At 64.2% G+C, this 55,576-nt stretch carries 57 protein-coding genes and 4 pseudogenes (1 of these 61 cut by a window edge); 45 read left to right on the top strand and 16 right to left on the bottom strand.

Annotated features, from left to right (window positions below; genetic code table 11):
- The 3 genes in view from PSA7680_RS13315 to PSA7680_RS18570 are tightly spaced (at most 56 nt apart) and all read right to left on the bottom strand, a layout consistent with a single transcriptional unit that may run on beyond the window.
- Window positions 1-827, bottom strand: partial view of a recombinase family protein gene (locus PSA7680_RS13315; protein ID WP_085869211.1) — the 5' portion only. The gene continues 493 nt to the left of window position 1, outside the view; 827 of the gene's 1,320 nt are visible here — the first part of the coding sequence; its start codon is at window positions 825-827; its stop codon lies beyond the left edge, outside the window.
- Window positions 824-1,240, bottom strand: coding sequence for a DUF2924 domain-containing protein (locus PSA7680_RS13310; RefSeq protein WP_245824633.1), 417 nt, complete (start codon window positions 1,238-1,240; stop codon window positions 824-826). Before PSA7680_RS13310 ends, PSA7680_RS13315 begins: the two co-directional genes overlap by 4 nt.
- Window positions 1,241-1,296: 56 nt before the next feature.
- Window positions 1,297-1,515, bottom strand: coding sequence for a hypothetical protein (locus PSA7680_RS18570; protein WP_139838650.1), 219 nt, complete (start codon window positions 1,513-1,515; stop codon window positions 1,297-1,299).
- Window positions 1,516-1,747: 232 nt separating this feature from the next.
- Here PSA7680_RS18570 and PSA7680_RS13305 point away from each other — a divergent pair, with 232 nt between their 5' ends.
- Both PSA7680_RS13305 and PSA7680_RS13300 read left to right on the top strand, forming a co-directional pair.
- Entirely contained in the window at window positions 1,748-2,146 is a 399-nt protein-coding gene (locus PSA7680_RS13305) for a TIR domain-containing protein (RefSeq protein WP_085869209.1), read from the top strand.
- Entirely contained in the window at window positions 2,143-3,015 is an 873-nt protein-coding gene (locus PSA7680_RS13300) for a DUF4231 domain-containing protein (RefSeq protein WP_085869208.1), read from the top strand. The genes PSA7680_RS13305 and PSA7680_RS13300 overlap by 4 nt, the downstream gene beginning before the upstream one ends.
- 71 nt (window positions 3,016-3,086) lie before the next feature.
- On the opposite strand, the gene PSA7680_RS13295 is transcribed toward PSA7680_RS13300, so the two are convergent.
- Together PSA7680_RS13295 and PSA7680_RS13290 are read right to left on the bottom strand one after the other, a co-directional pair.
- Window positions 3,087-3,818 (bottom strand): hypothetical protein, encoded by a 732-nt coding sequence (locus tag PSA7680_RS13295; protein ID WP_085869207.1) that lies wholly within the window; start codon window positions 3,816-3,818, stop codon window positions 3,087-3,089.
- Window position 3,819: 1 nt separating this feature from the next.
- Entirely contained in the window at window positions 3,820-4,497 is a 678-nt protein-coding gene (locus tag PSA7680_RS13290) for an XRE family transcriptional regulator (RefSeq protein ID WP_085869206.1), read from the bottom strand.
- A gap of 104 nt (window positions 4,498-4,601) precedes the next feature.
- Here PSA7680_RS13290 and PSA7680_RS18730 point away from each other — a divergent pair, with 104 nt between their 5' ends.
- From PSA7680_RS18730 to PSA7680_RS13220, 15 genes and pseudogenes are all read left to right on the top strand, one after another.
- Window positions 4,602-5,291, top strand: coding sequence for a hypothetical protein (locus PSA7680_RS18730; RefSeq protein WP_085869205.1), 690 nt, complete (start codon window positions 4,602-4,604; stop codon window positions 5,289-5,291).
- A gap of 211 nt (window positions 5,292-5,502) precedes the next feature.
- A complete protein-coding gene (locus PSA7680_RS13280; RefSeq protein WP_085869204.1) occupies window positions 5,503-5,709 on the top strand; it encodes a helix-turn-helix transcriptional regulator in 207 nt (68 codons plus the stop codon).
- On the top strand, window positions 5,709-6,071 hold the full coding sequence (locus tag PSA7680_RS13275) for a hypothetical protein (RefSeq protein ID WP_245824632.1): 363 nt from the start codon (window positions 5,709-5,711) through the stop codon (window positions 6,069-6,071). The genes PSA7680_RS13280 and PSA7680_RS13275 overlap by 1 nt, the downstream gene beginning before the upstream one ends.
- Window positions 6,072-6,098: 27 nt before the next feature.
- Window positions 6,099-6,587, top strand: coding sequence for a hypothetical protein (locus tag PSA7680_RS13270; RefSeq protein ID WP_085869203.1), 489 nt, complete (start codon window positions 6,099-6,101; stop codon window positions 6,585-6,587).
- Window positions 6,584-7,462, top strand: coding sequence for an ATP-binding protein (locus PSA7680_RS13265; RefSeq protein ID WP_085869202.1), 879 nt, complete (start codon window positions 6,584-6,586; stop codon window positions 7,460-7,462). Before PSA7680_RS13270 ends, PSA7680_RS13265 begins: the two co-directional genes overlap by 4 nt.
- A 13-nt stretch (window positions 7,463-7,475) precedes the next feature.
- Entirely contained in the window at window positions 7,476-8,090 is a 615-nt protein-coding gene (locus tag PSA7680_RS13260) for a hypothetical protein (RefSeq protein ID WP_085869201.1), read from the top strand.
- A 10-nt stretch (window positions 8,091-8,100) separates the two neighbouring features.
- Window positions 8,101-8,658: pseudogene (locus PSA7680_RS18970) on the top strand (DEAD/DEAH box helicase); the annotation flags it as partial.
- A gap of 199 nt (window positions 8,659-8,857) precedes the next feature.
- Window positions 8,858-9,784, top strand: a complete 927-nt coding sequence (locus PSA7680_RS18965; protein WP_245824630.1) for a DEAD/DEAH box helicase — start codon at window positions 8,858-8,860, stop codon at window positions 9,782-9,784.
- Between the two features lie 221 nt (window positions 9,785-10,005).
- Window positions 10,006-10,206, top strand: coding sequence for a DUF6511 domain-containing protein (locus PSA7680_RS13250; protein WP_085869200.1), 201 nt, complete (start codon window positions 10,006-10,008; stop codon window positions 10,204-10,206).
- 80 nt (window positions 10,207-10,286) lie between these two features.
- Entirely contained in the window at window positions 10,287-11,018 is a 732-nt protein-coding gene (locus tag PSA7680_RS13245; protein WP_245824628.1) for a PD-(D/E)XK nuclease family protein, read from the top strand.
- Window positions 11,015-13,417, top strand: coding sequence for an AAA family ATPase (locus PSA7680_RS13240; RefSeq protein ID WP_085869198.1), 2,403 nt, complete (start codon window positions 11,015-11,017; stop codon window positions 13,415-13,417). Before PSA7680_RS13245 ends, PSA7680_RS13240 begins: the two co-directional genes overlap by 4 nt.
- Window positions 13,418-13,752: 335 nt before the next feature.
- Window positions 13,753-14,274: a crossover junction endodeoxyribonuclease RuvC gene (locus PSA7680_RS13235; protein ID WP_085869197.1), complete on the top strand. Its 522-nt coding sequence runs from the start codon at window positions 13,753-13,755 to the stop codon at window positions 14,272-14,274.
- Complete coding sequence (locus tag PSA7680_RS13230) at window positions 14,271-14,477, top strand: hypothetical protein (RefSeq protein ID WP_442439566.1); 207 nt, start codon at window positions 14,271-14,273, stop codon at window positions 14,475-14,477. Before PSA7680_RS13235 ends, PSA7680_RS13230 begins: the two co-directional genes overlap by 4 nt.
- Window positions 14,474-14,902: a DUF6362 family protein gene (locus PSA7680_RS13225; protein ID WP_085869196.1), complete on the top strand. Its 429-nt coding sequence runs from the start codon at window positions 14,474-14,476 to the stop codon at window positions 14,900-14,902. The genes PSA7680_RS13230 and PSA7680_RS13225 overlap by 4 nt, the downstream gene beginning before the upstream one ends.
- 411 nt (window positions 14,903-15,313) lie before the next feature.
- Entirely contained in the window at window positions 15,314-16,648 is a 1,335-nt protein-coding gene (locus PSA7680_RS13220) for a site-specific DNA-methyltransferase (protein ID WP_085869195.1), read from the top strand.
- Window positions 16,649-16,750: 102 nt separating this feature from the next.
- On the opposite strand, the gene PSA7680_RS18560 is transcribed toward PSA7680_RS13220, so the two are convergent.
- Window positions 16,751-17,527, bottom strand: coding sequence for a hypothetical protein (locus tag PSA7680_RS18560; protein ID WP_139838648.1), 777 nt, complete (start codon window positions 17,525-17,527; stop codon window positions 16,751-16,753).
- A gap of 218 nt (window positions 17,528-17,745) precedes the next feature.
- Between PSA7680_RS18560 and PSA7680_RS13210 the strand changes: the two genes are divergently transcribed.
- Both PSA7680_RS13210 and PSA7680_RS18555 read left to right on the top strand, forming a co-directional pair.
- Window positions 17,746-17,970: a DUF7220 family protein gene (locus PSA7680_RS13210; RefSeq protein ID WP_085869193.1), complete on the top strand. Its 225-nt coding sequence runs from the start codon at window positions 17,746-17,748 to the stop codon at window positions 17,968-17,970.
- A gap of 176 nt (window positions 17,971-18,146) precedes the next feature.
- Entirely contained in the window at window positions 18,147-18,755 is a 609-nt protein-coding gene (locus tag PSA7680_RS18555; protein ID WP_139838647.1) for a hypothetical protein, read from the top strand.
- A 97-nt stretch (window positions 18,756-18,852) separates the two neighbouring features.
- Here the strand turns inward: PSA7680_RS18555 and PSA7680_RS13205 are convergent, their stop codons facing one another.
- Together PSA7680_RS13205 and PSA7680_RS13200 are read right to left on the bottom strand one after the other, a co-directional pair.
- On the bottom strand, window positions 18,853-19,377 hold the full coding sequence (locus PSA7680_RS13205; protein ID WP_085869192.1) for a DUF3489 domain-containing protein: 525 nt from the start codon (window positions 19,375-19,377) through the stop codon (window positions 18,853-18,855).
- A gap of 93 nt (window positions 19,378-19,470) precedes the next feature.
- Window positions 19,471-19,743: pseudogene (locus PSA7680_RS13200) on the bottom strand (hypothetical protein).
- Window positions 19,744-19,855: 112 nt separating this feature from the next.
- On the opposite strand from PSA7680_RS13200, the gene PSA7680_RS13195 reads away from it, so the two are divergent.
- From PSA7680_RS13195 to PSA7680_RS13160, 8 genes are all read left to right on the top strand, one after another.
- Window positions 19,856-20,416, top strand: a complete 561-nt coding sequence (locus PSA7680_RS13195) for a hypothetical protein (RefSeq protein ID WP_085869191.1) — start codon at window positions 19,856-19,858, stop codon at window positions 20,414-20,416.
- Complete coding sequence (locus PSA7680_RS13190) at window positions 20,364-22,355, top strand: phage terminase large subunit family protein (RefSeq protein WP_085869190.1); 1,992 nt, start codon at window positions 20,364-20,366, stop codon at window positions 22,353-22,355. The genes PSA7680_RS13195 and PSA7680_RS13190 overlap by 53 nt, the downstream gene beginning before the upstream one ends.
- A complete protein-coding gene (locus PSA7680_RS13185) occupies window positions 22,355-22,564 on the top strand; it encodes a phage head-tail joining protein (protein ID WP_085869189.1) in 210 nt (69 codons plus the stop codon). The genes PSA7680_RS13190 and PSA7680_RS13185 overlap by 1 nt, the downstream gene beginning before the upstream one ends.
- Window positions 22,565-22,619: 55 nt before the next feature.
- A complete protein-coding gene (locus PSA7680_RS13180) occupies window positions 22,620-24,146 on the top strand; it encodes a phage portal protein (RefSeq protein ID WP_085869188.1) in 1,527 nt (508 codons plus the stop codon).
- A gap of 5 nt (window positions 24,147-24,151) precedes the next feature.
- Window positions 24,152-26,218 (top strand): prohead protease/major capsid protein fusion protein, encoded by a 2,067-nt coding sequence (locus PSA7680_RS13175; protein WP_085869187.1) that lies wholly within the window; start codon window positions 24,152-24,154, stop codon window positions 26,216-26,218.
- Between the two features lie 83 nt (window positions 26,219-26,301).
- Window positions 26,302-26,637 carry a DUF2190 family protein gene (locus PSA7680_RS13170; RefSeq protein ID WP_085869186.1) on the top strand — a complete coding sequence of 112 codons (336 nt, stop codon included), beginning with the start codon at window positions 26,302-26,304 and terminating at the stop codon, window positions 26,635-26,637.
- Window positions 26,637-26,948, top strand: coding sequence for a head-tail joining protein (locus tag PSA7680_RS13165; protein ID WP_085869185.1), 312 nt, complete (start codon window positions 26,637-26,639; stop codon window positions 26,946-26,948). The genes PSA7680_RS13170 and PSA7680_RS13165 overlap by 1 nt, the downstream gene beginning before the upstream one ends.
- Window positions 26,945-27,577 (top strand): DUF6441 family protein, encoded by a 633-nt coding sequence (locus PSA7680_RS13160; RefSeq protein WP_085869184.1) that lies wholly within the window; start codon window positions 26,945-26,947, stop codon window positions 27,575-27,577. The genes PSA7680_RS13165 and PSA7680_RS13160 overlap by 4 nt, the downstream gene beginning before the upstream one ends.
- 5 nt (window positions 27,578-27,582) lie before the next feature.
- Here PSA7680_RS13160 and PSA7680_RS18550 read toward each other — a convergent pair whose 3' ends face one another.
- Window positions 27,583-28,365, bottom strand: coding sequence for a hypothetical protein (locus PSA7680_RS18550; RefSeq protein ID WP_139838646.1), 783 nt, complete (start codon window positions 28,363-28,365; stop codon window positions 27,583-27,585).
- 39 nt (window positions 28,366-28,404) lie between these two features.
- Here PSA7680_RS18550 and PSA7680_RS13150 point away from each other — a divergent pair, with 39 nt between their 5' ends.
- The 16 genes and pseudogenes from PSA7680_RS13150 (at window position 28,405) to PSA7680_RS13080 (ending at window position 41,999) form a co-directional block, all read left to right on the top strand.
- The gene (locus PSA7680_RS13150; protein WP_085869182.1) at window positions 28,405-28,878 is read left to right on the top strand and encodes an acyl-CoA transferase; all 474 of its coding nucleotides are present in this window, start codon (window positions 28,405-28,407) and stop codon (window positions 28,876-28,878) included.
- Between the two features lie 23 nt (window positions 28,879-28,901).
- Window positions 28,902-29,840 (top strand): phage tail tube protein, encoded by a 939-nt coding sequence (locus PSA7680_RS13145; protein ID WP_085869181.1) that lies wholly within the window; start codon window positions 28,902-28,904, stop codon window positions 29,838-29,840.
- Window position 29,841: 1 nt separating this feature from the next.
- Window positions 29,842-30,297, top strand: coding sequence for a phage-derived protein YdaY family protein (locus tag PSA7680_RS13140; RefSeq protein ID WP_085869180.1), 456 nt, complete (start codon window positions 29,842-29,844; stop codon window positions 30,295-30,297).
- A gap of 41 nt (window positions 30,298-30,338) precedes the next feature.
- The gene (locus tag PSA7680_RS13135) at window positions 30,339-30,536 is read left to right on the top strand and encodes a DUF7697 family protein (protein WP_245824635.1); all 198 of its coding nucleotides are present in this window, start codon (window positions 30,339-30,341) and stop codon (window positions 30,534-30,536) included.
- Window positions 30,517-32,661 carry a phage tail tape measure C-terminal domain-containing protein gene (locus PSA7680_RS13130; RefSeq protein ID WP_085869178.1) on the top strand — a complete coding sequence of 715 codons (2,145 nt, stop codon included), beginning with the start codon at window positions 30,517-30,519 and terminating at the stop codon, window positions 32,659-32,661. Before PSA7680_RS13135 ends, PSA7680_RS13130 begins: the two co-directional genes overlap by 20 nt.
- A complete protein-coding gene (locus tag PSA7680_RS13125; protein WP_085869177.1) occupies window positions 32,661-33,287 on the top strand; it encodes a DUF2460 domain-containing protein in 627 nt (208 codons plus the stop codon). The genes PSA7680_RS13130 and PSA7680_RS13125 overlap by 1 nt, the downstream gene beginning before the upstream one ends.
- The gene (locus tag PSA7680_RS13120; protein ID WP_085869176.1) at window positions 33,284-33,631 is read left to right on the top strand and encodes a Clp protease/crotonase-like domain-containing protein; all 348 of its coding nucleotides are present in this window, start codon (window positions 33,284-33,286) and stop codon (window positions 33,629-33,631) included. Before PSA7680_RS13125 ends, PSA7680_RS13120 begins: the two co-directional genes overlap by 4 nt.
- Window positions 33,624-33,755, top strand: coding sequence for a hypothetical protein (locus PSA7680_RS19090; RefSeq protein ID WP_275936535.1), 132 nt, complete (start codon window positions 33,624-33,626; stop codon window positions 33,753-33,755). The genes PSA7680_RS13120 and PSA7680_RS19090 overlap by 8 nt, the downstream gene beginning before the upstream one ends.
- Window positions 33,756-33,759: 4 nt before the next feature.
- Window positions 33,760-34,407, top strand: coding sequence for a lysozyme (locus PSA7680_RS13115; RefSeq protein ID WP_085869175.1), 648 nt, complete (start codon window positions 33,760-33,762; stop codon window positions 34,405-34,407).
- Window positions 34,408-34,410: 3 nt separating this feature from the next.
- Entirely contained in the window at window positions 34,411-34,641 is a 231-nt protein-coding gene (locus tag PSA7680_RS13110; protein WP_085869174.1) for a hypothetical protein, read from the top strand.
- 86 nt (window positions 34,642-34,727) lie between these two features.
- Window positions 34,728-34,958, top strand: a complete 231-nt coding sequence (locus tag PSA7680_RS18540) for a hypothetical protein (protein WP_139838644.1) — start codon at window positions 34,728-34,730, stop codon at window positions 34,956-34,958.
- Window positions 34,959-35,084: 126 nt separating this feature from the next.
- The gene (locus PSA7680_RS13100) at window positions 35,085-35,969 is read left to right on the top strand and encodes a phage/gene transfer agent baseplate hub protein (RefSeq protein WP_085869172.1); all 885 of its coding nucleotides are present in this window, start codon (window positions 35,085-35,087) and stop codon (window positions 35,967-35,969) included.
- A gap of 38 nt (window positions 35,970-36,007) precedes the next feature.
- Entirely contained in the window at window positions 36,008-36,460 is a 453-nt protein-coding gene (locus PSA7680_RS13095; RefSeq protein WP_085869230.1) for an NlpC/P60 family protein, read from the top strand.
- A 9-nt stretch (window positions 36,461-36,469) separates the two neighbouring features.
- Window positions 36,470-38,455: pseudogene (locus tag PSA7680_RS19195) on the top strand (baseplate multidomain protein megatron); the annotation flags it as partial.
- A gap of 423 nt (window positions 38,456-38,878) precedes the next feature.
- Window positions 38,879-40,915 (top strand): annotated as a pseudogene (locus tag PSA7680_RS19190) (phage tail protein); the annotation flags it as partial.
- 7 nt (window positions 40,916-40,922) lie between these two features.
- Window positions 40,923-41,999: a DUF2793 domain-containing protein gene (locus tag PSA7680_RS13080; protein WP_085869171.1), complete on the top strand. Its 1,077-nt coding sequence runs from the start codon at window positions 40,923-40,925 to the stop codon at window positions 41,997-41,999.
- A gap of 170 nt (window positions 42,000-42,169) precedes the next feature.
- Here the strand turns inward: PSA7680_RS13080 and PSA7680_RS13075 are convergent, their stop codons facing one another.
- Window positions 42,170-43,084, bottom strand: a complete 915-nt coding sequence (locus PSA7680_RS13075; protein ID WP_085869170.1) for an HNH endonuclease — start codon at window positions 43,082-43,084, stop codon at window positions 42,170-42,172.
- A gap of 797 nt (window positions 43,085-43,881) precedes the next feature.
- Here PSA7680_RS13075 and PSA7680_RS13065 point away from each other — a divergent pair.
- Both PSA7680_RS13065 and PSA7680_RS18535 read left to right on the top strand, forming a co-directional pair.
- Complete coding sequence (locus PSA7680_RS13065; RefSeq protein WP_139838643.1) at window positions 43,882-44,685, top strand: hypothetical protein; 804 nt, start codon at window positions 43,882-43,884, stop codon at window positions 44,683-44,685.
- 23 nt (window positions 44,686-44,708) lie between these two features.
- Complete coding sequence (locus tag PSA7680_RS18535) at window positions 44,709-45,311, top strand: hypothetical protein (protein ID WP_139838642.1); 603 nt, start codon at window positions 44,709-44,711, stop codon at window positions 45,309-45,311.
- Here the strand turns inward: PSA7680_RS18535 and PSA7680_RS13060 are convergent.
- The 6 genes from PSA7680_RS13060 to PSA7680_RS13035 all read right to left on the bottom strand — a co-directional run.
- The gene (locus tag PSA7680_RS13060; RefSeq protein ID WP_085869168.1) at window positions 45,262-45,951 is read right to left on the bottom strand and encodes an HhH-GPD family protein; all 690 of its coding nucleotides are present in this window, start codon (window positions 45,949-45,951) and stop codon (window positions 45,262-45,264) included. The genes PSA7680_RS18535 and PSA7680_RS13060 overlap by 50 nt on opposite strands.
- The gene (locus tag PSA7680_RS13055; RefSeq protein ID WP_085869167.1) at window positions 45,938-47,131 is read right to left on the bottom strand and encodes an MvaI/BcnI family restriction endonuclease; all 1,194 of its coding nucleotides are present in this window, start codon (window positions 47,129-47,131) and stop codon (window positions 45,938-45,940) included. The genes PSA7680_RS13060 and PSA7680_RS13055 overlap by 14 nt, the downstream gene beginning before the upstream one ends.
- Window positions 47,124-48,572 carry a DNA cytosine methyltransferase gene (locus PSA7680_RS13050; protein WP_085869166.1) on the bottom strand — a complete coding sequence of 483 codons (1,449 nt, stop codon included), beginning with the start codon at window positions 48,570-48,572 and terminating at the stop codon, window positions 47,124-47,126. Before PSA7680_RS13050 ends, PSA7680_RS13055 begins: the two co-directional genes overlap by 8 nt.
- Window positions 48,573-48,700: 128 nt before the next feature.
- Complete coding sequence (locus PSA7680_RS13045; RefSeq protein WP_085869165.1) at window positions 48,701-50,659, bottom strand: DEAD/DEAH box helicase; 1,959 nt, start codon at window positions 50,657-50,659, stop codon at window positions 48,701-48,703.
- On the bottom strand, window positions 50,659-55,401 hold the full coding sequence (locus PSA7680_RS13040) for a DEAD/DEAH box helicase family protein (protein WP_085869164.1): 4,743 nt from the start codon (window positions 55,399-55,401) through the stop codon (window positions 50,659-50,661). Before PSA7680_RS13040 ends, PSA7680_RS13045 begins: the two co-directional genes overlap by 1 nt.
- Window positions 55,385-55,576, bottom strand: a 192-nt coding sequence (locus tag PSA7680_RS13035; protein ID WP_217808310.1) for a transposase, incomplete at its 5' end; no start/stop codon positions are given. The genes PSA7680_RS13040 and PSA7680_RS13035, both read right to left, overlap by 17 nt.

The following is a 55,576-nucleotide window of genomic DNA, read 5'->3' as shown; positions in this document are numbered from 1 at the left end:
GCATGGGTATTCCCCTTGAGAACGGCATGGGCGGCATCCCACAGCTCCGGGCTGATGATCGCCTCATGCGCGCCGGGATAGACTGCGCCCTTGTGGGTGATCTCGCCGCGATAGATGCGGTTGTGCAGCAGCTTGTAGAGCGCGCCGCGGTCGATGGGGCGGCCGCGCTTGGAGCGGATGCCGCGCGCGTCCAGTTCCCGCACGACCGAGGCGGTGGTCTCGGACCGCGCGAAAAGCTCGAAGATGGTGCGCACGTTCTCGGCCTCGGCCGGGTTGATGACCAGCTTGCGGTCGATGGCATCATAGCCGAGCGGGACGAAGCCGCCCATCCACATGCCCTTCTTCTTCGAGGCCGCCACCTTGTCGCGGATCCGCTCGCCAATCACCTCGCGCTCGAACTGGGCGAAGCTGAGCAGGATATTCAGCGTCAGCCGGCCCATGGAGGTGGTGGTGTTGAAGGATTGGGTGACGGAGACGAAGGTCACGCCATGGCGGTCGAAGATCTCCACGAGTTTCGAGAAATCCATCAGCGCGCGGCTGAGCCGGTCGATCTTGTAGACCACCACCACGTCCACCAGCCCGTCCTCGATATCGGCGATCAGCTGCTGCAGCGCCGGCCGGTCGAGCGTGCCGCCGGAGAATCCGCCGTCATCGTAACGCTCGCGCAGGCAGGCCCAGCCTTCGGCGCGCTGGCTGGCGATATAGGCCTCGCAGGCTTCGCGTTGCGCCTCGAGGCTGTTGAACTCCATGTCGAGCCCTTCCTCGGTGGACTTGCGGGTGTAGATGGCGCAGCGCAGGCGGCGCGTGGGCGTTTGTCGCGCGGTCATTTCACCCCTCCCGTCCGATCAAGGCCGAAGAAGCGCCAGCCGTTCCAGTTCACGCCGGTGATGGCGCGCACGGCGGCCGAGAGCGATTTGAAGCGCCGTCCCTGCCATTCGAACCCGTCCGCCAGCACGGTGACGACATGCTCCTCGCCCTCCCATTCGCGCATCAGCTTGGTGCCGGGGGCGGGTTTGCGCGGGTCCGAGACCAGGCCGCCCAGCTTGCCGGCGGCGACCTCCTCGGCCAGCACGTCGAGCGTGCGCCGGGTCTCGCGCCCCAGACCGCCAAGGGCCAGTTCCTGGATGCGGTAGCCCAGCCGAAGCTCGAGGTTGCCGCGGCTGCCATTCGGCGCGGGCGCGTCGAACAGCGCCTCCCATTTCTCGCGCAGCTGCGCCACGCTCATTTCCTGCAGGGCCATCAACTCGGCCAGGACGTCGGGCCGTCCTGCCGTGCTTCCATTCGATCGAGAGTTCCTCATTCCTCGCCTCCAACTCGGTTTCGCAACTGCCTCCGAAGACGGCGTCTGAGGGCGAGAATGTCCAGCGAACTGTCTGGATTGGTGGGAGAATTCTCGTTAGGTTTCGGCGGGTTGGCGCGCGAAACGGCGCCGGCGAGGATATCGGCCAGCTCAGCGAGCCGCTGGCTTGCGGTGAGCGTCTCGGCGGGCGGCGCGAAGGACAAATCGTCGGGCATGGGGAGCGAACCTCCTGAGGCAGTTTGCTCCGTGTTCGCCGCGCGCGTGGGAGGATTTCAAGGGAAATCAAAGGGTTGTCGTAGGGATGCGAAAGCGAAGGAAATCAATCGGACGAGATGGCTTTGCGCCACGCTCAGGAGGAAAAAGTAGAGCGGTGGCCCGAGTGGTATTCCCGCGCAAGTGCTACGTATGATAGCGATATCTAGCGGAGGTCGAAGTACGGAGCACAAGATGCATTACCAGCTGTTCATCAGTCATTCTTGGTCCTATAGCGAGAGATACTCAGCTATGGTCAACCTTCTCAACAACAGGCCATACTTCAATTGGAAGAACTATTCAGTTCCGGAGTCCAAAGCATTTGGACTAATGGCCGACTATAGGATGAAGGAAGAACTCCGCCAACAAATCCGGCCGGCGCACTGTGTGATTATCATCGGCGGAATGTGGACAAACCACAGCGACTGGATCCAGTTCGAGATGGATTTTGCGAAGAGCATTGGCAAGCCTATTCTTGGGGTTCGCCCTCGCTCTGCACGCGTCATGCCGACCGCAGTAGTTGCGGCCGCGGATAAGGTGGTCAACTGGAACGCTGACTCGATAGTGTCGGGCATTCGGGAGATCGTCAGATGAACGTAGGGCTTGAATTTCCTGCCCTCTACATCAGTGCGGATGAAGCCTCAGCATCGGCGCAAAGGGCTTTTCTTTGGACTATTCGGGTCGAATATTTCCTGCTGTTTTCTGTATCAGCATTGAGTTCTACCCGGGACATGTCTGGCCTAAATCCTCTGGCCCTGACCCTGTTACTCGTGTTTTTGGCAGGTCTCTTTGTGCTCAAGGTATACCGCAAGCTTGATCAGGATTGGTACAGATCGAGGGCCTTAGCTGAGTCGGTGAAAACGTCAACTTGGCGCTTTGTGATGAGAGCGCACCCATTTCAAGATGCTGCCAGCGTCGAGCAACCTCGGGCGGAGTTTCGCGACCTTCTGCGTGACATACTGAGGGCGAACCAGCATCTTTCGCGGAACCTCTATCATTCTGATGCGGATCAGGTAACTGCTTCAATGATGGATATTCGCGGCCTCACCTTGAGTGAAAGGAAGGATTATTATGTCAGGAATCGTATTGACGAGCAGCGCCACTGGTACTCGAGAAAATCAAAGGAGAATCGGCGCGCTTTTCGAGCTTGGGTAGTGGTGACGATAGCCGTCTACATTGTGGCTGCCATTTCAATCAATGCTGAGCAATTAGGCCTTGGCTATGCTATGCTTGCTTTTGATCCTTTAATTGTCGTTGTTACATCCATCATCGGTTGGATTCAGATTAAGCGCCATAGTGAGCTAACAGCCAGCTACAACCTCACTGCCCACGAAATCGGAATCATTAGGTCCAATGCAGATTATGTCAAAAGCGAGGATGATTTTTCTGATTTTGTGAACGAGGCGGAATTGGCATTTTCGCGAGAACATACTCAGTGGGTTGCTCGCAGAGACGCAAGCTGATTACGAGTGCATGCCTCCTTTTGAAGACAATGCAAGGGTAGACGGATAGTGACCGTAGGATGAGAGGTCGCTCAATGCCACGTCGTCCCTCGCACCATCCCATCCGTTTCCAGCCGCAGTGCCGCCCGCCACAGCGGCGTCTTCATGAACACCGCCTCCTCGGAACGGTAACCGGCAGCGCCGCGCTCTTGCTGCAGCAATCCCGCCCAGCACAGCGGACGCAGAACCTGGATGTAGAACTGGCCCATTACCTCGTCGTAGCGCGGCTGCGACCCCGCATCAGGCTCGCCGAAGAGGACGCGGCGGAGGTGGCCGCCGGTGGCGCCGCCCTCGGTCTCGACGTTCAGCACGTTCAGAAACACATCCCAGTTGCCGAGGATCGGCGCGTCTTCGAAGCGCGACAGGCTGGCGTGGTTGATGCGGAACAGGAAGAACGGGACGACGGTGCCGAAGATGCGCCCGGGATGTCCGACCAGCACCTGACCGGCTTTGGTCAGCCGGAACGCGCCCTTGTAGTGCCGCCCGAGCTTCATCGTGATCATCAGGTCGTGCAGAATTTCAAGCGGCGGAAAATCCCCTTCGTTCAGCACCTTGTTGACCGCGAAGAGATCCGCCTCGGTATGGCCGGGCCAGTCGAACTCGGCCGCCGCCCAATGCACGAAGACCCGCTTGAATGCCTTGGACGGCGTCAAGGGGATGCCGCCATGCTCGCCGATCCAGACAAAGGTCTTCTCGATCCCGCGCACCAGCGGCGAGTGCGCCAGCGCCGGGTCGGCATCGTCGATCTCCCGAAACGCCACCACCTCAAATCTCCCGCGCGAACCAACGAATGCGGCCGACGATGTGGATTTCGTCGGCCGTTCGTTCATAGGGGCTGTAGACGGGATTGTCGGAGATGACGCGCACTGCGGGCGGGTCGCTGTTGGGGATGTGCTCGAGCCGCTTGGCGACCAGCCCCATGCCGTCGTCCAGCACGAAGATGCCGGGCGGATTGGGCGCGCGGCGGGCCATGTCGACCAGCACCGTGTCGCCGCTCAGAAGCGTCGGCGCCATGCTGTCGCCTTCTACATGCATGATGCGCAGCTGCGAGGGGCTGGCGCCGAGGCTGCCCTTTATCCAGGAGCGGCGGAAGTGATAGGCGCGGCCGGCGCTGTCCTCGTGATCCTGCACCACCGCGCCGCCGCCCATGGACGGGCGCGGGCTTGCGTGGGCGATGGAGACGAAGGCCTCGTCGGGGTTCTCGATGAAGGGGGGCGTGCCCTCGACATCGCCGATGCCGTGGATCAGCCAGTCACGCTCCACCTTCAACACCTGCGCGACGGCGCCGAGGCGTTCGACGTTCGGACGGGTCGAACGGCCCCGCAGGATGTCGTAGACGAAGGAGCGGTTGACCCCGGCCATCTCGGCCACATGCGCGGGGCTGAGCCCGAGCTGATGCGCGCGGGCCCTGAGCCGATCGGCCAGTGTGTGATGCAAGGTCATGTTGTCCCCAGCGAGTTGTGGATCAAATAGGATAAAACAGGATTGATCGTGCGGCGTCAAGCGAATAGGAACAAAGGGTAAACAATCTGGGCGGGATTCGGAGGGTGCGCGTGCATATCGAGAAGCTGTATTTCACGCTGCCCGAGATCCTGGAGCGCTGGTCGATCAGCGAGGATGACCTCATCTATCTCGCCGAGAACGACAGGCTGCGGCTTTCGGTGCGGGTGTTCGGCGTGCCGATCGAGTTCGGCGATTTCGAAGAGACGCCGGAAGGGGAACGCTTCCCGGTGCCGTGGGAGCAAACCCGCTACAATGGCCTGCTGGATTTGCACGCGCAGGACGTCTTTCAGCTGTTTCGCAGTGGCCAGATCCATGTGACCGCGTTCCGCACCGACCGAGCCGGCTACGCGGTCGTGCAGGACGGCGCGGAACCGGTTCTGGTGATGATCGGGGATCTTCTGTTGCGGCGGGATGAGCGAGATCGCTTTGAAATACAATCCGGATTCTCCGGTCGTTCGGGAGCAGGCGAAGAGAACACTTTCATCGCTTCCGCCGACTACCAGGACGTGCGCTGTAACGGCTACCGCTTCAAGCTCGGCCCGATCCAGGCCGAGGTGGTGCGCGCCCTGCACGCGGCTGCGCAGGCCGGCGAGCCCTGGCAGAACGGCAAGGCGATCCTCAGCATGGCGGGCTCGAAGAGCCTGCGCATGGCCGACGTGTTCAAATCGAAGAAGAACTGGCGACAGCTGATCCGCTCAGACCGCAAGGGCGGCTATCGCCTGAACGTCGACTGAGTCGCCTCTTTCCCTCACGATCCGACTCGCGGATCGCGCCAAAGGGGGATCGGCTGGGGGATGGTGGGGGATCACCCATCCCCCACCTGGCCGGAAACCCCGCTCCCGCAAGGCGCTAGTGATCCCCCTCCGCATCCCCCGCTGATCCTGACGACATCCCCTTGCGGGATTTGGCATCACTTCCCCGAAGCCATCAACGAGGGGAAGCACGATGCGGAAACCACATTGTCTCAACCAGAAGGAACTCGCCCGGCGCTGGACCATTTCCCACCGAACGCTGGAACGCTGGCGGTGGGCGGGTGAAGGCCCGGCCTACATGAAGATCGGCGGCCGGGTGGTCTACCGGCTCGAGGACATCATCGCCTTCGAGCAGGGCCAGCTGCAACAAACCGCCGACACCGCGCCGGGAACGGCGTGATGGGACGCCTGCCGCCCATCACCGAGGCCGAGGTGGTGCCGATCCACGGGCTGAATGGCCCCGGGCTCGACGAGGTCGGGCTCTGCGCCTGGATCGCGCAGGCCGAGCCCGGCGAGACGCTGGTCTATCACCGGGGCTTTCTCGCGGTGGACGCGACCTCGGTCGTCTCGCGGCTCTCAACCGAGCAGCAGCGCAGCCTGCAACAGGTGGCGGCCGCGGCCATGCGCGCCGCGGACCAGGGGCTCGTGCATCTCGTGCAGACCCGGCTCGGCCCCGACGAATTCGCCTACATCGCCATCGCCCGCCCTAGGCCGGGCCCGCCCGGCGCGCCGCTCTCCATGCGGCTGCTCGAAGCCGCCTGACACCCAATCCCCCAACAGGAGATCAACATGCCATACCCCGAGAACACCCCGAGCATCGACGGATTGCTCAACCTGCCCACCGGCGAGATTGCCCAGCTGCCGGTCGAATTGCTCGCCGTCCTGCAGCGCGAGATCGCCGAGGCCGCCCGCCAGATGCGCGCCGTCAGCGCCCGGTTCAACGCCGCGCTGGATGTCCGCTACGGCTCTCGCGCCGCCGAGGCCCGCCGTGCCTGCGGCAAGGACACCGGGACGGTCCGCATCGCTGATGGCGATTTCACCGTGGTCGCCGACCTGCCCAAGCGGGTGGATTGGGACCAGGAGCGGCTTGCCGCCATGGTCGAACGGATCCGCGCCGCGGGCGACGATCCTGCCCAATATGTCGACGTCACCTACAAGGTGCCCGAGCGCAAATACGCCGCCTGGCCCGAGGCGATCCGCGCCGGCTTCGAGCCCGCCCGCACCCTGCGGCCCGGCGCGCTGAAGGTCGAGATCAAGCCGGAAGGGGCGGATCAATGAGCCTCCCCATCATCACCGCCGATCAGCGGCTCGCGGAGATGCGTGGCGTGAAGGCCGCAATCTTCGGAGCCAGCGGCGCGGGCAAGACCACGCTTTTGCGCACGCTCAAGGCAAGCACCACGCTGTTTTTCGATCTCGAGGCGGGCGATCTCGCTGTCGAGGGGCTGGCCATCGACACGATCCGCCCGCGCACCTGGACCGAATGCCGCGACTTCGCGGTGTTCATCGGCGGCGCCAACCCGGCGCTGCGCGACGACCAGCCCTACAGCCGGGCGCATTACGACGCGGTCTGCAAGAAGTTCGGCGATCCCGCCGCGCTCGACAAGTACGACACGATCTTCGTCGACTCGATCACCGTCGCCGGCCGGCTGTGTTTCCAGTGGTGCAAGGGCCAGCCGGAGGCACATTCGGACAAGACCGGCAAGCCCGACGTGCGCGGCGCCTACGGGCTGCACGGGCGCGAGATGATCGGCTGGCTCACGCACCTCCAGCACACGCGGGCGAAGAACGTGATCTTCGTCGGCATCCTCGACGAGAAGCTCGATGACTTCAACCGCAAGCACTTCGTGCCGCAGATCGAGGGCTCCAAGACCGGGCTGGAACTGCCCGGCATCGTCGACGAGGTGCTGACCCTGACCTCGCTACCCGATGAGCAGGGCGAGCTTCGGCGGGTCTTCGTCTGCCAGACCCAGAACCCCTGGGGCTATCCGGCCAAGGACCGCTCCGGTCGGCTGGAGATGCTCGAGCCCCCCGATCTCGGCCGCCTGATCGACAAGATCCACCAGCCGCTGCCGCTCGATGCCCGCCCGCTGGTGATCGATCCGCCGGCGATCCCGGCGCCCGCCGCCAACTCTCAAACCGATCCCTCCAACTGAAAGGACCAATGCCATGTCTGGCCTCTGGAACGACTTCAACGACGCGCAATCCAACGCCAACCTCATCCCCAAGGGCACGCTCGCCAAGGTGCGGCTGACGATCCGCCCTGGCGGGTTCGACGACCCGTCGCAGGGCTGGACCGGGGGCTATGCCACCCGCGGCACCACCGGCGCGGTGTATCTGAACGGCGAGTTCACCGTGCTCGAAGGCCCCTATGCCCGGCGCAAGATCTTCACGCTGATCGGGCTTTACAGCCCCAAGGGTCCGGACTGGGCCAACATGGGCCGCAGCCTCATTCGCGGCATGCTGAACTCGGCGCGGGGAATCTCCGACAAGGACCAGTCGCCCCAGGCGCAGGCGGCGCGGCGGATCGGCGGCTTTGCCGATCTCGACGGGCTTGAGTTCGTGGCCCGGATCGATATCGGCACCGACGCCATGGGCGAGGAGAAGAACGAGATCCGCTCGGCCGTGACGCCGGACCATCGCGATTACGCCCGGATCATAGGAACGACGCCTGCGCCGATGACGCCCACGGCTCCGGCGGCCCCGGTCATCGCCACGCAGACTGCCGCCGCCCAGACCCCCACCGCGCCGTCCATGCCGGGCCGCCCGTCCTGGGCCGAGTGAGGGCACGCCCATGCGCCTTCGTCCCCGCCAGAAACTCTTCGTGGAGCGCAGCCTCGCTGCGCTCTCGACCCACGGCAATACGCTCGGGATTGCTCCGACCGGATCGGGCAAGACCATCATGTTGTCCGCCGTCGCGGGCAAGATGGCCGGCGACGGCGCCAAGGCCTGCGTGCTGGCCCATCGCGATGAACTGACGGCCCAGAACCGGGAGAAGTTCGGCCGGGTCAACCCGGACGTGACCACCTCGGTGGTCGATGCCGCCACCAAGTCCTGGGATGGCCAGGTCACCTTCGCCATGGCGCCGACCTTGAGCCGCGACCGCAATCTCCGCACCATGCCGAAGCTCGACCTGCTGGTGATCGACGAGGCGCATCACGCCATTGCCGACAGTTACCGGCGGATCGTCGACCGGGTGCGGGACGCCAATCCCGAGGCGCGCATCTTCGGCGTCACCGCCACGCCCAACCGGGGCGACCGGAAGGGGTTGCGCCAGGTCTTCGACAATGTGGCCGACCAGGTCCGGCTCGGTGAGTTGATCGCCTCGGGCCACCTGGTGCCGCCGCGCACCTTCGTGATCGACGTGGGCGTGCGCGAGCAACTGCAAAAGGTGCGCAAGACGGCTCTCGACTTCGACATGACCGAGGTTGCCGGCATCATGGACCGCACGCCCGTCACCGACGAGGTGATCCGCCACTGGCGCGACAAGGCCGCCGGTCGCCCCACCATCCACCATCGTCTTCTGCTCGACCATTGCCCATGCCGCCCACGTGGCCGAGGCTTTCAACGCGGCCGGCATCCCGGCGGGGCTGATCCACGGCGAGCTTTCCGCCGACGAGCGCCGCAACATCCTTGGGGCTTATGCCTCGGGCGAGATCGCCGTGCTGGTCAACGTCGCGGTGCTCACCGAGGGGTTCGATCATCCGCCCACGTCCTGCGTGATCCTGCTGCGGCCCTCATCCTGCAAATCCACCATGATCCAGATGGTCGGGCGCGGCCTGCGCACGGTCGACCCCGAGGAGCATCCCGGCGTCGTCAAGACCGACTGCGTGGTGCTGGATTTCGGGACGTCGAGCCTGATGCACGGCACGCTGGAACAGGACGTGGACCTCGACGACCGCTCCGCCAGCGGCAGCGCGCCCACGAAGACCTGTCCTGACTGCGATGCCGAGATCCCGCTTGGTGCGCGGGAATGCCCGCTCTGCGGCGCGCTGCTGGTCGAGCAGAAGGACGAGGGCGGTGCCGAGGCGCTCGAGGGCTTCGTGATGACCGAGATCGACCTGCTGAAGCGGTCGAGCTTCCAGTGGGTCGATCTCTTCGGCGACGAGGCGGCACTGATGGCGACGGGCTTCACCGCCTGGGGCGGCATCTTCTGGATGGACGGGCTCTGGTATGCGGTCGGTGGCCGGCGCGGGGCGCAACTCCGGCTTCTCGGCATCGGCGAACGCGCCGTCTGCCTCGCGCAGGCCGATGACTGGCTGAACACCCATGAGAGCGACGAGAGCGCCTTCAAGACCCGGGGCTGGCTGGGCCAGGCCCCAACTGAGAAGCAGCTGCAATACCTGCCCCCGAGCGCGCGGCAGGATTACGGGCTCACCCGCTATCACGCCTCGGCGCTGATCTCCTTCCGGTTCAACAAGCGCGCGATCCGGCAACTCATTCAGGCCGCCGCCACGCCGGAACGGAGGGCCGCGTGAACCATGTCGCGCAAGTCTCATCCCCGCCCGCAGAGGCTCCGGATCGACCGGGTCGTGATCGCCTCTGGCATCCGCGTTTCCACCTTTGTGCCGTCTGCCTGCGCCCGGCGCAGGGCTTTGGCTTCTCCGACCCCGACAAACCGCGACCGCGCAAACACCGCTGGTTCTGCTCGATGCCCTGCCAGCGGTGGTTCGCAGCCCGTCACAGGAAAGGACTGACCATGATCGGAACGACCGATGAAGAACGCCTCGCCATCGCACTGGTGATGAAGCGGCTGGGCCGCTTGATGGGCGATATCGGCTGGCAGAAGCGCCTCTGTGACCTTTCCGAGACCGAGGTCGCGGCCCTGATCGAGGAGGTGCTGGAAGGCTACGGCGCCGAGATGTCCCACATCGCCAGGAAGGCGGAGGTGCCGTTTTGACGCTGGATTTCAACCATAGGCCCGGCATCGCCGAACGGATCAACTCGGCCGTCGACGCCTCCCTCGAGGCGGAGCGCGCCGTGACCCCGCCGCGTAACTATCTCGGCGCCTCGCGACTGGGGCAGTCCTGCGAGCGGGCTCTGCAGTTTGAGTTTGCCCATGCTCCCAAGGACGAGGGCCAGGAGTTCTCCGGCCGCTCGCTCCGGATCTTCGCCATAGGCCACGCGCTCGAGGATCTCGCCATCCGCTGGCTGCGCGCCGCCGGGCTCGATCTCGCCACCCGGAAGCGCGACGGCGGCCAGTTCGGCTTTTCGGTCGCCGGCGGGCGTATTCGCGGCCATGTGGACGGGATCGTCATGGACGCCCCCACAGCCATGGGTCTGCGCACACCCGTCCTCTGGGAATGCAAGACGATGAACGCGAAGAACTGGCGCGAGACGGTGTCCAAGGGCGTAACCGTCGCCAAGCCCGTCTACGCCGCGCAGATCGCGCTCTACCAGGCCTACATGGAGGCGAGCGTGCCGGGCATTTCCGAAAACCCGGCGCTCTTCACCGCGATCAACAAGGACACGGCCGAGCTGCACCACGAGCTCGTGCCCTTCGACGCCGAACTCGCGCAACGTATGTCGGATCGCGGCGTGCGGATCCTGCGGGCCACCGACGCGGGCGAGTTGCTGCCGCGCGTGGCCCAGAACCGCGACTTCTTCGAATGCCGCTTCTGCCCCTGGGCCGAACGTTGCTGGGTGAGCGGCGTCTCCGGAAACGCTCCAGTGGAGCGTTTCAGCCGCGAACGGGCGGAGCCCTCCGGATGAGCGACGCCCCCAAGGACCCGCCCGAACCACCCGAGGACACCGACATGCGCGACGACAGCACGACCGACCAATCCGAGGCCAACCTCGTCCATTTCAACCCCTGGCGCGATTTCAACGACGCGGCGCCGCAGCTCGACCCGTTCGGCGACGAGCCGGATCCCGAGCAGATCGCCTCATTCATGGAGGTGGTGTTCGGCTATTGCGACGGGCTGATCCCGGTGCGCAGCTTCATCGACAAGGGCCAGGGGATCGACGGACGGCCGCACAACATCTGGATCGCGGCCGACGAGACGGCGCCCGAAAAGATGGGGACCTTCGCGGGCTGGGCCGCGCGCGAGGGAGCCGCGGTCTACGTCATTCCCGGCACGGTCGCGGAAACCGGCCAGGCCAAGGCCGCCGACGTGGCTCAGATGCAGGCCGTGGTCGTGGATATCGACAGCGGCGACATTGCATCCAAGCGCGCCCATCTCGAACGCCATCTCGGCCCGCCCACCATGGTGGTGGAAAGCGGCGGCATCACGCCTGAGGGCCAGCACAAGGCGCATGTGTGGTGGAAGCTCACCGAGTCGGCCGAGGGCGACGATATCCGGCGTCTCTGCCGTCTGCGCGGCGACATCGCCGCCAAGGTCGGCGGCGACATGCATTTCCGCTCGGCGCATCAGCCGATCCGGGTGGCGGGCTCGGTCTACTACAAGAACGGCCTGAAGACGCTCGTGCGCATCGTCGAACTGAACGCTGGCGTAGAGCGCGATCTCGACGAGTTCGCCGAGGCCGTGGCCGACATGCCGCCCTCGCCGGGCGTGAGCCTGACGCCGGATTTCGCCACGCCCGACAAACCTGCCGTAAACGACGTTCTGGTCACCCCGGTGCGCGAGGGCGGCAATGACGACTGGTCGCGCTTCGAGGGCGCCTCCGCCGCCATCGGCTATTTCATCCGGCTGGTCCACGAGGGGCGCCTCTCGAAGACCGAGGGCTGGGAGGCGATCTGCGGCTACAACGCGGCCATGCTGCGGCCCCAGTGGCCGGTGGAGCGGCTCAAGCGCGAATCCGAACGCCTCTGGGCGCACCATGTCGAGCGCCACGGGCCGCCGCTGGTCCGGCTCGACAGCGCCGCACCGGCGCCTGACGAGATGCCGACCTTCACGCTGGGGCAGCTGCTCGACGACACGAGCCCTATGCCCGCCGACCTGATCGGCCCGCGTGTGCTGACCCCGGGCGGGCTCCTGGTGCTGGGCGGCGCGCCCAAGGTCGGCAAGAGCGATCTGCTCATTGCCTGGCTCGTGCACATGGCAGCCGGCGTGCCCTTCCTGGGCTTCACCCCGCCACGGCCCTTGCGGATCTTCTACCTGCAGGCCGAGATCCAGTATCACTACCTGCGCGAGCGGATGCAGCAGATCGGCCTGCCAGCGGACCTGATCGCCGCCGCGCGCGACAACCTCGTCGTCACCCCGAAGCTGAAGATGCTGCTCGATGCCGAGGGCAGCGCCCGCGTGGCCGCGGCGATCAGGGCGTCGTTCCCCGACGATCCGCTCGACATTGTCTGCATCGACCCGATCCGCAACCTCTTCGACGGTGGCCCGGATGGCGGCGGCGAGAACGACAACGCCGCGATGATGTTCTTCCTCAATGACCGCGTCGAGGTGCTACGCGATCACGTCAACCCCGACTGCGGCGTGATCCTCGTCCACCACACCAAGAAGCTCTCCAAGCACCAGGTGAAGGAGGATCCGTTCCTCGCGCTCTCCGGCGCCAGTGCGCTGCGCGGCTTCTACACGACGGGCCTGATCCTGCACCGGCCGGATGAAGACGCCAGCGAACGCCGGCTGGAGATCGAGCTCAGGAACGGCCCCGCGCTGCCGGCCAAGCTCGTCGACAAGGTCAAGGGCCAGTGGGTGGAGGTCAACCCGATGAACGAACGGCTCGTGCGCGCCGAACAGGGCGCCAAGTTCGACGCGGAGCGAGATCGCAAGCGGGACGTGATCCTCGACATTCTCTTCGAGGAAGCGGCCGAGGGGCGGCTCTACACGACCATGCAATTCGCCGAAGCCTTCGAGAACAAGAGCGGCCTTGGCAGCAAATTCACGATCAGGGAACGCCTCAGTGTCCTCGCCACGAAAGGTCACATCAAGTTCCTGCGCGACGGTGCACAATTCGGATACCCAAAGGTCCGGTCGCGCTTCGGCTATCTCTGCGTCAAGGGCATGCGTTTCCGGCCCGAGGAACAGGTGGACCCCGAGACCGGGGAAGTCCGCGAGACCGCCGCTCCGGTGCTGCCCAGCCACTACAAATGCCCGCTTTCCGGCGTCTGCATGGACGTCGAAAATCCGGCCGTCTGGGTCTATCCCGAGACGACGACGGACGCGGAAGAAGCCTCACCAACTCCTAGGAGTGAGGCCTAACTCCTATGTCCTTCCCAACTCCTGTTTCAATGAAATCAATGACTTGCGGCGGCCGAGGAGTTAGTGGCCCAACTCCTCCCCAACTCCTCCAAAATCATGTTTTACGACGTGTTTTCAATGCGTTGGGCGATGTGGAGGAGTTAGTGGGGAAAGCCCCCATACTTCGTATGGGGGCCAACCGGAGGAGTTGGCCCCCATCCCATATGTAGCGGGGTGTCCGCGCGCGTGGGCTTTGACCTTCCCTGCACATCCATCCGACGACGGCGGCCGGTACCGCCAAGCATCAACCGCCGTCGTCTTCCACCCGAGCAGCCAACCAGAAAAGGAGACCACCCATGGCTGATACGACTCTGTCCGGTGTCGAGCCCGGCGCAACCCTGAATCCGCCGTCACGCACCATCCTCGCCCTCGACCTCGGCACCACGACAGGCTGGGCGCTGCGCGGCCATGACGGGCTGATCACCACCGGCACGGTCAGCTTTCGCCCGGGCCGCTTCGACGGTGGCGGCATGCGCTATCTGCGCTTCACCAACTGGCTGACCGAGATCGATCGGCTCTCGGGGCCGGTGGAAGCGATCTGGTTCGAGGAAGTCCGCCGCCATGCGGGCACCGACGCGGCCCACGTTTACGGCGGGCTCATGGCCACGCTGACCGCATGGGCCGAGCTGCGCGGCGTGCCTTACGAGGGCGTCCCGGTGGGCACCATCAAGCGCCACGCCACCGGCAAGGGCAATGCAACCAAGCACGCCATGATCGACGCGGCCCGCGCCCGGGGCTTCAACCCGGCGGACGACAACGAGGCCGATGCCATCGCGATCCTGCTTTGGGCGATCGAAACCAAGGGAGGGCTGGCATGAAGGCGATGCGCTTCACCCCGCCGGGCTATGGCGGGCGGCGACGTGACCCCGATGAGGTCAAGCGCGACGGCTGGAGAGAGCAAGGCCTGCTGGCAGTTTCCCTTGACGACCAACGGCTTACTTGGCCTGAGCGTGAACTGGTGCGGCAACTCGGCGAGCGTCTTTATGGCGCGCGCTTCGACAAGACGGAGGACAAACGATGACCCATTGGACACCCGCCCTCGTGGAGGAACGGCTCGCGGAAGCGGCCCTGATCCTGCGACGGCTCCCGGACCCGCGTCGGCGCGGATACTTCTCGACCTGGCCCGAGATTGTCCACAGCTTTGCCGACAAGGTGGGCCAGGAGCCGAAGCAGATGCGCGTGCTGCCCTCGCCGCAGGCGATCAGCCGGATGGAGGAGACGCTGACCTGGACCGGCTGCCTCGAACCCATCGACGGCAAGATCGTCTGGATGAAGGCGCATGGCGAGCGCTGGAAGGAAATCTGCTACGCCGTGGGCCTGCAACGGGCGGCGGCCCATCAGCACTGGGCCTACGGGCTCTCGGTCATCGCGCTGACCTTGAACCGCCAGCCGGTCAACCGCCAGCTTTCCAAGCGTAAGCTGATCCGCCTCGCACGCGGCGCGTAGCGGATGGAAAATTGTCTGGCAGACAGTTTTCGATGAGACAATAACGGCTCTTCCGGGGTAGAAATCAGGTATCCTCGGGAGAGGCGCGCGCGGGACGGCCCGGGTTGCTGACTTCCGAGAGTCCACCGAAGGGTCCAGTCGGGCTTCAATCCGCTAACCCTTTGAAAACTTGGTTCCTTCTGGGCCGGATACATATGCTGGCGGGCTTGGCGCGCAATATCGCCAGCGACAGGGCCGAATTTTTGGGAAGCCACCAGGAATCCGGTTCCACCCCCGGCGCCGGAAAATCGTTGTAACATCAAATACATGACCGGACACGCGGGGTGGATACCCCGTGGATGCCGGAGTCCAGCGCGCAAGCCGATGGACTCCGCCGCGCCGGTATCCACCACCACTCACGGAACATCGCCCATGACGCTGAGCTTCGCCCCCGAGCGGATCGAGATGTGGCCGCTGTCAAAGCTCCAGCCCTACGCGAAGAACGCCAAGGTGCATGGGCCCGACCAAGTGGCGAAGATCGCCGCCAGCATGGCCGAGTTCGGCTGGACCGTGCCGTGCCTCGTGGGCGATGACGGCGAACTGATTGCCGGCCACGGCCGTGTGCTGGCCGCGACGCAGCTTGGGCTGACCGAGGCGCCGGTGATCGTGCTCGGGCACCTGACCGAGGCGCAGCGGCGGGCCTATCGCATCGCGGATAACCGGCTGACTGAATCCCCGTGGGACGAGGCGCTGCTGTCGGCCGAGCTGCAGGACCTGCTGGCCGAAGACTACGACCTGTCGCTCGTGGGGTTTTCCGACGGAGAACTCGACAAGCTTCTGGCCTTCGACCCGGACGGGGGCGGTGAAGAAGAAGGTGGCGCCGGGGGCTCCGTGCCTCCGGTGACCATCCCCGAACCGCCGCGCAATCCGGCCTCGCGCCCGGGCGATCTCTGGATCCTCGGCGACCACCGGCTGCTCTGCGGGGACTCGACCAACCAGGACGATGTCCGCCGCCTGATGAACGGCGAGCGGGCGATCCTGTTCGCGACCGACCCGCCATACCTAGTCGACTACGACGGCTCGAACCATCCGACGCGTAACAAGGATTGGTCCGCGTCCTACGGCACGACCTGGGACGACAGTTCGCAGGGCGCCGAGCTTTACGACGGCTTCATCGCCGCCGCGGTCGCCGAGGCGATCACAGAGGACGCGGCCTGGTATTGCTGGCACGCCTCCCGCCGCCAGGCGATGCTGGAGGCTTGCTGGGAGAAGGCGGGCGCCTTCGTGCATCAGCAGATCATCTGGGTGAAGGACCGCGGGGTTCTGACCCGCTCGCATTACCTGTGGAAGCACGAGCCCTGCTTCATGGGCTGGCGCCGCCCGAACCGCCCGCCGAAGGTGGCCGAGCAGACGCTGCCCTCGACTTGGGAGATGCCCTCCTTCGCGAAGGACGAGCGCCCCGACCACCCGACGCCGAAACCGCTCGACGCCTTCGGGATCCCGATGCGCCAGCACGTCGCCCGCGGCGGCCTCTGCTACGAGCCGTTCTCCGGCTCCGGCTCGCAGATCATGGCGGGCGAGGTCAACGGCCGCCGCGTCTACGCCATGGAGATCAGCCCGGCCTATGTCGATGTCGCCGTGGAGCGCTGGCAGGCCGAGACTGGCCGTGACGCGGTCCTCGATGGCGACGGACGGGCTTTTACGGAGGTAAGGGCCGAGCGACTGGGCGAGACGCCCGCCGTGGCCGAGGGAGCCGACGCGGCCTGACGACGTGGATGGCGTGGCGATTGGATCGCGCGGATCTTCTTACCGCGGCCTGCCTGCCGGAGACGACTACGCGTGCCTCTCCGGCCTATTGCTCACAGATATCTATCGAAAACTTATGCGCTTGACGGCGATGTTTCGCATCTGGATGGTGAATCCTCCTTCGGGCGGCACTCTGCCCGCTGGGCTCAGGCCTTCGCGTCGGCCACGCTCCCCGAAGCCTCGAAAAAGAATGCCCAATTGGAACTGGATGGGTTCGTTGGGCCGTTGCAACTCCGGTACGCATTGGAAAACGCCTGGTTGACCGCAGTCCGGTGGGATCGCGGTGCGCCCAGTACGCGACACGACGACGCGTTCGTTGCACGTGACCCGCATTATGCCATCGGCATTCATCGACCACCGGACCTGAACGCTCACCTTGTGCCACTTTCCAAATTCAGTCGGGCGTATGCACACCGTGTCATCAAAGGTTAGACCGCGGCGCGAGTCGAGATGCATCTGATGTATGTGGTTTTTGATCGTGTTAATCCGCTGCCATCCAGCGATTTCTAGAAGACTTCGCCTGTTGGGGCCGCCCGAATAACGAAGATCGCTAGGGATGAAGATCTCGAACTCGTACTGCACTGAGTCCCCGAGTTTCGCAAAGCGTGAATAAGCGATGCGGGATCTCAAGTTACCATTGAAGCAATCGGATTCACCGCGCCCATCACCGTACTTCACAGAACTGCAGTCGCCAGTTTTGACGTGGAACGTGGAAACACCGCTCGCGTGGGAGGGGGCGCGCCCATTGAACGGGTGATCCTTGAAACCGGATGGCGCCGCGGAAGTTGCCGAGGAAAACGCCAGAAGAAAAACCGGAACAAACAAAAGTATGGATTTCATGAAATTGAAGCCTCACACCTCGGATGTCTTTCGAGGCTACGAGGCAGGGCTTGCGCGGTCAACTTTGCAATGCGCCCGAGGTTAGCCGCGGCGCTGATGGGCTGGCCCACCGGGTGGACCGCCTTCGGCTCTGTGGCAACGGCGTGGTCCCGCTGGTTGCCGCGCATGCGATTCGAACTCTCGCAGCTCAATTGCTGGCCGATGGATGAGGGTGAGGCATGAAGCAGTCGCGGCTCATGTCGCTTGTCGAGGCCATCGCCAACGTGGCGGTCGGCTACGGCGTCGCCGTCGTGACGCAGATCCTGATCTTCCCGGTCTTCGGGCTGCACACAACGCTGGCGCAGAACCTGAAGATGGGCGCGGTGTTCACGGTGGTGAGCATCGCGCGGTCCTTCGCACTTCGGCGGCTCTTCGAGGCGATCCGGGTGAGAACATGCGGATAGACTGGCCAAGGTGCGACGGTACCGGCGGGACCAAGGCTGAGCAAGAGCGGCGCGCCAACTAAGAAAACGACGCTTGATCAAGACGATGTCTCAAGCAACGATAGCGATGACCATAGGGCGCTCATCGAAACAGCTGGGCCGCCTTGTTCTGCCGTACTTATTTTGGAGAAGCGCCCTTGCTGGAATTGCCGGACATCGCGATAGGAGCCATATCTGCGGCGATAATCGCAAGCTTTTTCTCATTTCTCGGCCTTATTATCTCAAAGGAGCAAAAAACGTCGGAGTTCCGACAAGCGTGGATAGATGCTCTTCGCAGTGAAATAGCTCAGCTGATTTCATCTGCGAATGCGATTCATGGGGCGATGATGTCTCAAGGATTTGGGAGTAGCGCTTCGGCTTGGAGCGTTGTCCGGGAAGACTTCGTCACGATAAATGAAGCCACTGCAAGAATTCGCCTCCGTTTGAATCCAAATGAAGATCTTTCGAAGGCGGTCTTGGGAAAGATTGAAGAGATTGAGGGGATGCTGGCCCCTGGCACATCTCCGGACTATGCTGAGCTAAACAAAAGGGAGAAGGAGCTCGTGTCTCAAGCTTCTGCTCTTCTCAAGGATGAATGGCGAAGGGTAAAGAAAGGAGAGGCAACTTACCGCGCAGCGAAATGGGGTGTTTGCGTGGCAATGGTGGTTCTAGTGGTAGTCGTCGTACTATCGCTTTGGGGTAAACAAGATGGCAGCACTGGTAGTGAAGAGACCGCAAGCATAGTAGAAAACTCTGCTATTGAGTAATGCGCTTTGGAAGGCGCATTGCCTGTTGGTTCGAAATCATTGACATACCGCCGCCCGTTTCAGGACGGCGGGGTTGAGGCCTTTGTGGTGTGCGGCGTCAGTCGTCGACGATCATGTACGCCCGTCCACGCCCCTCGACCTTCTCGGAGGTGATCGGCAGGCCCAGGGTTTTCTTGAGCGCGCCGGATATAGCGCCTCTCACTGTATGAGCTTGCCATCCGGTGGCTTCGACGATCTCGTCGATGGTCGCGCCACCGTCGTCGCGAAGCATTTCAATCATCCGCGCCTGCTTCGTGCCGGTGCGCGGTTTGCGAGTCTTGGGCGCGGGGTCGGGAACCGTTTGCTCCGGTTCGATGCCGATGGCCGCGAGACCTGCTTCAGTGATGTGCAGCAGGATCGCGCAGCCGTCCTCGCCGTTGCGCCAGATCCTGTTGAGCGCGGGATCGGCCTTCGCGAGTTGGTCCGTCATGGTTTCGGCGATCAGCCCGCGTTTCATGAGCGCGCCGATCACTTTCTGCGCTGCGCCTCCGCGCAAGCTGCCGGGAAGCGGCAGGACGTTCCGGTCGTCGCGTTGCGCAGCGGCGCTGAGGATCACGAGTTGGGTGTCGGATAGCTTGGTCATCTGGGGTCTCCGAGTTCTGGCCCGCGTCATGCGGTGCCTTCTATGACCCCGAGCCGCGCCTCGGCGCGGCGGGAGTGCCGGCAGCGCCGGGGATCACTCGGCGTATTCGCCTTCGCCGAACAGGAAATCGGTGATTTCCTTGAGGTCGCTGGCGACGTGGTCGAGCGAACCGACGCTGCCCCAGTTGACCGCCTAGGGATCGAACCCGAAATGGTCGTCGCTGAGCGTCTGCAGCCGGGCGAGCATCTCGTCGATCTCGGCCTTCTTGCCAGTAAAGGCGGCGAGTGCGGCCTCTCGGTTGCGCCGGGCCTTCTTGGCGCGGAGTTCGTGGCGCGGGGTGGTCTGGGGGTTCAGTCGGGTCGTCATCGTGGTGGCTCCGTAGCTGCGTTGCATCGTTCTTGTGATGACAGGTTCGCTCTGGTCGGGAGGCATATCAACTACATAAGCACATGATTTTACACGATAATCGGAGCGCGTCATGGAGGGCTTGAGCGAGCGCCAGTATGCCGCCCGTGTCGGCCTGTCACGCGGTGCGATCCAGAAGGCCAAGGCGACGGGACGGCTCGTTCTGCACGAAGATGGCAGCATCGACGCCGAGGCCAGCGATGCCCTGCGCGCGCAGGCGACCGACCCGTCGAAGACGCGGAAACCTCCACAGCCGAAGCTGAAGCCCGTTCCGGAAGCGGCGGTGACCGCCGTTGGCGACACGCTCAAGGAACAGGGGATGGCCGCGCCGCCGATCGGCAGCGGCACCACCTTCCTGCAGGCCAAGACGGCGAACGAAGTGCTGAAGGCGCAGGAGCGGCGCATCCGGCTGCAAAAGCTGAAAGGCGAATTGATCGACCGCGCCCGCGCGCTGGCGCTGGTATTTCGACTGGCACGGCAGGAGCGCGATGTCTGGATCAACTGGCCCGCGCGCGCGGCGGCTCTGATGGCCGCCGATTTGGGCGTTGAGCCTGCAGCCATGCAAAAGGTTCTTGAGAAACATGTCCGTGCCCAGCTCGACGAGCTTGCCGAGGTCAAACCCGATCTCCGGTGAGGATGCGTTTGAGGGCGCAGCCGAAATCCTGCGTGCCTGGGGTGAAGGCCTCAAGCCGGATCCGGACTTGACCGTGTCGGAGTGGGCGGACCGGCACCGGATGCTCTCGGGCCGCGCTTCGGCCGAACCGGGGCGATATCGCACGGCCCGCACGCCCTACATGGGCGAGATCATGGACCGGCTGTCGCCCGGCGATCCGACGCAGCGGATCGTTTTCATGAAAGCCGCGCAGGTCGGCGCGACCGAGGCCGGCAACAACTGGATCGGATTCGCGATCCACCAGGCGCCGGGGCCGATGCTGGCGGTCCAGCCGACGGTGGAACTCGCAAAGCGGAACTCAAGGCAGCGGATCGATCCGCTGATCGACGAAAGCCCGGAACTGCGCGAACGGGTCAAACCGGCACGATCGCGGGACGCTGGCAACACCATGCTGTCGAAGGAATTCGCGGGCGGCATCCTGATCATGACCGGGGCCAACTCGGCGGTTGGGCTGCGCTCAACGCCCGCGCGCTACATCTTTCTGGATGAGGTCGACGCCTATCCGGCCTCGGCCGACGAGGAAGGCGATCCGGTTACGCTGGCCGAAGCGCGGTCGCTGACCTTCGCCCATCGACGCAAGGTGTTCCTGGTCTCGACCCCGACGATCCGGGGGCTCAGCCGGATCGAGCGTGAATTCGAGGCATCGGACCAGCGCCGGTTCTTCGTGCCATGTCCGCATTGCTGCCAGATGCAGTGGCTGAAATTCGAGCGGCTGCGCTGGGAGAAGGGCAAGCCGGAAACGGCGGAATATCACTGCGAGGGCTGCGAGACGCCCATCGCGGAACATCACAAGACAGCGATGTTGCAAGCCGGCGAATGGCGCCCGACGGCCGAGGCGGCCGATCCCAACACCGTCGGCTATCACCTCTCGGCGCTCTATTCGCCCATCGGCTGGCTGAGTTGGGAGCGGATCGTGCGGGCCTGGGAGGCAGCCCAAGGGTCGGACGAGGCAATCAAGGCGTTCCGCAACACGATCCTTGGCGAGACATGGGTCGAGACCGGCGAGGCGCCGGACTGGCAGCGGCTTTACGACCGGCGCGAACGCTGGAAATCGGGCATCGTTCCTGCGGGCGGGTTGTTCCTGACCGCCGGGGCGGACGTGCAGAAGGACCGGATCGAGGTCGATGTCTGGGCCTGGGGCCGTGGGCTGGAAAGCTGGCTCGTCGATCACATCGTGATCGAGGGTGGACCCGACCGGCAGGATGCCTGGGGCGACCTGACGGAATTGCTTGGCCGCACCTGGTCGCACGAACGCGGTGCGCATCTGAAGATCGCGCGACTTGCCATCGATACCGGCTACGAGGCCCCGGCAGTCTATGGGTGGGCGCGGGCGCAAGGCTTTGCGCAGGTCTCGCCGGTAAAGGGCGTCGAAGGGTTCAACCGCGCCAGCCCGGTCACCGGGCCGACTTACGTGGACGCGACCGAAGGCGGCAAGCGGCTGCGGCGGGGCGCGCGGCTCTGGACCGTGGCGGTGTCAACCTTCAAGGCCGAGACCTATCGCTTCCTGCGCCTCTCGCGGCCCACCGACGAGGATCTGGCCAAGGGGGCGGCGTTCCCGGCCGGCACGATCCACCTTCCGCACTGGGTCGAAAACGAGTGGCTGAAGCAGTTCGTGGCCGAACAGCTGGTGACGGTGCGCACGAAACGCGGCTTCGCCCGGCTGGAATGGCAGAAGCTGCGGGAACGCAACGAGGCGCTCGATTGCCGGGTTTACGCGCGCGCCGCCGCCTGGATTGCCGGGGCGGATCGCTGGACGGACGAGCAATGGCGCGACCTCGAGGATCAACTCGGGGTCGCTGATCCTTCCGCGGATCCCGCGGGGCAGATCAACAGGCCAGCGCGGGCATCGCAGGGGAAACGGCAGTCCGACTGGCTCGGGCGGCGTGAAGGGTGGTTCTAATGGCGGACTGGACGGAAACCGAGCTCGCGGCGCTGCGCCGTGCCTATGCCAGCGGCACGACGCGGGTCAGCTATGACGGCAAATCCGTTGATTACGGCTCGGCCGAGGATCTGCTGGCGCGTATCCGTACAATCGAGCGCGCGATTGCGGGGACGATGCAGCCTCTGCCGGTTGCCGGTCTCGCGGGCTTCAGCCGCGGAGACAGATGAGGAAAGGTATGACCTTGTCCAAAAGACGGTTCCCACTTTTTGGGGTCATGCCGTGATGTCGGCAAACTGGTTCGACCGTGCGATTGCCACGGTGGCACCCCGCGCTGCGGCCCGCCGTGTCCTCGCCAAACAAGCCTTCGAGACCCTGGCACGGGGCTATGACGGCGCCGCCAAGGGGCGACGGACCGAAGGCTGGCGCGCGCCGGGCAGTTCAGCCGACACCGAGATCGGCGTCGCCGGGGCGCTCTTGCGAGACCGGATGCGGGACCTGGTGCGCAACAACCCGCATGCGGCCAAGGCCGTGTCGGTGCTGGTGAACAACATCGTCGGCGCGGGCATCATGCCGCGCGCGGCCAGCGGTGATGACAAGCTGGACCGCACGGTGGACGCGATCTTTGCCCGCTGGTCGGAGGCCGCCGACGCCGATGGCCAGCTCGATTTCTACGGGCTGCAGACGCTGATCTGCCGCGAGATGGTCGAAGCGGGCGAGGTGCTGGTGCGCCGACGCCTGCGCCGATCCTCGGATGGCCTGCCCGTGCCGCTGCAATTGCAGGTGCTCGAGGCCGACTTCCTCGACGCTACCAAGTCCGGGGCGATCGGCAATGGCCGCCTCGTTCAAGGGATCGAGTTCGACCCGGTCGGAAAGCGCCAGGCCTATTGGCTGCATGCCGAGCATCCGGGCGATGCCTATGGGGCCTTGCAAAACGGGTTGCAGAGCCGCCCGGTTCCAGCCACGGACATTGCCCATGTCTACGAGAAACAGCGCACGCAGGCGCGCGGCGTTCCCTGGGGCGCGCCGGTGATCCGCAGTTTGCGTGATCTCGACGACTACGAGGTGGCCGAGATCGTGCGCAAGAAGACCGAGGCCTGCGTCACCGCCATCGTCTTCGGCGATGACGAGGCCCAACAGGGCATCGCGCCCAGCGTGGTCGATGCCGATGGCAACCGGGTCGAGCAGTTCGAGCCCGGCCTCATCGCCTATGCCCGTGGCGGCAAGGATATCCGCTTCAACCAGCCCGCAGCCACGGGCGGCTACGGCGAATACAAGCGCGCGAGCCTGCACACGATCTCGGCTGGCTTCCGGGTGCCCTACGAGCTGCTGACCGGCGATCTCAGCCAGGTCAACTATTCCTCGATCCGCGCGGGGCTCGTCGAGTTCCGCCGCATGATTGATGCGGTGCAGTGGCAGCTCTTCATCCCGATGCTCTGCGCGCCGGTCTGGCGCTGGTTCACGGAAGCCGCATGGGCGGCGGGGCGCATCCCGACGCCGGACGTGCCGGTCGAATGGTCGCCGCCAAAGTTCGAGGCGGTCGATCCGCAGAAGGACGCGATGGCGAACCTCTTGTCGATCCGCTCGGGGACCATGACGCTGGCCGAGGTGATCGCCCAGCAGGGCCGCAACCCCGACGCGGTGCTGGCGGAAATTGCCGCGACCAATGCCAAGCTCGACGCGCTCGGCCTGGTTCTCGACAGCGATCCGCGTCGCGTCACCAAGACCGGCAGCGCGCAGACAAGCGACCCGGTGGATGAACCTTCCGCCGACACACCGACCGACCCGGCTCCGACCGACCAACAGGACTGACTCAAATGGACACGATGATCGAACTGCCGGCCCTGCGCCGGACGGCGGAGCTTGCGCCGAACTCAGCCGATAAGGACGCCCGCACCGTCGAGGTGATCTGGTCGGCGGGTGCGCGGGTGCGCCGCTCGACTCTCTTTGGCGAGCCCTATGACGAGGAACTGAGCCTCGATCCGGCCCATGTGCGGCTCGAGCGGCTGAACGGAGGCGCGCCGTTCCTGAAGGTGCACGAGATCGACACGCTGGATGCGGTGATCGGCTCGGTCGTTCCGGGCTCGGCCCGCATCGAGAACGGGCGCGGCATTGCCCTCGTGCGCATCAGCGAACGCAGCGATGTCGAACCGATCTGGCGCGATATCCAGGCCGGCCACATCCGCGCGGTCTCCATCGGCTACCAGGTCCACCGCTTCGAGGTCACGAAGCCCGAGGCGGGCCGCGAGCTCTGGCGCGCGGTCGACTGGACGCCCTTCGAGGTGTCCGCCGTGCCCGTGGGCGCCGACCCCGCCGCAGGGTTCCGCGCCCGATCCCCCCTTCACGACTGCGTCCTCCATCGCCGGGACGTGCAACCCACCACCACAGGAGCCATCCCGATGAGCGACAAGACCGAGACCCCGGCTACCGACGCCGCAACCCGCACCATCCCCCAGCCGACCGATCCGGTCGCGACCGAGGACACCGCCATGCCCGAACCGAAGACCCCCGCGACCGACCCGCAAACGGCTGCGGTCGAGACCCGTTCCCAGCCGAAAGCGCAGAAGCCTGAGGTCACTCCGGCGCCTGACGCCGAAGCGGCCGCCACCCGTGCGCGCGAAGCGGAACGCGACCGCGTTTCCGCCATCTACGATCTGGCCGGTCGCCTGAACCTCGAACGCAGCTTTGCCGAGGATCTGGTGAAACGCGGCACGGATATCGACGAGGCCCGGCGCCTGATCCTCGACCAGGTCGCCGCCAAGTCCGAGGAAACCCGCACCTTCAGCCAGGTGTCGATCCCGCTCGGTGGCCGCGATGAGCAGGTCACGCGCCGCGAGGCCGTGGCCAATGCGCTCCTGCACCGCTACAGCCCGACGCTCTTCGAACTGGAAGATGCCGCGCGGCAATATCGCGGCATGACGCTCCTGGAACTGGCGCGCGAGAGCCTCGGCAATGCGGGCGTGAACACGCGGGGCCTGTCGCGCGACGAGGTGGCGACGCGGGCGCTGCACTCGACGTCCGATTTCCCCGAGATCCTCGCCGCCGTCACCAACAAGACCTTGCGACAGGCCTACGAGGCCTATCCCCGCACCTTCATGCTGTTCTGTCGCCAGGTGCTCGCCACCGACTTCAAGGCGATGCACCGGGTCCAGCTGGGCGAGGCGCCGCAGCTTCTGGAGGTCGGCGAGAGCGGCGAGTTCAAGCGCGGGACGCTCGGCGAGAGCAAGGAGAGCTACAAGGTCAAGACCTATGGCCGGGTGGTCGCCATCACCCGCCAGACGCTGATCAACGACGATCTCGACGCCTTCACTCGCATCCCGGCGATGTATGGCAATTCCATCGCCCAGCTCGAATCGGACGTGGTCTGGGGCATCATCACCGCCAACCCGGTGATGGCCGACGGCAACGCGCTGTTCCACGCCACCCACAAGAACCTCGCCGGCACCGGCGCGGCGCTGGACGTGACCAGCGTGGGCGCAGCCCGCGCGGCGATGGCCAAGCAGACTGGTCTCGACAAGAAGACGGTGCTGAACGTGCGCCCTGCCTACCTGATCGTGCCGGCCGCGCTGGAGTTGAAGGCCGAACAGCTGGTGGCCCAGAACCTCGTGCCCGCCGCGACCGCCAGCGTGGTGCCGCAATCGATCCGCACGCTCACCCCGATCAGCGAGCCCCGCCTCGATGCGGCCAGCGCCACCGCCTGGTACCTGGCCGCGAGCCCGAACCAGATCGACACCATCGAATACGCCTATCTCGAAGGTCAGCAGGGCGCCTATATCGAAACCCGCAACGGCTTCGACGTCGACGGTGTCGAGATCAAGTGCCGCCTCGACTTCGGCGCCAAGGCGATCGACTGGCGCGGTCTTTACAAGAACCCGGGTGCATAGGCCCGGCCTTCCCTGACATCTGAACCCTGACACGCGGGCGGTCCAACCGGGCCGCCCGTTCCCGTTTGCAAAGGATCTCGCACATGAAGAACTACGTCCAGCCCGGCAACACCATCACGCTCACTGCGCCCTATGCGGTCACCTCCGGCGACGGCCTGCTCGTCGGCTCGATCTTCGGCGTGGCCGCCGGCGATGCCGCCAATGCCGAGACCATCGAGGTCGCGCTCACCGGTGTCTTTGACCTCAAGAAGGTCGCCAGCCAGGCCTGGTCTGCCGGTGACAAGGTCTATTGGGACAACACCAACAAGGAAGCGACCAAGACCGCCACGGCGAATACCCTGATCGGCGTCGCCACCGAAGCCGTCGCGGGCGGCGCGGGCGACGTGTTGGGCCGAGTGCGCCTGAACGGCAGCTTCTGATGACGGCGATCTCCGCCATCGTGGATGCCCTGTTCAATGACCCCAACATCGGGCGCGAAGCGATCTACACCTCCGCTGGCGGCACGCCCGTTCTGGTGCGCATTGTCTCCCGGCAGGCGGATGCCATCACCGACTTCGGCGACGCGCGCCTCTGGTCTGAAACCACGAAGGTGGACCTGCGCGTGGCGGAAGTGCCGAGCCCGCGTCCTGGCGACCGGATCGAGATCGACGGCGAGGCGTTCCTCATCCAGGGCGAGCCCGTCCGCGACCGCGAGCGGCTCGTCTGGACCGTGGATCTGCGTCCGGCATGAAGCTGAAGCTCGACATCACCCCCGATCTCGTCGCTGCCATGGCGGCCGAGGTGAAGGCGGGCGAAAAGGCCGTCACCGCCGCCATGCGCGAGGCCGGGACCGGGCTCAAGACCGCCTGGCGCGGCCAGATCACCGGCGCAGGGCTCGGCCGGCGATTGGCAAACTCGATCCGGAGCCAGACCTACCCGAAGGCCGGCGAGAGCCTGAACGCGGCGGCATTGGTCTGGTCGAAGGCGCCCGTCATCGTGGGCGCGCATGACACGGGGCCGCTGATCCGGTCGAAGAACGGGTTCTGGCTGGCGATCCCGCTGCCTGCGGCCGGCAAGTCCCTGCGGGGTGGCCGGATCACGCCCGGTGAATGGGAACGGCGTCGCGGGCTGCGCCTGCGGTTCGTCTATCGACGGACGGGTCCGAGCCTGCTGGTGGCGGAGGGACGGCTGAACACGAAGGGTCAGGCGGTGGTGTCGCGCTCGAAGACCGGGCGCGGCAAGGTCACCGCGCCGATTTTCCTGTTGGTGCCGCAGGTCAAATTGCCGAAGCGGTTGGATCTGGCGCGGGATGCAGACCGGGCGTTGGACAGCGTGCCGGGGTTGATTGTGGCGAACTGGTTAGAGCGGCGAACGACTTGAGAACACTACGCCGACTTTCGAATTGAGAGGCTGGTTTTTCCTACTTTCAACATGACCCCGCACAGCACGAGAGCCGGGAACAACCGGAACAAGAGCCATGCGAGTTCATCTGCACTGAAAAAGTCGGACGAAGTTACAGAGGGGGTCGGTCCTCTTTCTACAATCTCGTTGAGGTCACGGACGCGATTGGTGGCCACCATAGCTTCGCCAGTCGTACGCGCCGCAAGGTCAGCAACTGATAGAGGTATTTCACATCCGGGAGGATAATCAGGTAACATCAACCCGGGCCTTTCTGGCTGCGGATCAATGTCGACCGACTGTTGAATCTGGGCTGTAAGTTGGCGCGCGAAACACTCGCCAAGGACATCATGAGGGATACTTTCGAGGCTCGATGTAGCTTCACCGCGAGCTTCAGACGCCACTCGGGCCGCTTCTTGGGCGTCAGGCAACGCCGCTTCTGCTTGCGCAAAAGTCAATTCTGCGTCCTCCTGAATGACCCGATCAAGTTCGGGAAGATAGCGCGTGCCCAAACCGATTACTGCACCAATGATCAGGTAATAGGCCATATCAGTGAAGCCGAAAAACCTTTCGGCGGTTCTAAGATCAGCACCCAGCGCAACCATCTGACAGACGAGAAGTACCGGTAACGGAAGAGCAAAGACCCACCAAAATGTTGAGGCGAGGAAGGCGGCGGTAATCAGAAGTACGGCAATCGCAAACGAAATGATCTTGGCGGCTTTCATCAAAATCCTCCAATCCACGGCATCAACAAGAAGATAGTCGGGCAAACCTCTCACGTTTGTCACGAAAAAAGATGGCCACAGAGAATGCCCACCCCACGCGAAACCATCATCGCCGCGCTGCACGCGCGGCTTTCGGGGTTGCCCGCCACCGTCCTGCGCGGCGAGGTTTTGCCAGAGCGCGTGCCGGCCGGGGGCCTCGTGATCCTGCGCGACGGCGAGCCTGGGGAGCCGGAGGTGACGCTCTCGCCGCTCGCGTATCATTACCAGCACCACGCCGAGATCGAGGCGATCGTGCAGGGTGAGGCCCGCTCTGCGCAGCAGGTGCAAGGGTCCAGTGGACCCTTGCAAGGGCCGAACGACCGTGACGGAGCCTTCGATGCGCTTTGCGCAAGCGTCGGTGCCGTCATCGCTACCGACCGCACGCTGGGCGGGCTCTGCGACTGGGTCGAGGCGGAAGCGCCGCGGCCGGTCGATCTGCCGGTCGAGGGCGCGGCCAGCCTGAAGGCCGCCGTGATCTCGGTGGTGCTGCACTATTCCACCGCCGATCCCTTGGCCTGATCCCACAACCCTAGGAGATTACCATGGCACGCGCCCAGGGGGCGCGGTCGCAGCTCGCGGCCGCGTTCGAGACGACCTATGGCACCGCGCCGGCCACGGGCTTCATGCAGATGCCCTTTGCCAGCGCCTCGCTGGGGGCCGAGCAGCCGCTGCTGGCTTCCGAGCTTCTCGGCTACGGCCGCGACCCGCTGGCCCCGATCAAGGACGCGGTGACGGCCGATGGCAACATCACCGTGCCGCTCGACGCCGAGGTCTTCGGCTTCTGGCTGAAGGCAGCGTTCGGGGCGCCGACCACCACAGGGACCACGAACAAGACCCATACCTTCAAGTCGGGCTCGTGGTCGCTGCCCAGCATGGCCATCGAGGTGGCGATGCCGGAGATCCCGCGCTTTGCCATGTACACGGGCTGCGTGCTCGACCAGTTCAGCATCGCCATGCAACGCTCCGGCTTGCTCACGGCGGATGTGAAGCTGGTCGCGCAGGGTGAAAGCGTCGCAACCGCCACGGCAGCGGGCACGCCGACGGCCTACGCCCTGCAACGCTTCGGCCACTTCAACGGCGCGATCAAGAGGAACGGCACCGCGCTGGGCCACATCGTCTCGGCGGACCTGACCTATGCCAACAATGTCGAACGCATCGAGACCATCCGCAACGATGGCCGCATCGACGGGGCCGACCCGTCCATCGCCGCGCTCACCGGCAAGATCGACGTGCGCTTTGCCGATACCACGCTGATGGACCAGGCGCTGAACGGGACGGCGGCGAGCCTCGAGTTCTCCTGGGTGATCTCGGCCAATGTCAGCCTGACGATCACCGCGCATGCCGTCTATCTCCCGCGCCCCCGGGTGGAAATCCAGGGGCCGCAGGGCATCCAGGCCAGTTTCGACTGGCAGGCGGCCCATGATTCCGTGGCCGGGCAGATGTGCACGGTCGTCCTCAAGAACGCAGTTGCGAGTTACTGACATGCTGACCCTCGATCTTTCCAACGAACCCCGCTGGCATGACCTCGCCCCCGGTGTCCGGGTGCAGCTGCGCCCGCTGACCACCGCGCTGATGGTGGCGACGCGCAGCGATCCTGCCGTCGAGGCGGTGCCGGAGGAAGCGTCCGACGAGGAGCGCGCATTGGCTTTCGCCAAGGCGCTGGCGCGGTGGGCTGTGATGGCTTGGGAGGGGGTGGGCGATGCCGACGGCAATCCCATCGACCCGAGCCCCGAGGCGATCGACGCGCTGCTCGACATCTGGCCGATCTTCGAGGCCTTCCAGCTGGCTTACGTCTCGAAGGGCCTCCTGCTGGAGCAGGAAAAAAACGCCTCCGCGCCCTCGCCGAATGGTCCTTCGGCGGGGGCGAGCGATACTGCGATGCCTGCCAGCCCTACGAGGGCCGCGAGCAAGCCTGCCCCGACTGCCCGGCGCGGCTGAACCGGCCGCTGACCCTTGAGGGCTGGCAGGTCTGGGACTTGGTGGGCCGCCTTGGCGGGCAGTTGCGGGTTCTGCCGGGCGCGGTGATCGGCTGGGACATGGCCGCGGCGCTGGCGCTTGGACATGCCCTCGGCGTGCCGCCGCTCGCCATGGCCGAACTGCTGCCGGTCATCGAAGCGGTGATGGTGGTGAAGCTCAACGAACAGATGGAACACGCGCATGGCCGAGAAGAGGGTTAGCGTCCGCCTAGCCGCGGTCGGTGGTCGGCAGGTGCGCGCCGAGCTGGAAGGCGTCGGTGAAGCCGGCGCCCGCGGCTTCGGGCGCCTCAGCCGCGAGATGGAGGCGGCCAACGCAAGGCTTGCAGGCTTCGCACGCCGGGTGCGGGTGGCCGCTGCCGCTGCCGTCGCCGCTGCCACGGCTGCCGGTGTCGCCATGGTGCGGTCCGGTCTGCAAACGGTCGATGCGCAGGCCAAGCTCGCGCAGTCGCTCGGCACCACCGTCGCCTCGATCCAGACGCTCGAGCGCGCGGGCGAGCTCGCCGGCGTCTCCATGTCCGGCATCGAACAGGCGACGAAAGACCTGACGCGGCGGCTGAGCCAGGCGGCGGCCGGTACAGGCCCCGCGGCCCAAGCGCTCGAACGGCTGGGGCTTTCGGCCTCCGACCTGCTGGCGCTGCCGCTCGACGAGCGGGTGGGGGCGATCAATGCCGCCATCGAGGACTTCGTGCCAGCCGCCGAGCGTGCCGCCGTCGCGGGCCAGCTGTTCGGCGAGGAAGGCTCCATCGCCATGAGCCGGATTGACACCGCGACGCTGCGGCAGGCGACCGACGATGTGCGCGCCTTCGGGGTCGTGGTTTCGGAAGCCGACGCTGACCGGATCGAACGGACGAACGACGCGATCTCCCGGCTCGGGCTGATCTGGCGCGGGCTCTCCAACCAGCTCGCCGTTGCCGCAGCCCCCGCGCTGGAAGCCGTAGCCGACGCCATGGCCGCAGTTGCCAGCCGCACCGGCCCGCTCGGTCAGGCCATTGCCGGACTCTTTGACAATATCGGCCGGCTCACGACTTACGCCGCCACCTTCGCGGCCTTCCTCGCCAGCCGCTGGGTGGCCGGTCTTGCCGCCGCGGCCTTGTCCGTGCGCGGCTTGGCCACCGCGCTCGTTGTCCTGCGCGGTGCGCTCATCCGCACCGGAATCGGCGCCCTGATCGTCGGTGCCGGCGAGTTGATCTACCAGTTCACGAAGCTCGTGCGCGGCGCCGGCGGCTTTGGCGAGGCGCTGGAGCTCATGGGCAATGTCGCGCAGGCGGTCTGGGATGGGATCAAGGTGACCGTCTCCTCCTTCGTCGATGACTTCCGCGCCATGAGAGCGGACATCGAGGCGATCTGGCTGCGCCTGATGGCGTTCCTGTCCTCGAAATGGGCCGATTTCCTCGCCCAGATCGGCCCGACCTTCAACGCGGTTTCCGAACGGCTCGGAGCGGACGCCCGGATCGATGTCTTTGGCGCGCAAAGCTACGCGTCGTACCTCGACCACGCGGCCAGCAATGCCGGTCACCAGGCCGATGCGCTGCGTGCCCGCGCCGCTGATACCCGAGCTCATGCCTTCGACGGCGTGCGCGAGGCGGTGGATGCGCTCCGGGCCGCGATGCGCGCAAGCGGCGAGGATGGGACGGATGCGCTCGACCAGGCAACGGAAGCCGCCGACCGGGTAACGGAGGCGCTGGATGCCGCCGGTCAGGCAGGACGCGCGGCCGGGGCAGCCAATGCCGATGGCGCGGAGCAGCTCGCAACGGGCTGGGCGGCGGTTACCGCGACGCTGGCCGAGTATGCCGCCAGGGCCCGCGACATCGGCGCCGATATCGGCCAGTCCCTGGTGGGCGCCTTCCGAAGCGCCGAGGACGCGGTGGCGGAGTTCGTGAAGTCCGGCAAGCTCGACTTCCGCGATCTCGTCACCTCGCTCATCGCCGATCTGGCGCGGCTCGCGGCAAGGCGGTTCATTCTCGGGCCGATGGCCAGCGCCCTCGGTGGGATCCTCGGCGGCGCGGGCGGGCTCTTTGCGAACATCCTGCATGACGGCGGAATGGTCGGATCCAGTGGACCCACGCGCATGGTACCGGCCATGGCCTTCGCCGGCGCGCCGCGCATGCATGGCGGCGGGTGGGCCGGCCTGCGCCCTGACGAGGTGCCCGCGATCCTGCAACGGGGTGAGCGGGTGCTCTCGCGGCGGGAAGCGCAGGCTTATGGCACCGGCGGCGGCGTCACCATCAACATCAACACCCGCGACGCCGAGAGTTTCCGGCAGTCCCGCACGCAGGTCGCGGCCGACATTGCCCGCGCGGTGTCGCTGGGCCGCAGGGGGCTCTGATGGCGTTTCACGAGGTCCGGTTCCCCGACGATATCAGCCGCGGCGCCCGCGGCGGGCCGGAGCGACGCACGCAGATCGTCGAGCTCGCCTCCGGCGACGAGGAGCGCAACGCCAGCTGGGCCAGCTCGCGCCGCCGCTACGACGTCGCCTATGGCATCCGCCGCGCCGACGATCTGGCGGCCGTGGTCGCCTTCTTCGAGGCGCGGAACGGCCGGCTTTACGGCTTCCGGTTCAAGGACTGGGCCGACTTCAAGTCCTGTCTGCCGTCACAGACGCCTTCGGCAACTAACCAGGTCATCGGCACCGGGGACGGCACGACGACGGCATTCCAGCTTGTGAAGGCCTACGCCTCAGGCGCGCAGACCTGGACCCGGGCCATCACCAAGCCGGTGGCCGGAAGTGTGACGGTTGCGATCGACGGGGTTGAGCAGGCCACCGGCTGGTCCATCGACACCACCACCGGGCTGGTCACCTTTGACACAGCCCCGGCTTCTGGCGCCGCCATTACCGTTGGCTTCGAATTCGACGTCCCCGTCCGCTTCGACACGGACACGCTCGACGTCACCCTAGACATAGAGCGCCTCGGCTCCATCACTTCCATCCCGCTCCTGGAGATCCGGCGATGAACGACAATTCCGGTTTCGTGGCGACGGTGCTGCGCGATCTTGCGGCCTCGACGGCCGTGATCCTCGCTGCCTGGGGCGCGCTCGGCGGGGCCACGAATGCGCTGACCACCAAGATGCGCCTGCGCGACGCGCTGCGCCACATCCTGCTCGGCGGCCTGATCGCCGCCGGCATGGGCAGCCTGTCCATGGCCGTCATCACAAGCTGGCTGGGCCTGCCGCCACAGGCGGTCCCGGCCGGGGGCGCCGCCGGTTCCGCCGCCTATCTCGTCGGCGTCTTCGGCCCGGCGGTGATCGAACTGGTGCTGGCCCGCCTTCGCCAGGCGCGGGAGGGCGGCGATGACTGATCTCGTCCGTGTCCTGCGCGGCCTGCGGCGCCTGACCGACGACCCGCGTGATGCCTTTGCTCACCGCCTGCGCGTCGGCATCGCGATTGCCGCGCTCATCCTGATCCTCTCGCTACTCGTATAGTCCCATGCACATGACAGACCGAGGGCTTCTGGCCCTTTCCCGGCACGAGGGCGTCGCGCCCGGGCCTTACCTCGATTCCACCGGCACCTGGACCTTCGGCATCGGCCACACGGCCGCCGCCGGGCCACCCGATCCGGCAGAGATGCCCCGCGGGATGCCCGCCGACACGCAAGCCGGGCTCCGCGAGGCGTTCCGGGTGTTTCGCGCCGATCTTGCTGCTTACGAGGCCGACGTCCTGCGCGTCGTGACCGTGCCGCTCGAGCCCCACGAGTTCGATGCGCTGGTCTCGTTCCACTACAACACCGGCGGCATCGCAAAGGCCGCGCTGACCCGGCACCTCAATGCCGGCAATCGCGTCGCCGCCGCCGACGCGTTTCTGAACTGGCGCAAGCCCGCGTCCATCATCCCGCGCCGGGAGGCCGAGCGCGACCTGTTTCGCCATGGCCGCTATCCCCGCGGCCCGATCCCGATCTGGGGCGTGGATCGTGCTGGCCGGGTGGATTTCTCACGGCCGATCCGCCGCCTGACCGAGGATGAGGCGCTGGAACTGTTGCGTCCCGCCAATCCCGCCATTCCCGCCACCCCCAATCTGCCGACCGGCTGGCTCGCCCGGCTGATCGCCTTGTTTTCCATCCTGATCCGGAAGGCCTGATCCATGCGCTACATCCGACCGAGTTCCCTGACCTGGTGGGCGGGGCTGCTCGCCATGCTCACCGGTATCGCCTCCGTCGCGTTGCCGGCAATCGGGCCGCTTGCTGAACTGTCCCGCCTCGTCGCGCTGCTCGCCGGCTCGGGCGACGCTTCGCCCGCCGGGCTCATCTTCCTCGGTCTCGGCCTGATCGGCCTGCGCGACCGGATCGAGCGGGGGTTCCGGGGCGATGACTGAGTTTCTGGCGGGGCTCATACTGGGCGGCTGTATCGGCGTCTTCATCGTCGCCCTCTGTGTGGCCGCCGGGCGCGGGGAGCGGGACGATGGCTGAGTTCCTGATCTGGCTGGTGGCCGCTCTGGGCGCGGTCGGGGGCATCGTCCTCGGCCGGGCCTGGGGTCGTGTGGAAGGTAAGCGTCAGGGCAAAAGGGAGGCCGAACGTGATGCATTGGAACAGACAATCGGGAAGGTCGAACGTGGCCGCGATGCGGTTCGTGATGGTCGCGATGCTGGCGATCCTGCTCAGCGGCTGCGCCGCAACGACGGCCGGTGGTAATGCAGGCTGCATTTCCTATGCCGAGGCCCGGCTGGCACGGCCACCTGCGGCGAGTGTCGCCGACGTACCGCCCGCGTGGGCGGACTGGATCGCCGATCTCGATGATCGCATGACGGGGACCTGCCGATGAAATCCCTCTCGCCCGGTTTGCAGGCCCATCTCGACGAGGGAACGACAACGCTCGCCTGGTGCTGGCGCATCACGCGCACCGATGGTGTCACCTTCGGCTTCACCGATCACGACCGGACACTGAGCTTCGATGGCACGGATTTCGAGCCAGAGAGCGGGCTGACAGCGTCCGAGGTCCGCTCTGGCTCCGACCTTTCCGTCGATGCGCAGGACGCCGAGGGCGTGCTGACCTCGGACCGGATCACCGAGACCGACATCCTTGACGGTCGCTGGGACAACGCCGAGGTCGAGGTCTGGCGCGTGAACTGGGCCGACGCGGGTCAGCGCGTGCTGATGCGGCGCGGCGCCATCGGCCAGATCCGGCGTGGGCGGCTGGCCTTCGTCGCCGAGGTCCGCTCCCTCGCGCACGTACTCGGCCAGGCGGTCGGACGGACCTTCCAGGCGACCTGCGATGCTGCGCTCGGCGAAGCGCGCTGCGGCGTCGATCTCGAGGATCCCGTCTACAAAGGCGCGGGCGCCGTGATCGATCTCCTGCGCGACCGCAACTTTACCGCCTCCGGTCTCGGCGGGTTTGAGGCCGGCTGGTTCACCTTCGGCACCGTCGAATGGACGAGCGGGGCGAATGCGGGGCGGCGCACCGAGGTGCTGGGCCATGACGTCACGGACGGCATCGCGATACTGACCCTGCTCGAGGCGCCGGTGCGGTCCATAGCCGAGGGCGACGCTTTCGCCATCCGCGCCGGCTGCGACAAGCGGATCGAGACCTGCGGGGCAAAGTTCGCCAACACCGCCAACTTCCGTGGCTTCCCGCATATCCCCGGCCAGGACACGATCCTGCGGTATGCGACGAAGGACGGCGGCCACGATGGGGGCGTGCTGTGACCAACGTCGTTTCCAGCGGAAACGACGGGCGGCAGTGCATCGCTTCGCGATGCACGAGAGCCACCGCCGATCCCGAGAGGGTCATCGCCGCGGCGCGCGCATGGCTCGGTACGCCGTACCACGACCAGGCGAGCCTGCGCGGCGTGGGCTGCGACTGCCTCGGGCTCGCACGGGGCATCTGGCGTGAGGTCGTCGGCCCCGAGCCGTTCCCGATCCCGCCCTATAGCCGGGATTGGGGCGAGACCGGTCCGCGCGAGGTGCTGGCCGAGGGCGCGCGCGCCATGATGATCGAGGTGTCGCCAGCCGAGGCCCGGCCCGGCGCGCTGGTGCTGTTCCGGATGATGCCCCGCGCCATCGCCAAGCATGTCGGCATCCTGACCGGTCCAGACAGCTTCCTCCACGCCTACGAGCGGCTCGGCGTCATCGAGGAACCGCTCACCCGATCCTGGCGGCGGCGCATCGCCTTCGCCTTCCTGTTCCCGCAACGCTGAGATTCGACCATGGCAACGCTTGTTCTCGGCGCAGCCGGTGCCGCTATTGGCGGCTCGATCGGCGGCGCGATCCTCGGCGTTAGCGCCGCCACCATCGGCGGGTTCGTCGGCTCGACCATCGGGTCGGTGGTCGACAGCTGGATCGTCTCGTCGCTCGCGCCCACCCAGCGCATCGAGGGGCCGCGGCTCGATTCCTTGCGGATCACGTCCTCAACCGAGGGCGCCGTCATCCCGCGCGTCTACGGTCGGATGCGCATGGGCGGCAACGTGATCTGGGCGACCGACTTCCGCGAGGAGACCAAGACCACGACACAGGGTGGCGGCAAGGGTGGCGGAGGCGGCGGCAAGGTCAAGACCACCGAGTATCTCTACTACGCGAGCTTCGCCGTGGCGCTCTGCGAGGGCCCGATCACCGGCATCGGGCGCATCTGGGCAGACGGGAATCTTCTCGACACGGCCGGGATCACCTGGCGTTGGTATCCGGGCGACGAAGCGCAGACCGCCGACCCGTTCATCGCGGCGAAGATGGGCGCGGCCAACACCCCGGCCTATCGCGGGACGGCCTATGTGGTCTTCGAGGAGCTGCCGCTCGGGAATTACGGCAACCGGCTGCCGCAGCTCTCCTTCGAGGTGTTCCGCCCGTTCGCCGATCCCGATACCGCCGAAGGGCTGACGCAGGCGGTCACGGTGATCCCGGCCTCGGGCGAGTTCACCTATGCGACGCAGGGCATCCGGAAGGGTGGCGGCGGGTCCCAAACTCCCGAAAACCTCAACGCACTGTCTGACACCGCCGACATGGTGGTGGCGCTGGACCGGCTGGAGGCGATGGCGCCGAAGGTGGAAAGCGTCAGCCTCGTCGTCGCCTGGTTCGGAAACGACTTGCGTGCGGGCGACTGCGCCATTCGCCCCGGCGTCGAGGTCTCGGCCAAGACCACGAGCCCGCAGACCTGGTCGGTGAACGGCGTGAGCCGGTCTGCGGCGCACCTCGTCAGTCGCGACGACCAGGAACGGCCCGTCTATGGTGGCACGCCGGCCGATTTCGCGGTGGTGCAGGCGATCAAGGAGATGAAGGCCCGCGGGCTGCGGGTGACCTTCTATCCGTTCATCCTGATGGACGTCCCTCCGGGCAACACGCTCCCGAACCCCTACAGCGATAACGCCGCCGAGACCGGCCAGCCTGAGTTTCCATGGCGCGGCCGGATCACCTGTTCGCCCGCGGCCGGTTTCGCCGGCAGCGTCGACAAGACCGCCACGGCAGCGAGCCAGGTCGAAGCCTTCTTCGGCGGTGCCAGCCCATCCGATTTCACCGTCTCGGGCGAGACCGTCTCCTGGATCGGCGTGGCCGGCGATTGGGGGCTGCGGCGCATGGTGCTGCATTACGCGCATCTCTGCGCGGCGGCGGGTGGGGTCGATGCCTTCCTGATCGGCTCCGAGATGCGCGAGCTGACGACGATCCGCGCGGGTGCCAGCGCCTATCCGGCGGTGCAGGCCTTCCGCGATCTGGCGGCCGACGTGCGCTCGATCCTTGGGGCGGGGACCGCCATAAGCTATGCGGCCGACTGGTCGGAATATTTCGGCCACCAGCCCGCCGATGGCTCAGGCGACGTGTTCTTCCACCTCGACCCGCTCTGGGCGGATACCAACATCGATTTCATCGGCATCGACAACTACATGCCGCTGTCGGACTGGCGCGATGGCTTCGAGCACGCCGATGCGCAACAGGGTTGGCCCGCGATCTACGACCGGGCTTATCTGCAATCTAATATCGCCGGCGGCGAGGGCTTCGACTGGTTCTATGCCAGCGATGCCGACCGCGCCGCGCAGGTCCGCACGCCGATCACCGATGGCGTTTACGGCGAACCATGGGTGTTTCGCTACAAGGATTTGTGGAACTGGTGGTCGCGACCACATCACGACCGCCCCGGCGGTCTGCGCACCAATCCCATCCCCGACGGCGACACCCCCGAGACCTGGTCCCCGACGACAGCCACCGTGTCGCCGAGCCCGGAAGGTTTCGGCCCGTTCACCTCGGCCGCCAGGATCGCGGCCATCGACGGGTCCAACGATTTCGCGCAATCGGCCTCGGCGCAGGATCTGGTGGTGGCGGGTGAGACCTATGAGACCGGCGTCCTCCTCAAGCCGGGGACGTCGGGCAGGGCCCGGATCTATGTCAACCTGACTGGGGCGCCGAACAAGGAGGTCCGGATCGACGATTTCTCCGGCGCGGCGCCTTACACCTCGGATTTGGACATCTTCGATCTTGCCCTTACCGACATCGGCGGCGGGATCTGGCGGCTGACATTCAGCTGGATCGCGCCGATCACCGACACGACCGTGCAACTGCGCGTCGGACCCTATTCGTCCGTGCCGGGCGAGGACGTGCATGTGCTTGCTGGCTGGATTACCTCCCGCGACCGTGGCACCACCCCGTGGCTTCCGCAGTCCAAACCGATGCGCTTCACCGAGCTCGGCTGCCCGGCCATCGACCGCGGCACGAACCAGCCCAACGTCTTCTTCGACCCGAAATCGTCGGAGAGCCTCACCCCGTATTTCTCCCGCGGCTGGCGGGATGACGCGATCCAGCGCGCCTATCTCGAGGCGACCTGGCTCTTCTGGACCGATCCGACGAACAATCCGCTGTCCCCTGTCTATGGCGGCCGGATGGTCGATACACCCGAATGCGCGGCCTGGACCTGGGACGCCCGTCCGTATCCGTTCTTTCCCGAACTGACCGATGTCTGGACCGATGGCCCCAATTGGCGGCTCGGCCACTGGCTGACGGGGCGGCTCGGCGCAGTGTCGCTCGCCGCGCTGGTCCGGCACCTCTGCCTGCGCGCGGGGCTGCCCGAGACCCGGATCGACGTCAGCGGCCTCTGGGGCGCGGTCGAGGGATATGCCATCGGTGCGCTGGAAAGCCCGCGCGCCTCGATCACCACGCTGGCGCGCCACTTCGGCTTCGACGCCGTCGAAACCGAAGGCGTGATCCGTTTCGTCATGCGTGGGCGGGCGGCGATGGCCAACGTCACACCCGACGATCTGGTCGCCGCCCGCGAGGGCGATGTCATCGAACTCACCCGTGGCCAGGAAACCGAACTGCCCCAGGCCCTGAAATGGCAGGTCGCCCGCGCCGACGAGGATTACGAGGCCGCACAGGTCGAGGCGCGGCGCATCACGGTCGACACGACCCGGATCGCCTCCGAGTCCTTCCCGATGGCGGTGCCGCCCGAGGAAGCCGAACGCCGCTGCCGCCGCGCTCTGATGGAGGCATGGACCGGCCGGGAAAGCGCGGTGTTCCGTCTGCCGCCGTCGCGGCTGGCACTCGATCCCGGCGATGTGGTGACGCTCGCGCATGACGGCCGGGCCATCCCGCTGCGCCTCATCTCCATCGCCGATGCCGACGCGCGCGGCATCGAGGCCGTGCGTCAGGATCGGGATGCCTACGATCTGCCGCCTGGCGCCCCGCGACCCTCTGCGCTGTCAAAGGCGGTCGTCTTCGGCGCGCCCGATGCAGTGCTACTCGACCTGCCGCAGCTGACCGAGGACCAGCCAGCGCACCGCCCTTTCGCCGCGGCGCATGCGATACCGTGGCCGGGCGAGATCGCGGTGTTCCGCAGCCCGTCGACGGACGGGTTCGAGCTGCTGACTACGGCTCAGTCTCGCGCCCGGATCGGCACGCTGGTCTCGGACTTCTACGCCGGGCCCACCTCGCGCTTCGACCTCGGCAACGTGCTGGTGGTCGATCTGCTCACGGGAACGCTGGAGAGCGTCACGGAATTGGTCTTGTTCGGCGGCGCAAACGCACTCGCCATCGAGAGCGCGCCGGGCGTCTGGGAGATCGTCCAGGCAGGCGCGGCCGAACTGATAGCCCCCGGCCAGTATCGTTTGACCCGGCTCCTGCGCGGCCAGCGCGGCACTGAGGGTGCGATGGGTAACCCGACGCCTGCCGGTGCCCGCGTCGTAGTGCTCGACGACAGCCTCGCCTCGCTGCCGATCGCCGAGGCCGACCTCGGGATCCCATGGAACTGGCGCATCGGACCCGCGAGCCGTCCGGTCAGCGACGAGACCTATGTCGCGCAGGCATTCACGCCCACAGGCGTCGGGCTGCGGCCGTTCTCGGTCGCCCATGTCGAGCAGCCATGGCGCAGACCGCGCGCGCCCGGCGATCTGACCATCCGCTGGAAGCGCCGGTCCCGGTCTCTCGCGGCCGACAGTTGGGGCGGGATTGAGGTGCCGCTGGCCGAGGAGCTGGAGGCCTACGAGGTCGAGGTCCTCGACGGCGCGACCGTGAAGCGGGTGCTGAGCACGACAACCACCAGCGCGGTCTACACGGCCGCAGACCAGACCGCCGATTGCGGCGCGCCGCTCGGCCCCGGCGACAGCCTCACCGTTCGCATCTTCCAGCTCTCCGCCCTCGTCGGGCGGGGCGCGCCGAAAACCGTCACGCTCACATTCTGAGGACCCCATGTCCGACGCCACGACCCATCTCCTGCTGCCCTACATCCTGGCGGCGCAGGCCCAGAAGCATGTCACCCACAACGAGGCGCTGCGGCTGCTCGACGGGCTCGTCCAGCTCTCCGTTCTCGACCGGGACCTGACCGCGCCGCCCGGCTCGCCCGCCGATGGCGACCGCTACATCGTCGCGTCGGGCGCGACCGGCGACTGGGCCGGCTGGGACCTGAACGTCGCGCTCTGGACCGACGGCGCCTGGCTGCGTCTGCCACCCCGGAGCGGCTGGCGCGCATGGGTCGAGGACGAGGGCCTGCTGCTCGTCTACGATGGCGCCGGCTGGGTCGGCACCACACCGGCGGCGCTGCAGAACATGGCGCTGCTGGGGCTGGGCACGACGGCGGATGCGTCGAACCCGTTCTCGGCCAAGCTCAACGCCGCGCTCTGGACCGCGAAAACCGTGGCCGAGGGCGGCACGGGCAACCTGTTCTACACCATGAACAAGGAGGCGACCGGAGGCGATCTCGGGCTGACGCTGCAGACTGGCTTCGTGACCAAGGCGCTGGTGGGCCTCTTCGGCTCGGACCGTTTCCGCCTCGCGGTCTCGGCCGACGGCAGCACCTTCTTCGACGGGCTGAGCGTGGACAACGCCACCGGCATCGTCGATCAGCCCCGGCTGCCGCGGTTCAAGGCGTACACCAACTACGACAATTATGTCGACGTCGGGTCCTGGACGAAGATCGCAATCAACAACACCGACTACAACGACCAGGGTGCCTTCGACGCCGCGAACAACCGCTTCGTGGCCCCGGTTGACGGCACCTACCTCTTCGGTGCGACGCTGCTCTACAAGGTCAACGCCAGCACCTCCGCGCGCATGAGCGGGCGGCTTGTGCAGAACGGGACGACCGAGATCCGCGGGTCGTGGGGCGAAATCAGCGGCGCTCATGTCTCGGAAGCCACGGCGCTCTGGCTGCAGACGATAGTTTCGCTGACGGCGGGTGAAACGGTTGAGCTGCAAGGGTATTTCCGTGTTGCGGATGGGTATTTCGCCGCGGATCACACGTCTTTCTGGGGGGCGAAGGTGGGGTGAGCGAAGCAAACCAGACTGAAATGACCAGAGCGTGTTCGATGGCTCCATCAACCGCTTCGCCGCGCCCGTGGATGACACGGGCCTCTTCGTCCCGACGCTAAGGTAAAGTGTCAACGCCCTTACAGCAGCCCGCAAGAGCGAGCGGATGGTGCTGAACCGAATAACCTTAGTCAGGCGATGGGCTTCTGCGGCCAGTCCTTCAGGCGACTTAAGCGTTCGAGTAGGGATTGCCTGAGATTGTCCCGTTCTGACCCGTGATGCAGATGGCGATGGCAGTTCGGGCAGCAGGCAACCGCATTGTCGACGGTGTCTGGTCCGCCTTCTGACAGCGGGCGCACATGGTGCACTTCTAGATACGGTTCGCCGTCGTCGCGCTGGAACGGGGCTTTGTCACCGCAGACCTCACAGGACCCGGCTGCCTGTTCAAGCACCCAGGCGATCACGTTTGGATCCCGGACAAAGCGTTCCGATGAAATACTGGCCCGCGTGACGTCTTTCTGTCCTTCAGGAGGCGTCTTGCCCTTCTCGGACAATCGTCTTGTTTTGCGGCGCGCGTTGGCCACACGCTTGTAGAGCTCTTCCTCATCCGACGTTGGGGCTTCCGTCCAGACCGACCCGCCGTTGCGTCCCGTGAAGATTCCCTCCAGCTGATCCATTGGCAGGGCAGCCGCCTCTGGCGAGCGCACAATCAGCTTCATTCTCTTGCTGTTATTGCCGGTGGAGTTCGACGTGTTCTGAAACGCGGCGGATTGGCGTCCGATTGCGAGGCGTAGTTCATTGAACTCGCTAACTTCCGCCAATCTGAGTGGCCGCGGATAGCCTTCAGGCCAGACAACGCGTTCAGATTCAGGCAGCCGTAGCGCCTGCGCACTGGCCACTTGGATTTCATCGAGGCGCATGTCATGCGCCGCCATGCGCTTCAGGTGCAGAAGCATCCCGTCGATGTAGTTCTTGTTCCGGCTGGGGTTCGGGCCTTGGTCTGACCCGCCCCGGGATTCCACTGTCAGAGCAAATCCGTCCGGCAACTTCTCTAGCGTGAATTTCGCATCGAGCTCCCGGCCCATATCGTCGATCGGGTTCAGCAAATCATTGCTCCGCAACTACTCATGCCATTGATACGCCAAATAGGCCCGGCGCCAAAACGTTCAGAGGAGTCTAGCCGGGACAAAGTGTCAGGAGCTGAGCGCACTGAACGGGACAGCCGAGATCCGGGGCTCGCGCGGAGAAATCAGCGGCGCGCATGTCTCCGAGGCGACGGCACTCTGGCTGCAGACCATGGTGCAGCTGACGGCGGGCGATACCGTCGAGCTGCAGGTGTATTTCCGCGCGGCGGATCAGACGTCGTTCTGGGGGGTGAAGGTCGGATAAGCCCACGACTGGGGTGCGGGCGAGAAACCAGCGTCCTGCGGATCTGGGTGAACTCGCTTCAGTTCGACCAGCACAGGCTAGCGTTCGGTGATCCTGGCCAAAGCTTGTCCGGGCAAGGCCAAAGCACAGCAGACTGGCTATCCACGAGGGCGAGCGCTTCGTCTTCGCTCTCGGCCCGCACATAGCCCTGGCGCATATCTGGCGCGCCAGGTCTTGGTCGAACGAAAACTTTCCAAACCATGGACGAAATCATGGTAGATAAAGGTTAACCGCGCGTTACCGGGCATGCCCACGGCCATTATCCATACCATTCCAAGTTCTCTTCGCCTTCTGATGCGAAGCCGCAGCTTGTGCAAGTGAAAAGCAATTTATAGACAGGGGCTTAGAAAGACGATTAAGCACGGAAAAGATTTGGATGGATTGTCTTCACCCCTTCTGCCCCATGGGCGCAGGAGCCGGAAGTTGGGATGAGGTCGCCGAGATCGTGGTGCCACCTCGAGCTCCGCGGAGGGCATTGGCAGTCACCGGCCTTGCGAACGCGCTGAAACGGGACTTCAGCCAACCTCCGGCCGCGGGCGCAACCCGCCTTCCGGCGCCTACAACCGTGAAATCGCACCTCGAAACGCTGCTGGATCTATGCCCCTGCCTCGTGAACCAGATGGACGCGCCGGTCAGCGCAGGGGCCGTTGTCCATTTGTGCGAGCTAACGCTCGGAGCTCGCATCTCATCGACCAATATCGGTCAGGCTTTCGCCATTCAGCACCCGAGTGGCCGAACGTGGCGGTATCCGCCCTTCCGCGTTCCCAAGGCCGGCGTCGGCGATATCTCCGAGCTGCTCTGTAGCGATCTCTTGACGAACGAGGGCGTTCCACGAATGGGATTGAAGCACGACAAGTGGCCAGATTGGCAAGTCCCCGGCCACGCCCTAATGAACAAGGGTGCGCTCCGGGACCTGCGCGCCCTTGGAGATATCCTTATCCCATGCGCACCGACCAACCTCCTGATCTCAGTAAAGACCGAGAGCGCCCGGGAGCGCTTGCTCTACTCGGCAAACTCGATCGAGGGAATCGGTTTCGGATTCTTCAACCAGGCCGACGAGTTCGTGACCAGAAGGAGAATTCAATTGTTCAAGAGAATGGGATTCTCCGCGATTTACATGCCTGATGACACGTTGCGCCAGATTGAAGCGGAGCTAGCGCGACGAGGAGAGGATATCGCCGATGTACAGAACATCTACGGCACGCGGCTCTACCGTCCCCACTCGGTTTTCACCTCGGACATGAGGCGCGTTGTCGGACGGTCAGCTTTCGATCTCTAGCAGGCGCACGGGAGAAACACGCATTGGCAGAGACTTACGCGAGCTATCCATTGACGAAAGAGATGCTTCGCGCGGCCTACGAACGGGCGAACGCGTTCCCCGAGTACGAATATTCTCACCGGAAACTACAGGCGAATTTCGTGGGTTGCATTGGCGAACTCGTGATGGGGGATTTTCTTCGGCGGAATGGCATCCAGTTCACGGACGATCGCCACCATACCACGCACGACTTTCTCGTCTCCAACTGCATCACGCTTGACGTGAAGACGAAGGATAGGACTGTTAGACCGCGGCGGAACTATGACAACTCGGTGCCGCTGTACAATCACGAGCATCAGCGGCCGGACTACTACTACTTCGTTTCCCTTCTCCGGGACAGGAAGCGACCAGTTTCTGACATCTATCGCTTCTCCCACGCGTTCATAGTGGGGGGCATCGACATCGCGACGTTGGAGGCGAAGGGAAGGGTATGGGAGGCAAACGAGACAGACCCTGACAACGGTACTACTTTCTGGACATCGTGCATCAACGTCTCGATGGCGGACCTTCTTTCGAACAAGGAGATGCTTTCCATATTCAAGGCTGCAGCAAAACCCGACGGCGCAGCCAATCGCACCGTGAGCTAACGGGACAGCAATGGCAGCGGGGCGTGCGCGCTGTGCAGACCTTTGCCGCGAAGTCTAGCGTCGCCCAATTTGTTTTGATCGGGCGCTCCCTAACGAGCCAGTGCGCCGCTGCTTGCAGCCAAGGATCGTGGCGGATGTCCGCGAGCACGCGAGGGCGCACGAAGCGCTCGATCACGCGGGCCATGTTGACATCGACCAGGGGTCGCGGTTGGCCATGTTGAAAGAGCAGGATCGCGTTGGCAACGTATTGGCCCACTCCAGGAACCTTTGCCAGCTCAGCGGGGTCATCTGGGAAACACCCGGCGCGGGCCGCTGCGTACTCCGCAAGTGATTTCATCGACTTTGCACGTCGCCGCCACAGCCCGATCGGCTTGAAGGCTTCTTCCAATTCTGGGATGCCTGCGTCGGCCAACGACGACCAGCTCGGGAACCGCGCGAAGAAAACAGCGTAGATCGCGGCCACGGTTTCTGCTCGGGTGCGTTGCAACAGCACCTCCACGCAAATGCGTTCGAAGGTCGAAGCGGCAGGCGACCGCCAGGGCAGGGTGCGGCCCTCGGCTTCGTACCAAGCGAGAAGGTGGTTGCGGAGCTTGGTGAGCCGGAGCTTGTTGCTGCGTGTCAGTTCGTCACGCGAGGACATGCGTCTCGGACGGCGGGAATGGCGCTGGGAAATCAGCTGAATGCATCTTGAACAGGTATCCGTGGTCGCGCACCCGCTGATGCCCTTTCTGTGACATCAGGTAATCGACTGAAATTACGCCACCCTCGAGTAGAGCGTCGAAGTTCCGCACCTTTGGTTGGCGCGTATGCTCGACTTGGACATAGTGGAACTCCTCGCTTGCTCCTTTCCCGCGACAGCGAGCGCTCACCCAAAAGGTTTGCGGATGCTTTTCCTTCAGGCGATTACGCAGCTTTTCCATTTCCCATGTGGTGACGTGGCGCGTGGCCGCCGTATCCGGGTCTTGATAATTTTGCTTGAGCCAGTCGTGGGCGGCGTCCACCTCCAAGAAGAACCCGATCGAGTTGGGCGCCGTGGCATTCATCTCGTGGTTCAGGCGTAGCTTGCCGTCGCGCTCGTAGCCATAGGTAGACAACAGGTTCCACGCGGAACCGATCGGACTCAATTTCCAATCCGGCGCTTGGGAGAACAGAGTTACCCGGTTTGCCTTGCCTTTTCGCAGGCGCTTAGCCTTTAGCTCGATGCCCTTGTAGTCCGGGGCCTTGCGAGTGTTCGCGTTAATCCCCAGCAACGTCTCCAGCGTCATGCCGACGCCGGTATCCCCGGGTCTCAGTGTTCGCACGAACCCACGCGAAGACACGTCGCGGATCATGTCGAGCAATTCCTCGACCACGGGGTCTCTAGTCGGCCGCTGCGAGGCAGCGATGGCCCCCAAGGGGGTCGACGGATCATGGATGGAAGCCAGAATGCGCGGGTCGCTGCAGTTGACGATGTACGCCTTGTCGTCACGCACTAGCACCGCGAGGAGGTTGTAGGGCTCGGCGTACCCCTTGAGGCGACCGAACCACACCCGGGGATCGCCGGATTTCGTCACTGGGCGGTAAAGAGAGGCCGTGGTGGGCTGCAGCCCGTCCGGTCGAACGAAGAAGGCCTCGCGGATCACCTTGGCGTCGGGACCCTGCGCCTGCATATCGTAGTCGTGAAAACCGGTGTATTGGAAGTACTCCCGCAAGCCGGCCGTGGCATCCATGATGGACTTCCGCATGCCGGTCTCGGTGGGAACCAAGAGCCCCACGTCGAGATCGTAACGTGTGAAGACCGCGAGGGTCTCGGCAATGCTCGTGTCGCTTTTCTCAAGCATCGACTGCCGCGTCGAGGATCATCTTGAAGTGTTTGCCGACACGCTCGGCGAGGCCTACGGGAACGGCGTTCCCGATCTGCGTGTACTTTGGCACTTCGCGGTCAAAAATGCCCTCGGTGGGCTTCCCGGCCCGACGCAGGCCTCCCGTCGTGCGCTTGCCGGCAAACTGGTACCAATCGGGAAAAAGCTGCAGCCGCGCCCATTCCCGCACCGTCAGGATGCGCGGCTGGCGGTAGTGGACGTAATCGTCCGGCAGGGAAGTCGCGGTGATGTTGGGTTCGGCGTTGCCCCACTTTTCCTTCAAGACGCGCTGCGAGAATTTGCGCGTCTTGTACTTCTCCGGAATCTCGCCGTTGTGGCCGAGCATGTATCGAAACTTATCGACCACGGCCCACTTGTGCTTGCTATATTCCTGCTCGGTCAGTCGGACTCCTCGGTGCGGGTACCAATCCGGCGCCTTTCTCAGCTTCTCTTGGATCGTACCCTTTTTCGCTGCCCGGGGGTAACTCTTGGTCTCGAACGGCCCCGGCGGGTAGGACTGGTTCAATAGAATACCTTCCACGTCATCGTCGAGGAGGTCGCCGAGAAGTTCTCCAAGATCGGGGTATTCGCCAGGACAACCTGCCGGCAGAAAGCCACATTTTACAGCGTCCTCGGTGTCAGCAGTATCATCTAGTTTCTCAACGCCCTTCTTCTTGGCATCGGCCAGGATGTCCTTGCGTATACCTACGATCAGCACGCGTGGCCGGTTCTGCGGCACCCCGTAGTCCTTGGCATGGACGAGTGACCAGCGCACCTCGTAGCCAGGGATATGCTCCTTGAATTCGCGAAGAACCTCCGGCCAAATCGGCTCGCCCCCTTCGCGGGTCCACTTGGCATTGAGTAGGCCGCGGACGTTCTCGAAGAGGAAAATGCGCGGGCGAAGCCGGCGAATGATCTCCGCCATCCGGCCGTAGAGGTGGTTGGACGGGATGACCTTACGATCCACGGCGTAGGAGCGGCGGATGCCGATCCCGGAATAGCCTTGGCATGGCGGTCCACCGGTGAGCACGTCGAGCGTGCTTCCACCGCCGCTCTCCTCATTCGCTGTCCGGTCGAAGCGGAAGTCGATCTCGCGGATACTGCTGAAGTCCGCCACCATCTGCTCTAAGCGCTCATCTTTCAGGTCGTGGGCATCATTGCACCGGAGCGCCGGATTGTCCGAAAAACGCATCCCGCCTAGCTCGTGGTGACGATTTAGAAGGTAGGTCTTGAGGGCATCGTCGTGGAGTTCGTTGACGAATACAGGCGTGAAGGCAGCATTCTCGAAGCCAAGTGACAGACCGCCACACCCGGCAAACAAATCGACCATGCTGTAGACGCGAGGCCTCGAAACCATGCTCGTCGCAGCCAGTTCGCCTGCTTTCAATATCTCTTCTTGCGTGGTCGTAATCTCCAGCATTCTTCACCTCTCGCGCTCCGGACACCATTCAATTCCAACTAGCACATGTAGCTAGGGAAGTCCAGGCGAAAACCAGATGTTGTAACGTCTGGTGAAAAGGCCTGCTTGGGAACCTCGGAGCGAGTGAGTCAGCGGATGATTTCCGCGAAATCTTCCATCGTGGCGGCAATATCAAGCACTTGCTTGCCGTACCCGCTGTGCTCATCCTGAAGCTGGATGACAAGCGTGTCGATAGGGCGCGTGAGGGCAATCATGCCCCAACGCCACGCCTCCCTGTTTCGGGCTATCTCTGGGTCCACGAATCCTTCCATCGCAGTCTCCTCCGAATGGTCTTTCCACGAGGCTATGTGCGCGAGAAAACTATCGAAGCGATCAAGTACCACCGTCCACCCTTCGAGCCCACGACAGGACGCATATTGGACGATCCTCGCTTGATTGCTTGACCGTGGGAAGTCTAGGCGTGCGTGCGGGTCGACCCCGTCCCATGTCTCGGTGCCCCATTCAGAGAGGACAGTCGACATCGAGCTTCGGACGACGTTTCCGTCGCGTTCCACGCCGTCTGGTGGCACGCAGAACAACATGTCAATCGGAGCGTTCCCGTCATCGCGCAACTCTCGTACCAGCTGCTCGTGTAGCTCCTGCGCAGTCTCGTAAGGTTTGCATAGAACTATCAAGCGTCCGCCGCCGGCGACCGGGTTGGCTTCGGCTTCCCAGCCCATACCAGTAGATCTTGCGACCTCCCCGACAAAAAGAGAAAGATTGCGCTTAAGTCGAAGGCACGTTGTCAAGCTGTGCGTCTTCCGTTCTTCGCGCGGTATTCCTTTCCGCCAGTCTGCCCGCTGGCCACGGGTGAACTGGTCGATGCCATCTGCTATGCAAAGCTGGCGAGGGCTATAGAGAACCTTCAGTAGAGCCGTTTCTCCCGAGGGCCAATCTTGCCCCTCGTCGACGAATACTTGGTCGAAATCGAACCTATCGGGTTCCGCAGATACGATGCCTTCGATGTCTGTGCCCCCAACAGCGCCACTTTCAACCATTTCGAGTGCAGCAGCGCAAAGCTCGGGATAGCGAGAAAAGTCGAGGGCCTCTTCCTCGAGTAGATGGAATCTCGCGAACCATCGGTAAAGAAACGACATCACCGTCGAGATTTCGATTCCACCATCTTCTGGGGAAGAAGGAATACCGGCTAGTGCCATTAGGCGGCGCATGTCGGCGGCGAGCGCCAAATTGTATGTCAAGATCAGCGTACGCTTCCCTTCGACCTTGTACTGCTTCCACGCCGTTTGGAGTAGAAGGACTGTTTTTCCAGTACCGCCGTAACCTCTCAGGAACACCGTTCCGGAGCCAAGTGTTTGCAGGACTTCATCGACTGCCGGGTTCTTTACGGCGAGCCGTTCCATCCGCTCCCGGTCGAGGCGGGTCGGGATCATCGGGCGAAAGAGCGGAGAGGCCAATACCTTCTCGACGGACTGTGAGCTTCCGGCGGAAAGATATCCCTGACCCTTCCGCTCCAGCACAGGTGAAGAACTCGCGATAGCGCTCATAAGTTGGTGGCCATTGAACCCGGACGCGACGGCGCTAGGAGCGGAGATGTTTTGAAGGCTCGGGAAAATCAGGCATCGTCGGACGAAGATGTCGGCATGTTGTTCCGAAAAATAGGCCTTGAGCGAATGCATTTGGTTTACATTTTGGTCTGTCGCGCTCTTCTTCTCTATTCTGCCGGAGCGCGAATATCGAACCTCTACTTGGTCACCGTTCACTCTCACGTTTCGTTCGTCGTGGTCTTTTACTTCGATTGCCGCGACAAAGCTTTCAACTAACAGGGGACGATTGTTCAGTCTACTTCCAGAGTGTCCCCGGATCACGCGCGTGGGGCGGATTTGGCGGGGACGGACAAGCTGTCCCGCCAAAACGATATCGATATCCTGCACCCTATAGCCGGAGATCTTCACGCTGACGGCGATCTTGATGTCTTCCTGTTCAATTGGAGACGTGGCGACGCCAGGCCAGATAGCCTCCAGTGCGTCCCGCACCATGATTGCGGCCCTATACTCGCTCGTGCCTTCTGTGCCGACGATTTCGATCATCACGCCTCCAGTAGCTTGACGACGTAGGTCTGCGGGGATGCCGCGAGATCCCGGATATCAACGAAGTCGACTTGATGGGCTGGCCCATAGTTCGCCTGCAACGTTAGCTTGGCGTCGTGCTGGCGGTCCTGCGCGGGTCCATCCTTCGTTGTGTACCAAAGCGGGTGCGAAAGAACGAGGGATCGACCTGGGTTCAAACGTGTGACTGCGAAGAGGCTGTCCGCTTGTTCCAAGAAGACGTCGCCGTCCTCCGAATTGCAGAGTTCAACTACGCGACTCCCGATTTTCTGAGAGGATGCAAGCCAGCGATCCGTGTCGAGGGGATGGCCAAGTACGAGCTCCGCGACGTCCAGGGCGAGTCGCCAGTCTAGCGCAGCGTGCAAGAAACGATTGTTGTAATTTCTCAGGCAGTCTGGACAGGATCGATCGCAAAGGGCATGATCTGCGGCTTCCCACTCCACTCTTCGCACGTCGTAGTGTCGCTGCAGCAAGGCATGGAGACGCTCCGGGTCGCAGATATGCCGCGTGTAGCCGGCACCGTTTTCCAGGGCATCGGCGACGTAGATTTGCATCGTCACGCAATGCGGCGTTCGCCATCGCTGGGTACCGACGCGAAGCTCGGAAGGGTCCACGTCGAGCTCGACAGCAGCGGCAAGCTTTACGAATTCGCCGAACGAGACCAAGGCTGCCCTGGCCGCAGGTTGGTTATCGATGTCGAGTACACCATTGTATCCGACGTTGGGCAAGCTTCCGAGCAAAAGCGTCATCACGTCCGTGTTGAATACAGCCCCGATTGCGCCAGTGGTTTCGGGCTCGCCTTGAAGATCCCGGTAGGGTGGATCATCCCTGTAGAAGTGCTCTTCGTTGACGATGATCGAATTTACCTTGCGCCGGAAGTTGAACATCTCGCCGCGCGCGTCGTTCACGAGCGCGATCGGTTCGTCCGATGTCAGTGCTACTTTCATCGGTCCAACGTCGAAGCCGGCCGAGTAGTCCGGCTTGAATGCAAAAACAGGTGGATTGAGCGCGGGTCCCCTTTGACGTTGCCCGTCGTAATCCCTTGGCCTGCCGGTCGTCGTGAATCCCTTTGGCTGGTAGAGATTGAAGGGCCATGCCGTTGACTGACAGACATCACAAGTTTCGGTCTCGCCTTGCATGATGTTTCCGCAGGTTTCCTCCTTGCACTTGGAAAAGACTAGAGGGGCTCCCAGCGGATCAGGGTCTGAAATGATCCTGCCGCCGACCTGCCGCTTGTACTCGAAACCACACGCGACGTGGATCTGCTTGTCCTTGGGGATCTCGGAGCCAGGTGAGAAGGCCCATACCGCGTGGTCAAGGGGACGGTCCGAAATGACCATCTCGTCGACAGATGCGCCATGTTTGAATCCGAACAAGCTCCGCGTTTGGGTAGGAAAACCAAACATCGGCAGGATTCCCGCCGTCGCGAGCCGTTCGCTCAGTTCTTCTTGGATATAACGATCACTCTTCACGATCTCGGATACATGGTCAGCGAGCTTTTCGCGGCAGTAGGCCTCTATTGAATTGCGTTTACCCGTCGAAAGAGGGGCGTTTAGGCATAGCGCATCGACGACCTCGGTAACCTCAGGTGATGTTGCCAGCCACTCGGAAACCGGCGCCTTGTATTTTGACTCCCAGCTACTGGTAGCACCAAATGATCCATGGGTACTTGCGCTGCGGCTTGGCGGTTCGGCAAGAGCATTGAATGCCCTTCGGAGTGTCTCGGCAGCTACCACGCGCCTGACGATCTCCGGGCGCGACAAGTCAAGGTAGGGTTGTGGTGGGGTGTCACCGGTGATCCGTTCGGGATTCGAGTAGTAAAAGTCGTCGTGGGAGCCGCCGCGACAAATAGTGAGGGCATACGAGAAGCTCTGTCCTGCGCGACCCGCGCGCCCGACCCTTTGCTGGTAGTTAAAGCGTTGCGGGGGCATGTTGGCCATCATGACGAGTTCTAGGGAGCCGATGTCGACCCCCACTTCCATGGTGGTGGTTACGCTCAGCACGTCGATGCCGTGAACTCGTGGCTCTTCGCCTTCGAGGAAGGCTTCCTTGAACAGTCTTTGGCGCCTGCGTTGTTCCGATAGCGGCTTGGTCTGTCCGGTAAGTTCCTCAACGTGCAGACGGTGGGCTTTTTCACTGGACAACCAGCGGTAGTAGTCGTCTTCGGGTTGATCGATCGGGGAAAAGCTCTCCGACTCGCAGTTTAGCGAGGTGCACGCTTTCACGGTGGTATTGGCCGAGATTCTCGAGCAGCGATCGCAGCGCGCCAGCCCAGATTCTATTGGGACAAGCTCTAGTTTCAGGCTCCCGTAGCGTGTTACCTGGAGAACCCAGTTCTCGTTCGCGATGCCCTCGGTTTTCAAGAGGTCACCAATCGCGTCTGCTAGTACGACTGGGTCGCGGTTGAGGCGGGGTGCCGCTTTTTCCAGGTATTTTCGTACCCCTGTCGGGGTATTCGTGCTCGACTGGCTACTGCCACTACCACTGTAGAGGCGAGCTTGTCCGAGGAGGCGAACAACGTTCGAAAGGATGCACTCAGCTTCGCTACGCTCCAAGCCCAGCTTTGCGGAGAATTCTCCAATCGGCCGGACGTACGCAATGCCTAAGGTTTCGAGGTCGCGACCGCCCCCGTCAAACAACGCGGCGGCCACGAGGGAAGAGAGGTTTTCGCGGATAGTGCGGCGGCCAGCTTCTTCGACCGAGGCGTCCAAGCGCGCGACACCGCTGGGCCGCGTTTCGTCGAAAAAGCGCCACCAAGGCTCGTTGTCGACAGTTTGCCGCGACGCATCGGTTCCTTGCGGGTTTTCACCAAGCTCCAGTAGGCGGGCAAGAACGCCTGAAACGAGTTGACTCCAGGCAACAGCAGGGTTTCCCAGCGCGTTCTCGGAAAACTCCCTGATGCGGGCGCGCTGGCTCTCGTTTGCCATGCGCAGGCTGTCTAGCAGCAAGGATTGCATCAGGTCGGGGTGAAACGCGTTGATGGCCGCAGCTATTTCCTTCTCGCGAGCATCTAGATCGTTTTCTGCCTGTACTTTCTTGGCTACTTCTTTCGCGTCGTCTATCGAGAACACCTGCTTCGGCTCCAGCTCGGCAAAGACGAGCTGTCTGACGAGCGATCGAAAATGGTTCAACTCCAAGCCGGCCGCCACGTCTGCCGCGTCGTCTCGGCTATCGGTAAAGGCGATCATTGGAGCGGCAGCATCCTCTGAGCCCAAGATCGACGTAGCGCGATCCGCAATAACCTGCGTTGTCACGTTTAAACCTGTCCGGAGCCCCCGGATCGGGCTATTAACACGGCTGCCGGAGAAAAAGGCTTTCAGGATGCGGCTCTGGCTCTTCGATGACTGGCACGCTGGGCAGCGCCCTGGCAACCCGGGCACATCGACGCCTTTTGGAACTTGGAAAAGCGTACCAGTGGGAGTTTCGCCGGGTTGCGCCTTGGCTAGGTGGCCGTAGAGCGGGCGGTATACGGCGGGCGCGAAGCCGAAGGTAACCGACTTGCCTGTCGCCGGGTTCTTGTGTTGCCAACTTGTCGTGACGCCGGAAGGAACCAACTTTCCAGGCCAATACCAACGGAAGCGGCTATGTGGCCTTTCGTTGACCAGGCCCGGTACGGTAGACGAAAGGTCCGTTGGACCGGACTCCAAGAAGACTTCGCCTTCCTCGTCCTCGTCAACCTTGGGGGTAACGTAGCCCCCAAGGTATGCCTCTCCGCAATCATAGCAATAGAGAAGCTCCAGTACCTGGCCACCGCATGGACACTTGACAGCGGGCTGCTTGAAAATTTTTCCAATCTGCCGTCCTTCGTAGCGAAATCGCTCCTCCACTTCGCTGCATGCGGGGTTCGAGCATGCCCACATGCCCTGTATCTGTCGGAGGAACATGTGCGCTCGGAAAGAAGGTTTCGGTTCTGTGAAAGAAACCGACTGTTCTGTTGCAGCCGCATGAAGAAGAGCAGCGAACGAGGTATCCGCTGCGCCCTGACCGAAAAGCTTCTCCTTGACCTTGGAGACCCTTGCCGGCGCAACACCGCCGTCGTCTTTCCGTCCGGCGGCAATGCAAGCCGAACCGAGGGCATCGCGTGCCGAAAACCGCGACAACACTTGGTCGATAGCTGAGCGATCACCCCTCATGATGTCGTCGGCCTTGTCCGCGACAAGGGATTCGTCGATGGGAAGCTCGACGCTGGGTTTGCGTGGCTCTCCGGGGAAGACGGCGAACGTCGACTTATCCACCCCGAAGAACTGCTGGAGGTATTCGCGACCTTCTTCTCCATCCAGCGAGGCGCTGGTCCCCAGGCACCTGAGCTGCGGTGACCCCGGTTCCATCCCTAGCCTCAGGAGTAAGTTGCGTATTACGAGTGCAACTTCCGTGCCCGCGGTGCCGCGGTAGCCGTGAAGCTCGTCGACTACCAAGGAAAAATGGTTGTTCGGAGAGGAACGCAGCCAGTTCTTTGTCGCCTCGAAGATCGGCGCCTCGTGGTCCCGCATCAACATGACGTTGAGCATCGAGACGTTGGTGATCATGATGTCCGGCGGCGCGTCTATCATGTCCCACCGCGTAAGCATTTCGCCGCAGGTCGGATCTTGGAATTGCCCGCGGATCTCCTCGTCCCGGTCGCGGAGCCGCTCTGCTTCATCAGCAATCTTTCGAAGGTCCTTCGCAACCTCGCGGATCCTTTGCCGGTCGCCTGCTTTGAGTTGCCCGCTAGGTCGTGGACTCATAATGTCTGATCCAGAGCCTTGAGCAAGCGAGGTGAAGTGCGGCGAGGAAGTTTGCTGCGGTTTTGAAGTATCGCGTTGCGATGCCGCGGAAGTGTTTGAGACGATTGAAGAACCGTTCGACCTTGTTGCGTTCGCGGTAGAGGTCTCGGTCGACGGTCCTGACCACGCGGACGTT

This window comes from Pseudoruegeria aquimaris (assembly GCF_900172235.1).
Taxonomy (GTDB): Bacteria; Pseudomonadota; Alphaproteobacteria; order Rhodobacterales; family Rhodobacteraceae; genus Pseudoruegeria; species Pseudoruegeria aquimaris.
This window is presented reverse-complemented; position numbering and strand designations above follow the sequence as displayed.

Coding starts and splice junctions, on each gene's coding strand:
- PSA7680_RS13150 (WP_085869182.1), top strand. CDS start 28,405: ATGCCCACCCCACGCGAAACCATCATCGCCGCGCTGCACGCGCGGCTT.
- PSA7680_RS13080 (WP_085869171.1), top strand. CDS start 40,923: ATGTCCGACGCCACGACCCATCTCCTGCTGCCCTACATCCTGGCGGCG.
- PSA7680_RS13100 (WP_085869172.1), top strand. CDS start 35,085: ATGAAATCCCTCTCGCCCGGTTTGCAGGCCCATCTCGACGAGGGAACG.
- PSA7680_RS13260 (WP_085869201.1), top strand. CDS start 7,476: ATGTCTGGCCTCTGGAACGACTTCAACGACGCGCAATCCAACGCCAAC.
- PSA7680_RS13045 (WP_085869165.1), bottom strand. CDS start 50,659: ATGATCGAAATCGTCGGCACAGAAGGCACGAGCGAGTATAGGGCCGCA.
- PSA7680_RS13205 (WP_085869192.1), bottom strand. CDS start 19,377: ATGACCAAGCTATCCGACACCCAACTCGTGATCCTCAGCGCCGCTGCG.
- PSA7680_RS13250 (WP_085869200.1), top strand. CDS start 10,006: ATGATCGGAACGACCGATGAAGAACGCCTCGCCATCGCACTGGTGATG.
- PSA7680_RS13185 (WP_085869189.1), top strand. CDS start 22,355: ATGGCGGACTGGACGGAAACCGAGCTCGCGGCGCTGCGCCGTGCCTAT.
- PSA7680_RS13180 (WP_085869188.1), top strand. CDS start 22,620: ATGTCGGCAAACTGGTTCGACCGTGCGATTGCCACGGTGGCACCCCGC.
- PSA7680_RS13125 (WP_085869177.1), top strand. CDS start 32,661: ATGGCGTTTCACGAGGTCCGGTTCCCCGACGATATCAGCCGCGGCGCC.
- PSA7680_RS13175 (WP_085869187.1), top strand. CDS start 24,152: ATGGACACGATGATCGAACTGCCGGCCCTGCGCCGGACGGCGGAGCTT.
- PSA7680_RS13210 (WP_085869193.1), top strand. CDS start 17,746: ATGAAGCAGTCGCGGCTCATGTCGCTTGTCGAGGCCATCGCCAACGTG.
- PSA7680_RS13225 (WP_085869196.1), top strand. CDS start 14,474: ATGACCCATTGGACACCCGCCCTCGTGGAGGAACGGCTCGCGGAAGCG.
- PSA7680_RS18540 (WP_139838644.1), top strand. CDS start 34,728: ATGGCTGAGTTCCTGATCTGGCTGGTGGCCGCTCTGGGCGCGGTCGGG.
- PSA7680_RS13310 (WP_245824633.1), bottom strand. CDS start 1,240: ATGGCCCTGCAGGAAATGAGCGTGGCGCAGCTGCGCGAGAAATGGGAG.
- PSA7680_RS18560 (WP_139838648.1), bottom strand. CDS start 17,527: ATGAAATCCATACTTTTGTTTGTTCCGGTTTTTCTTCTGGCGTTTTCC.
- PSA7680_RS13270 (WP_085869203.1), top strand. CDS start 6,099: ATGCCATACCCCGAGAACACCCCGAGCATCGACGGATTGCTCAACCTG.
- PSA7680_RS13290 (WP_085869206.1), bottom strand. CDS start 4,497: ATGACCTTGCATCACACACTGGCCGATCGGCTCAGGGCCCGCGCGCAT.
- PSA7680_RS13110 (WP_085869174.1), top strand. CDS start 34,411: ATGCGCTACATCCGACCGAGTTCCCTGACCTGGTGGGCGGGGCTGCTC.
- PSA7680_RS13300 (WP_085869208.1), top strand. CDS start 2,143: ATGAACGTAGGGCTTGAATTTCCTGCCCTCTACATCAGTGCGGATGAA.
- PSA7680_RS13145 (WP_085869181.1), top strand. CDS start 28,902: ATGGCACGCGCCCAGGGGGCGCGGTCGCAGCTCGCGGCCGCGTTCGAG.
- PSA7680_RS19090 (WP_275936535.1), top strand. CDS start 33,624: ATGACTGATCTCGTCCGTGTCCTGCGCGGCCTGCGGCGCCTGACCGAC.
- PSA7680_RS18570 (WP_139838650.1), bottom strand. CDS start 1,515: ATGCCCGACGATTTGTCCTTCGCGCCGCCCGCCGAGACGCTCACCGCA.
- PSA7680_RS13165 (WP_085869185.1), top strand. CDS start 26,637: ATGACGGCGATCTCCGCCATCGTGGATGCCCTGTTCAATGACCCCAAC.
- PSA7680_RS13220 (WP_085869195.1), top strand. CDS start 15,314: ATGACGCTGAGCTTCGCCCCCGAGCGGATCGAGATGTGGCCGCTGTCA.
- PSA7680_RS13195 (WP_085869191.1), top strand. CDS start 19,856: ATGGAGGGCTTGAGCGAGCGCCAGTATGCCGCCCGTGTCGGCCTGTCA.
- PSA7680_RS13140 (WP_085869180.1), top strand. CDS start 29,842: ATGCTGACCCTCGATCTTTCCAACGAACCCCGCTGGCATGACCTCGCC.
- PSA7680_RS13060 (WP_085869168.1), bottom strand. CDS start 45,951: ATGTCCTCGCGTGACGAACTGACACGCAGCAACAAGCTCCGGCTCACC.
- PSA7680_RS13040 (WP_085869164.1), bottom strand. CDS start 55,401: ATGAGTCCACGACCTAGCGGGCAACTCAAAGCAGGCGACCGGCAAAGG.
- PSA7680_RS13275 (WP_245824632.1), top strand. CDS start 5,709: ATGGGACGCCTGCCGCCCATCACCGAGGCCGAGGTGGTGCCGATCCAC.
- PSA7680_RS13240 (WP_085869198.1), top strand. CDS start 11,015: ATGAGCGACGCCCCCAAGGACCCGCCCGAACCACCCGAGGACACCGAC.
- PSA7680_RS13115 (WP_085869175.1), top strand. CDS start 33,760: ATGCACATGACAGACCGAGGGCTTCTGGCCCTTTCCCGGCACGAGGGC.
- PSA7680_RS13280 (WP_085869204.1), top strand. CDS start 5,503: ATGCGGAAACCACATTGTCTCAACCAGAAGGAACTCGCCCGGCGCTGG.
- PSA7680_RS13160 (WP_085869184.1), top strand. CDS start 26,945: ATGAAGCTGAAGCTCGACATCACCCCCGATCTCGTCGCTGCCATGGCG.
- PSA7680_RS13050 (WP_085869166.1), bottom strand. CDS start 48,572: ATGCTGGAGATTACGACCACGCAAGAAGAGATATTGAAAGCAGGCGAA.
- PSA7680_RS13230 (WP_442439566.1), top strand. CDS start 14,271: ATGAAGGCGATGCGCTTCACCCCGCCGGGCTATGGCGGGCGGCGACGT.
- PSA7680_RS13130 (WP_085869178.1), top strand. CDS start 30,517: ATGGCCGAGAAGAGGGTTAGCGTCCGCCTAGCCGCGGTCGGTGGTCGG.
- PSA7680_RS13170 (WP_085869186.1), top strand. CDS start 26,302: ATGAAGAACTACGTCCAGCCCGGCAACACCATCACGCTCACTGCGCCC.
- PSA7680_RS13265 (WP_085869202.1), top strand. CDS start 6,584: ATGAGCCTCCCCATCATCACCGCCGATCAGCGGCTCGCGGAGATGCGT.
- PSA7680_RS13190 (WP_085869190.1), top strand. CDS start 20,364: ATGTCCGTGCCCAGCTCGACGAGCTTGCCGAGGTCAAACCCGATCTCC.
- PSA7680_RS13305 (WP_085869209.1), top strand. CDS start 1,748: ATGCATTACCAGCTGTTCATCAGTCATTCTTGGTCCTATAGCGAGAGA.
- PSA7680_RS13235 (WP_085869197.1), top strand. CDS start 13,753: ATGGCTGATACGACTCTGTCCGGTGTCGAGCCCGGCGCAACCCTGAAT.
- PSA7680_RS13055 (WP_085869167.1), bottom strand. CDS start 47,131: ATGCTTGAGAAAAGCGACACGAGCATTGCCGAGACCCTCGCGGTCTTC.
- PSA7680_RS13120 (WP_085869176.1), top strand. CDS start 33,284: ATGAACGACAATTCCGGTTTCGTGGCGACGGTGCTGCGCGATCTTGCG.